Below are 57,671 nucleotides of genomic sequence, written 5' to 3'. Positions count from 1 at the left end.
GATTTTTCAAGTGCTTCATTGATAATACGATCGGCATTCTTTTCTGCTTCTTTAACGATTAATTTCGATTCTTTATTCGCACTGTTTTTTACGTCTTCTGCGGTTTCTTGAGCGACGAGAATTGATTTATTGAGCGTCGTCTCGATATCGTTGAAGTGACCTAGACGTTCGTTCAATTGACTGACTTCGCGTTCAAGCTCTTTTTTCTGACGTATGACGATTTCATAATCTTTGATGACTTGATCGAGAAATTCGTTGACTTCATCTTCATCATATCCTCTGAAACCGCGAGTAAATTCTTTGTTATGAATATCCAGTGGTGTTAATGGCACACCATCCACCTCCCCAAAGCATCTATCTATATTTATAAATTCGACAGGAACCTACGTTATCCTTCTTTGCTGCTGCATTAATTTAATTTTGATGTCATCACTTTATATTTTTCTTTCTTCGTTTCACCCAGCACTTCATCAAGCCGGCTCCTCCCTTTTCCACGTAAAGAAATGAGATCGCCTTCCTCTAATGAAAAAGATGCGTCTTCTACAGTACGGAAATTGACCTTCACTTGGCCCGCTTCAATAAACATAGATGCCTTATTACGGGACATTCCGTAAATTTCCTTGACCATCACATCCAGACGTAAAGAAGAAACGGTCGTTTGTTTCGTGGACCATGTTTCATTGCTCTCTATGCGGGCAGATAATGGTTTTTCATCAAACTGTACGTTGGATCGTTTGATGCCGGTTAGGTTCATTTTAATGTAGTCACTAATCTCAGAGGCTGTTGTAATTTGAATCGTTCCATCCTGGACAACAAGGTCTCCCATTTTCTCTCTGCGAATCCCTAACGACATAAAGGCACCCAGAACATCGCGATGTTCCAGCGTAACAAATTTTTGAGGATAGGAAGCTTCCAATAATGTCAGTTGAAAGTCTTCTTTTTCAATGATCTCGTAATCGGGAGCGAGGATGGCTCGTTTTCGTTCACTAGCCTCCGCCCCACCTTCCAATCCGTATATGAGATCCGGGTCATTGCCCATAATCGCCTTCATGATCATCTGCTCCCTCGGGTCGAGAAAATCTGTCAGCTTCCGCTGATATTTAAGAGCTACATCTTCGCGAAAAGATAGGACTTGATCAATGAATGGCTTTTCTTCTTTTCGAAAGTGCTGATAGATATCCACCTAAAAAACCTCCATAACTACCAAAAGGAACAGATGTGAGAACATAAAGATGTGCTCTCTGATCTGTTCCTCGACTTATAATCCCATAATGATGTAATATAGTTCGCCTAACCCTGCTCGCGCAAAGTTCAGGACGAGAATAGCCACAATCGGTGAAATGTCAATCATACCTAGTGGAGGAATGATTTTTCGGAAAGGCTCCAGGAATGGTTCAGCCAACCGGGAAAGAACTTCACCAAAACTGGATTCACGCGCCCCAGGGAACCAGGACATCAGAATGTAGATAATGAGAATCCAACTGTAAATTTGTAGTGCAGTCATTAAAATCTGAAACAAAAACGCCATGTCTTACCACCTTCTGTTTATATCATCGTCTTCTTGAGCAATCATTTCTGAAATAGACCCTGAAATTTCAACGTTATCAGGGGTACAAAGAAATGTTTGTGTTCCGAGCTTCTGAATATCTCCACCTATAGCATATACCGTTCCGCTTAAAAAATCTACAATCCGTTTTGCCTGATGGTGATCGACACGCTGTAGATTGATCACAACCGCCCGGCGATTTACCAGCTGATCAGCAATGTTTTGGGCTTCGTTATAGCTGCTCGGCTCACTCAATACCATTTTTGATGAGGATTTAGCACTTTTCAAACTGACTACATTGCCCGGCTCTTGTTTCTTCGTCGCTCGTTGACGCTGTGCAGCCTCTTCTTCGTAATCATCTTCCACTTCTTCCTCAATGTACTCGTATTCATCATCCAACGTGAAAAACGAACGAAATTTATTTTTCATGCTCATTTTCATCACCTCTGATTTTATTTATTCACCGACAAGACTGGAACCAAGACGGATATGTGTCGCTCCTTCTTCAATCGCCAGTGCAAAGTCGTTGCTCATCCCCATGGATAAATACTCACAAGGGGCATGACGATAACCTTTATCCCTGATGCGATCTCTTAGTGCCCTCAATTGGCGGAATACGCCGCGCAATTTTTCTTCGTCATCCGTATGCGGGGCCATTGTCATCAATCCGACCACTTTGACATTTTCGTAATGACTCAACACTTCTATAAAGGATTCAACCTCTGAAGCAGCTAACCCATGTTTGGATTCCTCTTCACTAATGTTGACCTGAATAAAACATGGGACCGGACAGCTGGCCCTTTTGTTTATTTCTTTAGCGAGGGACTTCCGGTCAAGGGAATGGATCATGGAGACTTGTCCAATTACATCCTTTACTTTTCTCGACTGCAGGGTCCCAATAAAATGCCAGGTTGCCTGATCACCGATTTCCTCGTATTTTTCCAGAAGTCCTTCTTTCCGGTTTTCCCCAAGATGTTTGATCCCTGCCTCGAGCGCTTCTTGTGCACGTTCAGTAGTGACGTATTTGGTCACAGCTATGAGGGTGATTTCATTTTTAGGTCGTCCACTATTTTTACAAGCTTGTTCAATTTGTTGATTAATTTTTGCTAAGTTACCTTCAACCGACATGTTAGAACTCCTTCCCGCTCATCAAGTTCGAAGCGTGATAAACCCAAGCATACGCCCCGTGCTTCCCTGATCGCGCCGGTGGGAATAAAACGTTTTTTCTTCCTCGTATGTACAAAAATCAGTCATTTGAATATGGTCTTCCTTCAAGCCTTCTTCAATCATCATTCTGCGGTGAAGGACTTTCAGGTCTAATTGATATTTCCCTTTTCCTTTACTCATCACACATTCTTTTTTGTAGTTTTCAGGAATGAAGCTGATGACATGGTCATCCACCTCATAATGTTTCATACCAATGGACGGTCCGATGACGGAATGTATGTCTTCAAGCTTACACCCTTTTTCTTGAAGTGCTCGAATCATCTTCCCTGCCATTCCATTTACTGTTCCCTTCCACCCAGCATGAGCAATTCCTACCCACCCTGATTCAGGATCAGAAAAATATAACGGTACGCAATCAGCAAAAAAAGCCCCAAGTACCAGTTTTTTCTCATTGGTAATCAATCCATCAACGTTTGAGACGGCCGTTTGTAAGGAAGTAGTACCAGCTCCGGCATTCCTCTGATCTACAGAAGCGACCTCGTTGCCATGAACCTGCTCACCGATCACCCATCTGGAAAGTGGAATGCCGATCTCCTCGGCAATCGCTCGTCTATTTTTCAACACATCATCCTTTTTATCGGATACATGGAGCCCCATGTTCAGCGAATCGAAAGGGGCTTCACTATGTCCGCCCTGACGTGTTGTCAATCCTGCAGTCACATTCTGGTGGGAATGAAAACAAGTCATCTGTCTAATGGAATGTGATTGGAAAGGTTCCATTTGAACACCACCTCAATTTCACTCCATTTTAACACATTTTTCATCCAATTTCTTCTCTTATTCGTCTGATTCTGTCTTTTGAACCGTAGAAATGCTTTTATAGCCATTTTTTTTCACTAAAATGACATCAGCCCCGATGTTAACGATTTGGTCCCACGGAATCGTCATCTCTTCTTCTTTTCCGAAAAGTCCCATCGCCTTCCCTTTCATAGTGAGGACGAGTCCCTTGAGACGGCCTCTTTGTGTATCGATATCAAGGTCGCTTATATATCCCAGTCTTTCTCCTGTTTCCATCGCAATAACGTCTTTCATTTGCAGTTCCGTGATTTTCATTTTCTCCTCACTCTCCTTACTCCCACTATATGCATAGAATCAACAAATTAGAAAACAGAGAAAAGGATTCCACCCATTTACTCAAAACCGTATTAAAGTATATGGCAGGATTTTAGAAGACTCAGTTTCGAGACTTTTGTGTAAGTGAAGGGGGCTGCGGGGAATGGCTCGCTTTCCGCGGGAGCGCGGTGAGCCTCCTCGGACTGCGTCCTGCGGGGTCTCACCATGCCCTTTTTTCCCGCAGGAGTCTCGCCATTCCCCTCCGCCCCTTTACCATGGATGATTCTCGAAACCACTACTGGAAAAATCAGCTTGTATGGTTGAGAGAAGTGGATGATATCAACTCTTCCCAGTGGGCATGTAGAACATGAATGCTTGATACAGAGCGCTTTATGCTTGTTTAGGCTGAACGAGTGGGAGCCCTGCTTCTGGGTACAGGGGTTCGTTTTCTTTACAGGAGATGGGGTGGTTGGGAAGCTGCGAGACTCCCGTGGGAGAAAGGAGATAGGCGAGATCCCACAGGGCTTTAGCCCGAGGAAGCTCGCCACTCCCCCACAGGAAAGCGAGTAGCTTCCCAGCCACCCCTGACGCTCAACCCCAGCAACGAACCCTGACACATCTCGAAACTGAGCCTTCAAGAATCGGGAGCGTTTGTGGAAGAAGAGGAAGTTGGGGCATTAAAAAAAGCTTCTGCATGAGCAGAAGCTAAGGGTTCATTGGAACATAGATGAATTCATTTCTTTGATTGCCGCTTTTTCTAGACGCGACACTTGGGCTTGCGAGATTCCGATTTCTTCAGCCACTTCCATTTGCGTTTTTCCTTGAAAGAAGCGCTTCGTCAAAATCATTTTCTCACGGTCGTTCAGTTTCTTCATTCCTTCTCTGAGCGATAGTTCATCGAGCCACACCGAATCTTTTTCCCGGTCATCTTTCAATTGGTCAACAACGAAAATGGGATCACCGCCGTCGTTGTAGATCGGTTCGAAAAGGGATACGGGATCCTGGATGGCATCCATCGCAAAGACTACATCTTCGTGCGGGACTCCCATTCTTTCAGCAATTTCATGAGGAGCCGGATCTTTACTCGTCTCACTGATCATTTTCTCACGCATCTGCAAAGCTTTGTAAGCTGTGTCGCGCAAGGATCTGGAAACACGAATCGGGTTGTTGTCTCTTAAGTACCTGCGAATTTCACCAATGATCATGGGTACAGCGTAAGTAGAAAATTTCACATTGTGGCTTAAATCAAAATTATCAATGGATTTCATGAGACCGATGCATCCAACTTGGAACAAATCGTCTCCATACTCTCCGCGATTGTTAAAACGCTGAATAACGGATAAGACTAGGCGGAGGTTGCCATTTACCAGCTTTTCTCTTGCCTCCAGCTCTCCACTTTGCAAGCGTTCAAACAGGTCTCTCATTTCTGCATTTTTCAGTACCGGAAGTTTTGATGTATCTACGCCGCATATCTCTACTTTATGTCGTGTCAATGTAAGACCCTCCCAGGAAGCTGTAATCAGTTCTCAGTATCTCCCTGGGTGGGAAAATTATGCATCAACGGGTCGTCGTCTGTTAGACCATTTTGTCGAATTCACGTTGCAGCCGGCGGATAATCTTCTTCTCAAGCCTTGATATATATGACTGTGAGATACCCATCATGTCTGCCACATCTTTTTGCGTTTTTTCTTTTTTTCCAATCAATCCGAAACGGAGTTCCATGATTTGTTTTTCACGGTCATTCAACTGTTCAAGCGCTGATTTAAGTAACTTCTTGTCGATTTTCTTTTCGATGCCCTTCGTAATTAAATCCTCGTCTGTTCCTAAAATATCAGATAATAAAAGTTCATTTCCATCCCAATCCACATTCAATGGCTCATCAAAGGATACTTCCGTTTTCAACTTATTGCTTTTTCTAAGATGCATAAGAATTTCATTTTCTATACAGCGGGAAGCGTAGGTCGCGAGTTTGATTTTCTTTTCAGGATCAAACGTGTTCACCGCCTTGATGAGTCCGATAGTTCCAATACTAATTAAATCTTCTATGTTCAACCCCGTGTTTTCAAACTTCCTGGCGATATAAACGACAAGTCTTAAATTCCGCTCGATGAGCATCGCACGTGCCGCCTTATCCCCTTTTGGAAGAAGTTCAAGCAATTCTCTCTCTTCTTCTCTAGATAATGGTGGTGGCAGAGCTTCACTTCCACCAATATAATAAATCTCATCTTGTTTGATTCCGAGCTTCATAAGTAAGCGATAATACCATAGCCGCGCTTTAAAGAACCATTTGAACATGGAATCCCCCTCCTGAAATCACGCTGATTTGCCTTTGACCATTAAGTGCGGATGGATGAGCATTTGATATAATCGATCGTGTGTCAAATCCTGTTGCTGCACTCCTAATAGAGGTGCTTTCATTTCCAAGTTTCCTGACTCTGTTTTAACCGTAATCTTATCCACCAGTAACGTCACAAGCAACTGTCCTGTAACCCCTGCCGCCTGATAGGGGACAAGCCGAACAGAGGATTGAATATCATCCGGTAAGTCCGCTAAAGCGGTTACGACATGATCCACTTCCAGTTGCTGGAGCTGTTCCTTTGAGAAAAATTGTTCCCATAAAAAAGAATCGGCGAGAAATACCATTTTCCGACTGACCGGATCCACGAGCTGGTTTCCGCTGTCCACTAAACCTTTGCAATGGGCGGTCCTGCCATTCCACTCCACCGTCACATCATAAATATCCTCAAGCTTCATCTTATGGACGCTGACTTGATTCAAGCGCCATTTTGTAAAAACAAAGGAACAAGGAAAACCAATGACTACAAACAACCAACTGACCGGGTCTCCATAACCACCACTGAATGTTACGATTGAACCCCCTTGTAAGCTGATCTCTGTCGCAAGAAAATAATGAACCCCCATCATGCTTCCACCGATGGCGAAGGTAATAAAATAAAAACTGATCCACTGGACAAAAAATGCGCGGAGAGAGGTGTAGGAAAAGGCCACCCAGATGATGAACATCGAAAAAAAGATCTTTCCGAAGCTTCCAACCAGCCATGAATCCGGCATATAAATAGTAATTGGGACAATCGTAGAGGCGACAAACGCCCCAGCGATCATTCTCGTTTTCGATGATTTCGCTCTCGTAATCCCCTGCGTAAGCGATAAGATCATGCCATCCATCAAAAGGTTGAGCAACCAGACAGCATCAAGATAAATGATCCTCTCTCCCCCCTCCTCTTTATCTGCTGTACTGAAAGTATAAGCCCGTCCGGATAAAAAGTCTGTCACAATCTGAACTACTCGCTAGCAAGTTTTGTAGAAGGATGGAAAGAACCGGGGTTCGTTTGCCGGAATGGGAGTCAGGGGTTGTTGGGAAGCCACTCGCTTTCCTGTGGGGGAGCGCCGAGCTTCCTCAGGCTATCGCCTTGCGGGATCTCGCCTATCTCCTTCTCCCACGGGAGTCTCGCAGCTTCTCAACAACCCCATTCAATGCATGCGAGAAACGAACCCCTATACCAAGATGGGACGTCTCCTCCCCCTAACTCTGAAGCAGGCATAAAGTGCTCTATATTAGGCTTTCACGCTCGAGATGACCACTGGGGAGAGGTTTATATGATCCACTTCACTTGAGCATACCAGCAGAGTTTCCGAGAAGTGGTTTCGAGACACTCCCATGGTAAAGAGGCGGAGGGGAATGGCGAGACTCCTGCGGGAAAAGAGTGCTAGGTGAGACCCCGCAGGACGGAGTCCGAGGAGGCTCAACGCGCTCCCGCGGAAAGCGAGTCATTCCCCGTAGCCCCAATCCACTCAACAAAAGTCTCGAAATCAAGCCTTCTACAATCCTGCCATTTTCTTGAATAATTATGTAGGATGAAATGATAAAAAGAGGAAAGAAAAACCCGCCACAATGGAATGTGTGGCGGGTTTGGGTGGTTATTTTATCGACGACGGTTGCGGTTACGCAGGAACGTCGGGATATCAAGCGTGTCTTCTTCTTGATTCGGCTTGTTCTGTGGTTGTGGCGGAGCTTGACGACGAGGTGGTTGTTCCTCTCGTACGTTACGCTCTGGCTGTTGTTGTTCTACTTGCTTTTGCTGGTTCACAGGGTTCACGGTTGGACGCTTTTTCTGTTGACCTTGAGCAATTTGTGCTTCATCGAAACCTGTAGCAATAACGGTAACAACGATTTCATCTTTCAGGTTTTCGTTGATCACAGAACCGAAGATAACGTTTACTTCCTGATCTGCTGCAGAAGTTACGATATCAGCCGCTTCCTGAACTTCATATAGGCTCAAGTTGGCACCGCCGCTGATGTTCATCAGGACGCCGTGTGCACCGTCGATGGAAGTTTCGAGTAATGGAGAGGAGATCGCCTTCTTGGCTGCTTCAGCCGCACGATTTTCTCCTGTCGCAATACCGATTCCCATAAGAGCGGATCCTTTGTCGACCATGATTGTTTTCACGTCGGCAAAGTCCACGTTGATCAATCCTGGTACGGCAATCAAATCGGAAATACCTTGTACACCTTGACGAAGGACGTTATCCGCTTCACGGAACGCTTCAAGCATCGGCGTATTCTTATCGACGATCTCAAGCAAACGGTCATTTGGGATGACAATCAGTGTATCAACCGCGCCTTTAAGGCTTTCTGTACCACCGCTCGCTTGTGTAGAACGCTTACGTCCTTCAAACGTGAATGGTCGAGTGACAACACCTACAGTAAGAGCGCCTAGCTCTTTGGCCACTTGGGCGATGACGGGAGCGGCCCCTGTACCTGTTCCGCCTCCCATTCCTGCAGTAACGAAGACCATGTCTGCACCTTGAAGGGCTTCTTCGATTTGTTCTTTACTTTCTTCTGCGGCTTTACGACCGACTTCCGGATTCGCACCTGCACCAAGTCCACGAGTCAGTTTTCCACCGATTTGCATTTTTACTTCTGCTTTTGAAAGGTTAAGCGCTTGTGCATCCGTATTGACGGCGATAAATTCAACGCCTTGGACACCATGCTCAATCATACGGTTAACGGCGTTGCTTCCGCCGCCACCTACTCCGATTACTTTAATCGTTGCTAGTTGGTCCATGCTTGTATCAAAATCTAACATCTTACGTTCCTCCTAATACACGAGATTACAAGATTTATTGGTTCGTCCGTCCCTTGACCGACTCAAACTTGTTCATTAATCAAAGAAATACTTCAAGAGATTACTGAAACCTGATTCTTTTTTCTTCTCTGGTTTCTCTGTTTCTTCTTTCGGTTGTTGCTTGGTCGCACGTTTTTGCTTTTTAGGTTGAGGCTTTTCCTGAAATTCTTCAGTTACAGATGGAAAGATCTCTTTGCCTTGTATTTTCGCATTACGATAGGCGAATTGCAAGATTCCTACCCCACTCGTAAACTGCGGTTCTCTTACTCCGATGTAATCCGGAATCGCCAGTCTTACGTTTGCGTGGAAAACATCCTGCGCTAACTCAAGAACACCAGGCATGTTCATCGTACCTCCGGTCAGTACAAAGCCTCCCGGAAGTTCGCGCACACCCATGCGTTGGATCTCCTGGGCAGCAAAGACAAAAATTTCTTCTAGTCTAGCTTCAATCATATCAGAGATTTGCAATTGATTGAATGCCTGTTGACGATTACTTCCAATAATCGTGACAGAAAAATTTTCCTCTTCATTCGCATCATCAAAAAATGCATGACCGTGTTCCATTTTCACCTGCTCTGCTTCTTCTGTAGAAGTCCTCAGGCCGATCGACAAATCTTTCGTTAAGTTGTCACCACCAAAAGGAATCATGCTCGTTCCTTTCAAATGTCCTTCTTCAAATACCGAGATCGTCGTAGAGCCACCTCCGACATCGATAAGCGCTACGCCTAGATTCGTTTCATCACCGGATAACGAGACAGTTCCAGAAGCTAGCGGCTGCAAACAAACATCCAATACTTCCAAACCTGCTCGTTCTACACACTTCAAAGTATTATGTAAAACGGTTTTGGCACAGGTAATAATCATACCTTCCATCTCAAGACGTACGCCGATCATTCCTCGTGGGTCTGTGATTTCATCCTGACCATCTACGATAAACTGACGAGGAATCACATCGATAATCTCTCTTTCCGGCGGTACAGATACCACTTGAGCTGCATCGATTACTCGAGTAATGTCTTCGTTTCCAATTTCCCTACTTTCACTGGAAACGGCGACAACACCGTGGCATGGCTGCAATTGAATATGATTTCCATTCACACCCACAACGACACGATCGATTTTCATATCCACCATGCGTTCGGCCTGTTCGACCGCCGAGCGGATCGAATGGACCGTTTGATCGATATCTACGATCGCGCCTTTCTTCATGCCGTTCGATTTAGCTGTTCCCACCCCAATAATATTGAGGTTATCATTCATAATTTCTCCTATAATCACTTTGATTCGACTTGTGCCTATATCTAAACTTACTAAAATTTCATTTTGATTCACCAGTGACGCACCTCCTGTAGCAAGCCATATAAGTAGTTCAAAGCATATCGAATTCACGCTTAAAATACAATCTTTGAAATACAAACGTAAATGAAATGATATATTCCATGGGGTATATCCTTGGAATATGAGAGAAAAAACTCGCTCCTATGTTGTTTTCCACAGGGTTTCGTGAATTTCCTCTTAAATACGTTTATTTTTTTCTGAATTTTGTTAGCAATTTTTGGTCGATGACAATTCTTCTGACGATAGCAAGGTTCCTGAACAACCGTACACCGAAGGCAAAGACTGCTGCAAGATAAAGATCCACGCCTAATTGAACACCGAGGAAGGCAAGTAATGCAGCGAGTGTAATGTTAAAAAAGAAACCGGTCAGAAAAACAGTGTCATCGAACGTTTTTTCTAACTGTGCCCTGATCCCACCAAGAAGCGTGTCAAAAGCGGCAAGCACAGCAATGGATAAATAATCGGAATAGGCATCCGGGATACGGATATCCGTCAAAATGCCGAGGGTCACACCGATGATCAGAAATAAAAGGGGTAACCACAAATTAACCACCAGCTTCTTCTAAAATTTCTAAATGGAGTGGATCATCGTACTTGGGAAGCACCAATTGTTCTTTCACTTCAAAAACAATCTCCATATTGTCGATATTGAATATATCTTGTGTGGGGCTTGCTTTCATGCGATCCTGCAATTTTTCAGGATCTTCAGCCAGCACCCTAATGGTCAGCGGAAGCGAACCGATCGGCCGATTATTCACATAGGTCGATCCATTTACATCCCTCACTGGGGAAAGATTTGTCAATCGTTCATTCCCTATGCTGATATCTTCAGCTCCATATGTGTTCAGTTCATTTAAAAGTCGACTGAGAAGGTGAGGGGAAACGCTGGGATATTCCTGCCCGGCAACACCCTCTTCAAAAATAGGACGGATGGTCAGTTCCACGCCTGCCCCCTTTTTTTTCTGAAGGCCTATCTTTTTCTCCAAGTACTCAATGGAATCTTTCAATGTCTCCACTTGTTCGCGTGACGTCTGCTTTTCATAATTTTCAATGGTCTGATCAGCCCCAGCAATTTTCTCTAAGAGATCCTGTTGGTGTTCCTGCTGGGTCTTCAGATCTTCTCGCACTTCCCATACATCTCTTGTATCTCGCATCTCTGTTTCATGGGAGGTCGTTTGAAACTGTACAGCCACCATGAATCCAATCAATAGAAAAACGGTGGATAGCAGCCACTGTGTTCTTCGCTTCATGTTGATCACCCTTCGGCGGATAGCCTTGCCTTCATTTCCAATTGATTTACTTTCGATAATTGCACATCAACATTTTCGTTGAGGAGCTGATCGACGACACCTCTGGTCAGGTTAAGGCTTGAATGAAGAACCTCCGGGTCCCCGATCGCAGAAATGACGAACGGAGCCGGATGTTGAACGCCGTCCACAGTAATGACCGGTCCTGTACATGCAATATAACTATCTCTCATAAACCTTTGTCCATTGATGGCAATGGCCTTTGCTCCAGCGCTGAGAAGTTCGTTGATCACACTGTGAATATGACTTTCATGAACAATATACTGATTCACCTGATCTTCATCTGGTATATATTCCGCATCGCTTAGAACGACTTCCACCCCGTGGCCTTTAATCGGAACCTCACCATTCAGCATCTGAAGCTTCTTTTTACGTTCGACGAAGTCGGCTACCACCTGTTCACGATCCGCCATCTCATTCTCGAAGTCTTGAATCGTATGCCGTTTGTCTTTTAACTCCTCACGCAGCTGCTTGTTCTTTTTTTCCATTTCCAGCAGCTGTTGTTGATAAAAGTATTCTTTTTCCCATTGCGAATCGTTCAGTTGAACCATCTGTGGTGAACTCTTTGTCAGTTGATAGCTGTAACTAACAAGAAAACCGGAGATAAGAAGGACAAGAGATAAGATGATCGGTTTTCCTTTATGCCTCTTCATCCGTATTCTCCTCTTCCTCACCTGCTCCTGAGTCACCTTGCGCCTCTTCTTCTTCCCCCGATTCAGGATATTCCTCGAAATAGGCCCCTACATCGATATGTATGATCCCTTCAGCTCCTTCATCAAGCTGTGCAACGATGGAAGGATAAGCCGGCATTTTTTCGGCAAAACTGCGGATCGAGGCCTGCACTTGATACCCATCATTCATGTAAAGAAGAATTTGATATGGATTCCCGTCACGTGGGTCCCAATGGATTTCCGAAATGAGACTGCTTACACTTGAAGGCAGTTCTTTCAACTCTTGAGAGATTTCTTTCAGATACGTTTCCTTATTGAACCCGACAAGGATTGGAGCATCTCCTCCAGGGAGAGCCGTTTGTCCATCCAAGCGAGATCCATCTTCAAGAATGGCATGAAAGGCACCATCCTGTTTGACGTAACCGATTCGTTCCGCTTCCTTCACTTCAATCTGGACATTGTTCGGGAAGGAACGGTCGATGGAAGCAAAGGTGATTTCTTGATGCGACTCGATCTGCTGTTTCATCTCTTCTTCATCAACTCTCCAATAATTCGTGGATGTTGTGACTCCGGCAAGCTCGATAATTTCTTCCTCAGATACGTGGTACTCACCTTCCACAACTATATGACGAACATTACTGAGTGGCGACTGAAGATAAATGACCGTCGCAATCAGCAAAAATAGAATAGTCAAATACAGAATCAGGCGACGATTGGCTTTTTTCCGCCTCGTCTGTTTCAGTTTTGGTATGCGATCTTCTATGGAAACCACTTTTCTCTCTTCCATAACGGGCATTTCTCCTTATTGCTAGACACCCTTTACGCTGTTTGTCCTAGCTGTTTGAAAGAATGATGTTCCTCTAAAAGATGCCGAGCTTACTCTACATCTATACGTCTCCCATTATATCACAAAAATAGAGTGAAATATTGATAGAGTTTTACTAGTTTCCTATCAATTTTATTACAGGAAAACCCGCATTTCGATGGGGCTCAAGTGATTTCGCTAAATTCGTTTACCCATTCTCCATCTAAGCTAAACTTCCAATAAGAAATTCTTCTTTATTTCCACCTTCAACACTCGCTCCCGATTGTGGAAGACTCGATTTCGAGATGTTTCGTGGTTCGTTTGCCTTTTTTTTTGAGCGTCAGGGGTGGTTGGGAAGCTACTCGCTTTTCTGCGGGGATGACGAAAGCCTCCTGCGGGAAAAGAGTACTAGGTGAGACCCCGCAGGACGGAGTCCGAAGAGGCTCAAGAAATAGAGGAAGTTCGATTAAGTTCGGCACGTCCTGTGCCAACATCGAACGACCCCACTTCGTGTGGGGCCCCGCGGAAAGCGAGTCATCCCGGCAGCCCCAATTCACCAAACAAAAGTCTCGAAAACAAGTCTTTCACAATCCCGCCATATTGTTAAACAAATATATTACAAAATAAAAAAGACCATGGGAGTCCATGATCTTTTTATTTTGTAGAGAAGCGACTGACACTGAGGAGTAAACCCAGGGATGCGAGCGTTAATGTGAGGGATGACCCTCCATAGCTGACAAGCGGAAGGGTAATTCCTGTGACAGGAATTAACCCAGTGACTACACTGATATTGATCATGACTTGAATGCTGATCATTCCTACAATGCCAAGGGCAAGTAATGAGCCGAAAAGGTCCGGGGCGAGAAGACTTGCTCGGATACCTCGCCATAAAAGTACAAAGAAAAGACCAAGGACGAGGAGACCACCAAGGAATCCTAGTTCTTCAGCAAGTACCGCAAAAATGAAGTCCGTCTGAGGTTCAGGCAGGTAGAAAAACTTTTGCATGCTGTTACCTAACCCTAATCCCATTAATCCTCCCGGACCGATCGCGTATAAAGACTGGATGATCTGGAACCCTGCCCCTAAAGGGTCTTCCCATGGATGCAGGAACGCGGTAATCCTTTTTATACGATAAGGGGCAGAAGCAATCAATCCGACCATTCCCGCTGCCCCCGCTCCGGCAATCCACATAAAGTGACTGATGCGTGCGCCTGCTGTAAACAACATGACAAGGCATGTCCCTACCATGACGACGCCTGTCCCCAGGTCGGGTTGAAGCATAATGAGTGCGAACGGGAACAAAATCAATGCTAGAGCTGGCAGGAAGCCTTGCTGGAAAGAGTTCATGAGTTTTTGGCGTTCAGATAAAAAGCGCGCAAGGAATAGGATCAAACCAAGTTTCATGAATTCTGATGGCTGGATGCTGAACATCCCCACCCCAATCCAGCTTCGTGCACCTCCGCGGACCATACCCACTCCGGGTATGAGTACGAGCACGAGAAATACCAGACAAATGATCATAATCATCTTTGAATGTCCATGCCATACATAGTACGGGATTCTGGATAACACAACCATGGCAATCAGACCGGCGGTTGCAAAAAGAATCTGCCTTTTTGCGTAAAACCACGGATCATCAAACTTATATTCGGACCAGATGCTCGATGAACTGTAAACCATCACGACCCCGATGATCAAAATTCCGAGTATGGCGGCAATCAACCATAAATCCGGCTTTTTTTCTTCCATAAAAAAAGCCCTACCTCCCATCTAAGTGGAAAACAGGGCTTAAGCTTGTCGCACAAAGCCCTTATTAGAGCTTATGCACAGCTTGGATAAACATGTGACCTCTTTCTTCAAAAGTACGATACTGGTCCCAGCTCGCACAAGCAGGTGAGAGCAGGATGACATCGTCCTCAGCAGAGTATTGGTATGCCTGATCGACGGCTTCCTGCATCGTTTCTACTTTAGTGACTTTTTCAATGCCAGCTTCCCGAGCCGTTTCGCTTAATTGATCAGCCGTTTCTCCAAACACGACCATGGCTTTGACGCCTTTCATGTGTGGAATCAGTGATTCGAAGCTCGTCCCCCGGTCAAGTCCACCCGCGAGCAGGATAACTGGATTCTCAAATGATTTCAGCGCATAAGAGGTCGCTAAAATATTCGTCGCTTTTGAATCATTGTAGAATAAACGTCCGTTCTTTTTCGTCACGAATTGCAGGCGGTGTTCAACTCCTGCAAAGGTTGTCAATACATCAACAATCGCCTTGTTGCGTATTCCATTGACTTTTACCGCTGCTACGGCAGCCAGGATGTTCTGCAGGTTTTGTTCCCCCACTAAAACGATATCCTGTTTTTTCATGATTCGTTCGTCTTCAAAGTAAATGAATGTATCATCAGCCCAGGCGCCTTCCCCTTCTTTACTAATGGAAAAAGGCACGCGTTTCGCTTTCACATCAGGCAAAAACCTGGCGATACTTTCATCATCCGCATTGTAGACCAATGTATCATCAGCTCTCTGATTCGCTGTTATTTTCGCCTTCGCCTGATGATAATTTTCTAACGTATGATGATAATCAAGGTGTGCTTCATAAAGGTTGAGCCACACCGCAATCTCAGGATGGAATTTTTCCGTCCCAAGCAATTGGAAGGATGAAAGTTCGGTTACCATCGTTTCATCTGCATCCGTGCTTCTCGCCACCTCACAAGAGACATGACCGATATTTCCTGCAAGCGAAACCTTTTGCTGATCGGCTTGAATCATTTCATGGATCAACGTCGTCGTTGTCGTTTTCCCGTTCGAGCCTGTCACAGCTACTAGGGTACCCTCATGGAGAAAGCTCGCCAATTCCACTTCAGTAACGATCGGAATATTTCGTTCCTCCGCTTCCGCGATGACGGGGTTTTCATAAGGGATACCTGGATTCTTAACAAGGTAATCCACGTCATCCAATACAGACAGCGGGTGTCCTCCTGTGATGACCTCTGCACCTTTTTCTATCAACTGACGTACGGCAGGTTCATTTTGATCAGCCTTCAAATCATTAATTCGTACATGGATGCCGCTGTCTAAGAATAACTCAGCAGCTGCTGTACCACTTTTCGCAAGTCCTAGTACGAGAACTTGTTTGTATGGAAAGTTCTTTAATTTTTTCATCCGAACATCACCTCAATATAAATACCGATCACAGCGAAGACAAGTCCTACAGCCCAGAATGTCGTTACGACACGCCATTCAGACCAGCCCTTCAATTCATAATGGTGATGAAGCGGACTCATTTTAAAGACACGTTTACCTGTTGTTTTAAAAGAGATGACCTGAATGATAACAGACAGGGTCTCAAGGACAAACACACCGCCGATAATGACAAGAATGAGTTCAAGTTTCGTTAAGATGGCGATGATAGCGATCGCTCCACCTAATGCAAGCGATCCTGTATCTCCCATGAAGACTTTCGCCGGGTGAGCGTTGAACACGAGAAAACCAAGCAACGCTCCGACAATAGCTAGAGAGAAAATGGTAATTTCAACATTCATCTGACCTGTCCACGCCAGAATAGCGAATGCGCCAAAAGCGATAGCTGCCGTTCCTGCGAGCAGTCCATCAAGGCCATCCGTCAGGTTCACAGCATTCGAAGCACCAACGAGCATAAACAGGATCAGCAAAGCATATCCCCAGCCTAGGTCTACTTCAAAAGTTGTGCCGGGAATACTGATATACGTTGGGAAATCCGAATTTCTAAGAATGAAATAAACAACGAGCGCAATAACGATCTGCCCGAGCATTTTTTGTTTCGACGTAAGGCCCAAGTTTCTTTTCATCGCCACTTTAATATAATCATCCAGGAACCCAAGCAGCCCATACCCGACTAACACAAATAACACGAGGAACAATTGTGTGTTCCCAGTGTCCGGGGTGAACCAAAAGGATGCAAGGATGGTGGTGATGACCACAGCTACAATGATCATCACCCCTCCCATCGTGGGAGTTCCGGATTTTTTCTGGTGGGATTCAGGGCCCTCATCCCTAATAGCCTGACCGAACTTCAACCTTCTCAAAAAAGGGATGATCATCGGCGAGATCACAACAGTGATTGCGAATGAAATAGCCATAGTGATTAGTAGTATGTATTCGTTCATGTGTAGTTCTCCTCCTTTTCCATCATCATCGCCTATCGATCAATCCACGAGATTTTCAAGTAATTCTTCTAGTTTCATTCCTCTGGAAGCTTTGATGAGTACGACAGTGTCCGCTGTCAGATTTTTGCGGACGTGATGACTTAACGTTTGTTTTTCTGTAAAATGATGCGTTTCAATGGAAGGGTATTGTTTGTCTACGGCATCCGATATGGTCTTGGAATATTCGCCGATCGTATAAACCGCATGAATCTTCTCATCAATGGCATCGGCTACGCTTTGGTGAAGCTTTTCTGATTGTTCCCCTAACTCGAACATATCACCTAATATTAACACTTTCCTGCTTTTGGATGTCAATTGACTGACAACTTCAATGATGGCTTTCATGGAAGTCGGGGAAGCATTGTAGGCATCATTAATGATTAAGGAACCTTTATGCCCTTCATGTTTTTCAAAACGCATGGCAGACATTTGCAATTGCTGAAACCCTTGCTGGATCTCTTGTGGAGATAACCCTAAACGTTCTGCAAGAGCAATAACGTATGTAGCATTTTTCACATTGTGTTTCCCAGCCATAGGCAATTCAAAAGACTGCTCACCGACTTTAAACGTACTGCTCTCATCTGTCAATTGAAGAATCTCGGCCTGATAGTCAAGCTCGTCACCAAAACCACAAGTAACCGTCCAGTTTTTAGAGTTTTGTTCTTGCAGTAGAGGCTCATCTCCATCGAGAATTAAGGCCCCTTCTTCAGAAAGGCCTTCTGTAATTTCGAGTTTCGCCCCGGCGATCCCTTCTCTAGAACCGAGATTCTCGATATGGGATTCACCGATATTCGTTATGATGGCATAACTTGGTTCGGCAAGCTTTGATAAAACAGAAATTTCCCCTGCACGATCCATCCCCATTTCCAGAACGACCGCTTCTGTTTCTGGATCCATGGCGAGGACAGTGAGAGGGAGGCCGATATGATTATTAAAATTACCAGCGGTCTTATGTGTTTTGTACTTGACTTGAAGGACGGATGCAGCCAGATCTTTCGTTGTCGTTTTTCCATTTGATCCGGTCACGCCGACAACAACAGGATCCACCTTTTTCAAATAATAGGACGCCAATTGTTGGAGAGCCTTCGTCGTGTCTTCCACAAAAAAGACAGGGAAGTCTGTAGGTGTCAGCTTCGGTAAAGGCTGATCTTCCTGCCACAGCGTAGCGACCGCTCCCTGTTTAATCGCATCTCCTAGAAAATCGTGCGCATCGAAATTCTCTCCCACGATCGGGACGAACAAGCTTTGTTTGGCTGTTTTCCGACTATCTGTCATCACAGATCCAAGCTGAATCTGATCCGACGCTGCTCCTTGTTTTTTCGGAAAAAGTTGTGTGAGTTCATTGACTTCTAAAATCATTATGGATGCTCCTTCATTTCTCTTAATATCGTACGGGCCACCTCGCAATCATCGAAATGATGACGGATGCCTTTGATTTCCTGGTACGTTTCATGGCCTTTTCCCGCAATCAGGACGATATCTCCTGTTTTCGCGTGTTCAAGCGCATAGGTGATGGCTTCTTTTCGATCCTCGATCCGTTTATAGCGCCCTTTTACATGGGCGGTCATATCTCTGAAAATCTGTTTAGGGTCTTCCGTACGAGGGTTATCATTGGTGAAAATGACCCGGTCCGCATAGTCGACACTCACTTTCGCCATCTCAGGACGTTTACTGCGATCACGGTCCCCTCCGCAGCCGACGACAACGGTGATCGTCCCTTTGCATAGATCCCGGAGCGTCTGCAACACGTTCTTCAGCGAATCCGGAGTATGGGCGTAGTCAACAACGACACCGAAGCCCTGACCTTCTCTCACAGGTTCAAATCTCCCTTTTACTCCTTTGGTCTGTTGAAAGGATCGCTGAATCGTCTCTAGAGGGACGCCTGATAAAATAGCGGCACTCGCTGCAGCCAGCATATTATAAATACTGAACAGCCCCATCAATGGACTCTGAATGGAAACTGTACCGATGGGGGTGGTCATAATAAAGGCGGTACCCGTTTCTGTCATCGTGTACTCCTCTGCTTTCACATCCGCCTGTTCGTAAATGCCATAAGTCAGCAGACCTTGAGAGGTCGAACGAATGAATTTTTTTGCCAGCGGGGAGTCGTTATTGATGACTGCGAATTTCTCACGTTCCTTATTATACCCATTCCCTAATTGCGCGAACAATAGGGACTTTGCACGAAGATAATCATCAAAATTTTCATGATAATCCAAATGATCCTGGGTCAAATTGGTAAACACGGCGATATCAAAATCACAGCCGTACACCCTTCCTTGATCGAGGGCGTGGGAAGATACCTCCATGATTGCATGATCGACGTTCGCTACATGCATTTTATGAAAGTAGCGCTGCAAGGTAAGAGCGTCTGGTGTTGTGTTTTTTACCGGGAACTTCTCTCCAGCAATATTGACCTGGATCGTTCCGATGATTCCGGTCTTTTTTTTATGCTGCTGAAAGATTTCCTCCAGTAAATAGGTAATGGTCGTTTTGCCATTCGTGCCGGTCACTCCGATCACGTGGAGGGACTCTGATGGGCAGTCGTAAAAAGCGGCAGACGCCATCGCAAGCGCTCGCGATGTATCATTCACAAGGACGACAGGGACAGGGACTGCCACCTCTTCTTCCGCAATGACAGCCACAGCCCCTCTTTCCACTGCACCCTTCGCAAACCGGTGACCATCGACATCCACACCGCGAAGGCAGACAAACACATCTCCAGGCTCCGTGGTTCTTGAATCCATGGAAAGCCCTCTGATGTGGAGATCTGCCACTGATTTCGTCACTTTATAAAAAGGAATGTACCGCAAGAGTTTCTTCATTTTCATATGTGTCACCCTTACCTGCTCACAAGTTTTATTATACCAAACGTAGGTTTAATTCCCTAGATACACACGAATGGTTGAACCACTTGGCACTTTGACACCGGCTTCAGGCGCCTGTGTAATCACTTTAGATCCGCTTCCACTGACTTCCACTTCCAGGTTCAAAAGCATTTGACTTAATTCTTTTTTCTCCATGCCTGTAACATCCGGAATTTCTACTAACGGCTCATCCGGCCAGGAGTATTCTTTTTCCAACCCGTCTTTCCTAGGTTCTACTCCTAAGGCGCGTAAACTGTCCCCCATGATGTTCCCGACGATTGGCGCAGCCACCACACCACCGAACTGGACGGTATTCTTCGGGTTGTCGATGGCAAGATAAACGACAAGTTCAGGGTCATCCGCTGGAGCAAAACCGATGAAGGATACGATGTGGTTATTTTCCATGTATGTGCCGTCCGGGCCGACTTTTTGAGCAGTTCCGGTTTTCCCGCCGACACGATACCCTTCCACATACGCGCCTCTCCCTGTCCCTTTGGCGACGACACTTTCGAGAGCACGGCGGATTTCTGCCGATGTTTCTTCAGAGATGATTCTCTCTTTCAACTTTGGTTCATTTTTTTCTAACGTTTCTCCAGTGGTTGGATCGAGCCACGCTTCCTGGATATACGGCTCATAATAATACCCTCCGTTCACCGCTGCCGCGACAGCCATAACCTGCTGGATTGGTGTGACCGACACCCCCTGACCAAACGCCGTTGTCGCTTGTTCTACAGGTCCGACATTCTCCGGCTTGAACAGAATCCCTTTACCTTCTCCTTCAAGGTCGATACCGGTCTTTTCACCAAAACCGAACCGATCAATATATTCAAAAAGTTTCTCTGTACCAAGTCGCTGTCCAAGGGTGACAAACCCAGGGTTACAGGAGTTTTGGACAACTTCCAGGTAAGTTTGATCCCCATGCCCGCCTCGTTTCCAACAACGAAGAGTCGCTCCATCTACTTTAATCGATCCGGGGTCATGGAAGTGTTCATCATCAAGGTCAACAAGGTCTTCTTCCAAAGCGGCGGCAAGGGTGATAATTTTAAAAGTGGAACCAGGCTCGTACGTACTCCAGACAGGTAAATTCCGGTTATAGACTTCCGGTTTCACTTCCTGATAATTGGCCGGGTCGAAATTAGGACGAGTCGCCATTCCTACAACTTTCCCTGTATCAGGATCCACCGCTAACGCCACCGCTCCATCCGGGTTGTATTTGGCCTGAGCGATATCAAGCTCGCGTTCCATGATCGATTGAACTTTGTAGTCAATCGTCAATTGCAGGTCTTTTCCATCTTCGGGGGGTTTATAAATATCCGCCATATCCGGCATCCTTTTCCCTTTGGCATCGGAGAAAAAAGACAATGCCCCTTTTTCGCCCTTCAATTCTTCGTCATAATACGCTTCTAAACCGAGCAAACCCTGATTATCTATGCCACTGAATCCAAGCACATGCGAAAGAAAAGAGCCGTGAGGATAGTATCGCTTCGAGTCTTCGGCTATGTACACGCCGGGCATCTGTAAAGACTGGATCGCCTCTGCCTGCTCCTCACTGATCTTACGTCCTTCTGGGTGGATTCTTTCGATAGAGGTCACTTTTGTCACGTGAGAATAAGCTTTCTCTACACTCATGTTCAAAATCTGTGCAAGGTTTTGTGCCGTCTGTTCCGCATCTTTGATTTGTCTCGGTACGACCATGACCGTCGGAGCGGATTGATTACCGACGAGCACTTCACCATTTGAATCCAGAATCTTCCCCCGCTCCGGTTCGAAAGTAATATCCCTGCTCCAGGATTCCTCCGCCTTTGAAATGAGGAAGTCACTTAAGAAGAACTGGACATACCCGAGCCTCCCTGCGATGACAAAAAAAATAACCATTCCAACAAGAAAGACAGCGACTAATCGTTTCTTTACGACCACTTGTGATACTCGTCTCATCTTAATAACTCCTTTTTGAAGTCAATAGAGTCAGCTTGTATCACTATATGCAATCTAGAAACGATTAGAACACTGCCTGGAATGGTGTCACTCCTCTCTCGGAGGAGCTAATTCTACGACTAAATAGCCGCCTTCTTTAATGCTGGATCCTTCAGGGATGCTCTGTTTTTCAACAAAGCCGTTCCCCATCGTCTCGATATTCAGGTTGAAATGTTTCACAAGTCTGTGTACGTCCCGCGCTGAATACCCGGTCAAGTCAGGCATGGTCGGTTTGTCTGTAATGACCATAATCCTTTGATTGTCAACGACTTCTGTTCCAGGTTGTGGAAGAACGGCGGTCACCTCACCACCGTTTCCAATGACTTCTACATTCGAGAACGTTTGTTTCAGCTCATCTTTTGCCGTAGAAGTACCTTTTCCTATGACATCTGGAATGGTCAACGGTGAAACCGATTCGTCCACTTCTTTATCCGGTTGGATATCCATGTAATGGAGACTGTTTTCAAGCACGGTCCTCGTAATGTAAGAAACCGGTTCAGACCCTAGTTCCGTAACTTCCAGATCCGGCTGCTGCACAGCGACGTACATGAGAAGTTCAGGATCTTCTTTCGGAGCCATCCCCATGAAGGAGAAAACGTAGTTGTTCCGACCGGTCAAGTAACTTCCATTCTCAACCATCTGCGCGGTGCCTGTTTTACCTGCGAGCGTGTAATCATCCAATTTGAACGATTGCGCGGTTCCTTGTTCAGACGTGACGACTGTACCCATAAGGTCACGCATTTTCTTCGCTGTACTCTCTGAGATCGGCTGTCCAATCTCTTCCGGTTTGTTTTCTTTCACCACTTCACCAGTTTCACTCGAAGTAATCTTAGACAACATATAAGGGCGCATCATCTTGCCCTCATTGGCGACTGAAGTGGCTGCCGTCATCAATTGGATAGCCGTGAATGTGGAACCTTGTCCAAACGAAGTCGTCGCCTGTTCCACTTCTCTATCATATGCAAAACGACCATTTTTTTCATTCGGAAGGTCAATGCCTGTCTTTTCATCAAAATTGAAGTCCGTCAAATATTTTCGTAGTTTCGTAGGTCCAAGAACCTCAAGGGTAAGCTTGGAAGAGGCGACATTAGAGGAGCGTTGAAATCCTTCATCATAAGAAATCATCCCCCAGCCCTCGGAATTGTTATGATCCCCTATGGTTTTGCCAGGTACTTTATACGTACCGGACTTGAACATATCACTCCCGTTATATACCCCTTCTTCCATCGCAGCCGCCCAAGTGAATATTTTCATCGTTGAGCCGGGTTCGAAGGTGTAGGAAACAAGATCGTTATACCAGTTATCAACCTCACCAATATCATTCGGGTTATAACTCGGACGGTTACTCATCGCTAAAATCTCACCGGTATCAGGGTCCATGACCGCTGCCATGATCTTTTCCGGATTATACTGTTCATCCACCTGTGATAGAGCATCTTCCAAAAAGGTCTGGATTTTCTGGTCGATGGTCAAATGGACATCGTTTCCGTTTTCAGGTTCTGTCATCACTTCGTTCGGATCTAACAGTTTCGTTCCGTACTTGTCCCGTTCATAACTGATTTTACCTTTTTCTTCTTGAAGATGTTCTTCCATCTGTTTTTCAATGCCTGTAACTCCGTTGATGTTTCCATCTTGGCTGCGGGCAAACCCGATGACATGAGAAGCGAATTTCCCATTCGGGTAATAGCGTTTCGACTCTTGTTTGAATTGGATCCCGTTCAACTCAAGATCTTCAATTTCTTCTTTCGTCTCCTGGGAAATGGAACGTCCACTGGAACCGAATTCGACTTGGAAGCGTTCATTCTCCAGGCCTTCTTCAATTGTTTTTCTAATTTCACTTGCTTCCATATCAAGCAGTGGAGCAAGTTTATCTGCTGTTTCACCCGGGTCTGTAACGTGTCTTGGCGGATCAAGGTTAGCCGAATACTCCGGGTCTACGATGGCATAAATTCTATAAGTAGGACGATCATAGGCAAGCACCATGCCGTTTTTGTCATAGATTTTACCTCTGTCTGCATCAATTTCATAAGAGCTGGTACGGATATCTTCCGCCCATTTCTGTAGATCGACACCTTCCACCGTCTCTGCTGTCTCGATATAAATGAAACGCCCCGCAATGATGAAAAATACAATCGCAAAGACGATCATCAAAAATGCGGAGCTTTTATTATTGTTGCGTTTTTTCATGAGGTAATCACCAGCCGTTACTCGTTATTGATTTTACCGGCTTGCTTCACTTGTGCATTTTGGATATTCAACCCATTTTCTTTGGCAATGCTCAAAATCCGATCCGGGTTACTGAGTTCTTTCACCTGATAAGCAAGGTTTTCATTGTGGGACTCCTGTTGTTGGATCTCTTGTTCAAGACCGCGAATATCACGGTTGATTGAATCTGTCTGAGCAGATGTCTGCACTAAAAACACCGATGCTGCCAGCACAGCAGTCGTTGCAAACGAATAGAGGAACTTCTCCCCTGTACTGATCCATTTCTTCTTTTTATGTACCTTTACTTTGGCCTGTTTCTGTCTTTCAGGCTGCTGTAAAGGCTGCTGTTTTCTAATCTGTTCAGCACTCATGTTTGTTTCCACCCTTCATTGAATTCGAATTCCTTATTCCAAGGTTTGACTTTCTCGACAATCCTCAGTTTCGCAGAACGTGAACGACGATTCTCTTCGAGCTCTGACTCATCGGCTACAATAGGCTTTCGGCTGACCAATTGAAAAGGTGGCTGTTTATCTTCCGGGATCATCGGGATGTTTTTCGGCAAAGGAGGGTTTGTACTCCATTTCTTAAACGCCTGCTTGCATAAACGATCCTCTAAGGAATGGAAGGTGATGACAGCGATCCGCCCACCAATCCCCACCACTCTTGCTGCCTGATGGAGACTGTCCTGGAAAGCACCCAGTTCATCATTGACCGCAATACGGATGGCCTGGAAAACCCTTTTTCCAGGGTGGCCGCCTTTTCTTCTGGCAGGAGCGGGTATACCTTCTTTGATGAGTTCAACCAATTCTCCTGTCGTTTCAATCGTTTTTTCTTCTCTTGCTGCTTCAATTTTTCTTGCAATCTGCTTTGAAAACTTCTCTTCTCCGTATTTGAAAAAGATGCGGACGAGGTCCTCATAAGGCCACTCATTGACAACTTCTTTCGCACTGAGTTCTGCTTCCTGGTTCATCCGCATATCGAGCGGAGCATCCTGATGGTAGCTGAACCCTCGCTCTTCTACATCCAATTGGGGACTGGAAACACCAAGATCATAAATAATACCATCGACTTCCGTTACCTCAAGCTCTGCTAATTTCTCTTCCAATTGACGAAAGTTTGCATGAACGAAAGTAATACGGTCCTGGTATTCTTCCAGACGGTCTTTTGCAGCTTTCAAGGCAACCTCATCCTGATCGAAAGATATTAATCGACCTTTGCCTTCCAAGGCTTTGGCAATCGCTTCAGAGTGCCCGCCGCCTCCTAAGGTACAGTCGACATAGATGCCTTCTGGGTCCAAATCTAAATGTTGTATGGTTTCACTTTTTAATACACTATAATGTTCAAACATGGTTTCACTCGTTTCTATCGATCAGATATCAAAATCCAACATATTTTCTGCAATCTCAGAGAAGGACTCTTCCGATGCCTCGAAATAACTTTCCCATTCATCATGACTCCAAAACTCTATCCTATTGGATACGCCGATGACGACACATTCTTTTTCTAATGATGCATATTTTCTAAGAGGTTGTGGAATGTTGATTCTTCCTTGCTTGTCTACTTCACATTCAACAGCTCCAGAGAAGAAAAAGCGGGTGAAAGCGCGGGCATCTTTTTTAGTTAAGGGGAGTTTTTTCAGCTTCTCTTCAAGCAGCTTCCACTCGTTCATAGGATAAGCAAACAGACACTGATCTAAACCTCGGGTGAGGACAAAGCTGTCACCAAGGTCCGGGCGGAATTTTGAGGGTACGATGATCCGTCCTTTTGTATCAATGTTGTGTTGAAATTCACCCATGAACATAGAGTTCCCCCACCTTCTAATTTCACCTTACCACATCGCCCCACTTTTCTCCACTTACTTTTTAATCATTCTCTTCCCATGAAAAAAATCCTGCCCGTGAAGGCAAGATTTTAAAGGGTTTTATTGTATTTTTTTGTGGTGGGAGATGGTGGAGGACCTACCCTACAAATATACGACATAATGATCGTTTTTAAAGCTCAAATGGTGTCTGTTCATCTGCTGAAACACCGTCGTTCCGTACTCATTCACCCATGGGACGATGCTCCACATCCTCTCTTGCAATCCACCACCAGGATGGAGCGTCCATTCCATGTTTTCAAACTGATCCATCTCATGTTGATGACGGGATTCCATGGAGTGGTGCAGTCGTTTCTCTAAAAAGTCGATGTTTTCCAGGATATACTCTAAATTCTTCTCAGCCAGTTGACCGAGATCCGCACCTAATGACGCTGATTTTTCACGAAGTGGTGCATGAATGCTGTCTATTTCTTTCTTCACCTGTTCAGTTAGATGGCGGACTTGAGGCGTACTTTGGGAAGCGATCCAATTCATCTTCTTCTCTTTCACCCCAGATCGGATCACTTCATCCGTAGAAATATGGAATTTTTCCAGCTGTTGGCCTGTCTTCCTGTCAATCATTGTAAAGGATAGACGCGGAAGGACAGGCGGCATACATAACCCCGCCGCTTCAAAAGCTGGCTTTAAAACAGACCAGTAATTAATTTCTCCCGGACCTCCGATAAAGGCGAGGACTGGGAAAAGCGCCTCCTGCATCAACGGCCTTGTTACCACATTATTGCTGAGAAGCTCCGGGGTCTCTTTGGCAACCTTCAAAAGCTCTGTCTCCGTCAGGACGACTTCATTGTTTTTCCCTCTATAATTCCCTTCTTCATCTCGGACCAGCAGAACTCTTTCACCTTCGAAGCTATAGAATATGTGGGCGTCATCAAGCTCACTATCCAGAAGTGTCTCATACCCTTCCTGCCGGTTTTTCTGCAAGACCGCGTACACACCACTGGCCATTTCTCTATTTTTTTCAATCATCGTGCTGAAGTACGGAGTTTCAAGCCGGCGGACTTCCGGGTCGTGAGCATCGATTAACACGAGTCCTTCATCAGGAAAAAGATGATAAACCACTTTGGCAAAAAAGTCGCTGTACGTGTCGGATTCTTTCAGCAACCTTTCCACTTCTTTATAAAAGTCATGCGTGTGCTCTGTTTCCTTAACCATTCCGAAAACATCCTTCAACCAGGACGAAGCTTTTTGCTGATCGATGGTGATCTCAGAAACGGAAGCTTTTGTCTCAGGGGTATGATCGATGGTCATCTTTTCCATGCCGTTTCCCTGTTTCATCATGATATGGTGAATCTCATCAAAATCATGATCCTCCCCAGCAATCCAAAAAACAGGGATGACCGGTTTACCAAGGTCTCTTTCCTTTTCCTTCGCAAGCTGCAAAACGGAAATGATTTTATGCACGGAATAAAGCGGACCTGTAAGCAAGCCAGCTTGTTGTCCAGCGATGACGACGACACTTTCTTCATCTTTCAACTTTTCAATATTGTTAAACGTCCGCTCAGGAGCCTCCCACCTTCTATTCATATGATTCAGCACATCAGACAGCTCATCCCTTTGATACGTTTGATTCCTTATTTCAGATAACCGACGCTCCCAAGTAGATTCTTCAAACGGGTGGTGGTTAAACCGATCAGCTATTTTTTCATAATCGTTTTTATAGTCACGAAACAACGTTTGTTTCGGTTCAAGTTCAATCGGTTCGATACGCATCTCTATACGACTCCTTTATAGGCAATAGTTACATGGTTTAATTATGTATCCTATTGTATTGTACAAAAAACCACTACAGACTTCACATTATCTGTTTGAAACCTGTAAATTCAATATAAGCTACCTACTCTGTTAGACTCGGTTTCGAGATGTTTGTAGTGTGGATAGGGCTGCGGGGAATAGCTCGCTTTCCGCGGGAGCGCGGTGAGCCTCCTCGAGCTTCGCTCTGCGGGGTCTCACCATGCACTTATTTCCCGCAGGAGTCTCCTCAATTCCCCTCCGCCCCTTTACCATATAAGTGTCTCGAAACCACTTCCGGAATAAGTTGCTTTTATGCACATGGTAATTGGAGGAGAATCAACTCCCAAGCGCAGCTATTCTGCATACGGTAGGCTTGGCAAAGAGCGCTTTATGCTTATCACACCAGGATAGTGGAAGGCATCTTTCCTTAGTGAAGGGGTTCGTTTCTCACGTATATCGAATGGGGTGGTTGGGAAGCTGCGAGACTCCCGTGGGAGAAAGGAGATAGGCGAGATCCCGCAGGACGTAGTCCGAGGAAGCTCGACACTCCCCCACAGGAAAGCGAGTAGCTTCCCAGCCACCCCTGACGCTCAACTCGAGCAACGAACCCCGAAACATCCCGAAATCGAGTCTTCCACAATCCTGCCATATACTTTAATAACTAATAATGAAATTTACCATACGAAAGAGACTTTCACATGGGTAAGCACAGCCTTTTTGACTTGGGCTGTGCTTATTGATTCCTTCTATTATTTTATGTCGGACTAAAGAATTCATGTAAAACCCTTTTCATGCGCTAGCTGAAGAAGACTCTTGTTACAAGACCAAATGTGCTCAACCCCATATAGAAAAGGATGAACAAAAGAAAACTCACGCGCCAAAATCCTTTGAGTGCGCGGAAGAGGCGGACTTCTTCGTTTATTCTATATTGCGCGACCATCGACATTCCTAAGAGGATCAAAAGGAAGACAATAATGAAAGGTAGAAAGCTTCGGTCAAACAAGACGACAAGCAGGACATGGACCGACATAATAAAAATAGGCGCGGTATAGTTCGCTGTGCGGTGCAGGGCCTTTAACTTATGTTTGCTCCATTTTCTTGCACATAGATAGAAAATTACTAAGAAAGGAAGAGGCAGAGTAACCAGAAAAGCAACCGTATAGACAATCAGATCACTCATCTTTTTCGAACACCCCTTTCATATTCGAGTGCATGAATCGCATGCACGACGAAGTGATGGTAAGGAAGTGGCTTTTTACCATAATCAAGGATGTAACCACTAATGCTGTCCACTTCTGTCAACCTATTTTCTGTAATGTCCTTCAACATCGAGGAATGATTTTTTCCTGTTGTTTCGGCAATTTCCTTCACTCGCTTCCATTCTTCAGAAAAGGAAAGGCCTAGAACGGAGCAAGCTTCTTCGCACAACAAGCGGGCCAGTTCGTTTATGGATGGGTTCGTGAGGATAGAACGGTTCTGTTGAGAGAATAGTGCAGTAAGAGGGTTGATTACCGTATTTATGATTAATTTGCTCTTTAACATAGGCTCATATTGTTCTTTAAAAAAGACTGGAAAATGTGCGGTATGTAATTCCTTTGAAAGGGCTTGTCCATGAGTGGGATCCATCCTTTTATAGACAGCTATTTGAATATTCCCCATTCCTCTATGATCGACTTCGTTCGGACCTTTAGCCAGTGCTCCATGTTCTATGACACCGACACAACTTTTCAAACCGGATTGTGATAGTTTTTCCAAATGCCCCATCCCGTTTTGAAGGAATAAATAGGGGGCGTCACCTGGAAGGTCTTGTTCGAGAAAACCATCCATCGCATGTTGTTTGATGGTCACCACCCATAAGTCGTAACCTTCACTCATTTGTGTAACAAGGTGGGCATAAACGGGCACAGGTTCTGTAAATTGTTCGCAGATGATGCCTTCCGCCTCAAGTGTTTTTCTTTGTTGTTCATGTTTGACAAACATATGCACTTCGTGATGTTTACCTAAATAGGCCCCTGCCAATAATCCTATGGAACCTGCCCCTATGATTCCAATTCTCATGACTATCTCCTCATTTCGTACTAATCTGCTTCACTATTGTAGCAGATTCCGAAACGATATTGCAGTCGATTCTTGTCCAATGTATTATTATTCATTTCATTCTGAAAATTTTTATATTATAATAAGGGTATAGACAGATATTTGAAAGGGGATTCTTTCATGATGACGAAAACAAGAGTTCAACCTTTATTAGTGAACTATAAGACACTTGAGGAGTTTAAGCGGTTCAAAGAATATGGGAACCAGGAACTTGCAATGCTCGAGGACTTAGAGAGCAATATCGTGGAAAACGACAGTGAGTCGCCATTTTACGGAGTGTATTATGGAAGCGCTTTAGTTGCGCGCATGAGTTTATATCGAGTCAAAGCGAAGTATGACCATTATTTTGATCCTTCCCAAGACTATCTGGAACTGTGGAAGCTTGAGGTCCTGCCGGATTACCGTGGGCTGGGTTATGGAAAAGCGCTCGTAGAATTCGCTAAAAGTTTTGATTTGCCGATTAAAACGAATCCTAGAATCAATTCTCATGGATTTTGGGAGAAAATGGGCTTTCAGAAAGCTCATTATGACGTAGAACGTGACCTTGGAGAGAACCCACTGATTTGGATGCCTTCAGGCGTGGAAGAAAGAGACGTAAACGCATAAAATATGAATGAGGCCGCTACACAATGTTGTAGGGGCCTTTGTTTATGATGGTAAATGATATGAATGGCTGGAGAAACAATCGTTCAAACACCACTCTCACTTTTTCTTTTTTCTCTTACCCAATGGACAAGTTTATCCATTTCATTCCACGCCGCTTCCCACTGCTTCAATTCTTCTCTAAGCTTCTCATTATCTTCATTGAGCTTTTTCAATTGGGTCTCTAAATTTTCTTTCCCATAATCTTCGAACTGCTTTGTTTTCATCTCTTTCAGAAACGAGATGGCGGCATCCAAAGACATCGGTGTATCGTCAGAAGACTTAGAGGATGAATAAATCGTCCGTGTGGCTTTACGGCTGTTTTTAGCATCCTGGATTTCTTTCTGGTATTCTTTCCTTACAGTCGCATTCCATCTGAACCCACATGCAGCAGGTGTTCTGTGCAATTGTTCAGCCACTTCCTGGAAGGCTTCCAGCTGGGTCTTCCCTTCACGAATGTGCTTCAAAACCGTTGTTGCCAATAACAGATCTTCCTCGTCCTTCCAGGCATCTTGTCTTGGGGCATCCATAGCATCCCTCCTCTATCGTTTGCTTATAGTTATGCAGGAGGAATGATTGATAGAATCGCATTTCTCATCTTTTTCTCTTAGCTTCAAAGTTTCGAACCGCTTCTTTATGCTCATCCGATTCCCATAACAGGGAGCATTGCCTGACCTCACGATCCATACGTTCAGAGAGCGTTTGTAAATCCATGTGCTCCATATACTGCCGCTTAAAAATTTTCATTTGTTCAGGAGTTTTGTTAAGAAAAGATGAGAAAATATCTTCTCCCCAGTTTACTGTAATCATCTTATGTAACCAACCAATTCGATAGACTTGCTTTGCTGTGTACATATCAGCATCCATCAACCAATGAGCAGCTATGTCACTTTTCACCCGCTGGTATAGAAGTGTACCTCCCCCCCATCCAGGAATTATGCCTAAATTGGCTTGGACGAAGCCAAAAGAAGCGCTCTCTGTTCCATATCTAAAATCACACGCTGTTGCAATTTCACACCCACCGCCCCTTGCTTGTCCATTTAATACGGCAATCGTAGGGACCGGAAAAGTTGCTAGCTCATACAGCACTTCTTTCATCGGATGCAGCGTCGCGTAAGCTTGTTCAGCATTCATTTCCCCGTGAAGTTCACGCAAGTCTCCTCCTGCGCAAAAAGCGCGATCCCCTGCACCTGTGACGACAAGAAATTTCAGGTTTTCTTTCTTCAACTCTATGACCGCTTGATAAAATTCTTCCGTCATTTGTTTGGAAATCGCATTCATCTTTTCTGGTCGGTTCAAGGTTAAAACCGCATACCCCTCTTTTTTCTCTACTAGAATTAATTGTGACACTCTCTCCACCCCTTCCAATACTAATGTACCAGAAATCTATAAAATTTGTTCAACTATATGGCAGGATCCTTGAAGACTTGATTTCGAGATAACTGGGATTCGTTTACCGTATTTAGAGTCAGGGGTGGCTGGGAAGCAACTCGCTTTCCTGTGGGGGAGCGCCGAGCTTCCTCGGACTACGTCCTGCGGGATCTCGCCTATCTCCTTCTCCCACGGGAGTCTCGCAGCTTCCCAACCACCCCATTCGATGTATGTGAGAAACGAACCCTGTACCAACTTGGATGGTCTTCCACTATCCAACTGTTAGAAGCATAAAGCGTTGTATATCAAGCTTTCAGGATTAATGAACTTGGGTATGAGAGTTGACTCTTACGCTCCCATCAAGCTGGATAGCTACTTATCCAAGAAGTGGTTTCGAGATACATATATGGCAAAGGGGCGGAGGGGAATGGGGAGACTCCTGCGGGAAAAAAGTGCTTGGTGAGACCCCGCAGAGCGAAGCTCGAGGAGGCTCACCGCGCTCCCGCGGAAAGCGAGCTATTCCCCGCAGCCCCCCTCCACTCAATAAAAGTCTCGAAACTGAGTCTTCAACAAAAGGGAGCGGTATTGGAAGAGTTTTTAGACATAAAAAAAGACCTGACTGGTGTCAGGCCTTTTTTTGATGAACTTAGTCGTTCACCACTTGTTTTCCATTATATTGTCCACAAGATTTGCAAACATGGTGTGGTTTTGAGTACTCGCCACAGTTATCACACTGAACCATTCCTGGTGCGTGAAGTTTCTTGTGAGTACGACGTTGGTTTTTGACTTTCTTAGACGTTTTACGCTTAGGTACTGCCATGTTGTACACCTCCTTTAAGGGATTTCTGAGAACCATAACATATTGTTTACTCGTTCTCTTCTTCATTTAATAATGATTGCAGTTTAGCCATTCGAGGATCCACTTTCGTTTCCTCAGGTTCCTCTGTAACCACCTGCCAGCCCTTCCCTTCCTGGGGGGCTGCTTCATGAGCCTCATCATCATTGGAAAAAACGCGAGTCGGAATCTCCAACTGTACATTTTCCTTGATATAAGGCGTTAAGTCAAGCACTTCTCCATTCACGGAATGAACTTCAGAGTCATCTTCTTCTGTATGGTAAGGTGACAGATTAAATGCCTCCAGAGCATCAATGTGAAATGGATAAGTCACATCAACTAACGTTCGGGCACAAGGCAACACCATTTCTCCATCAATCGAAAAAGTTACCGTTATATCATTTCCTCGAGTCATTGCTTGACCTTTGACATGAACAGGGGAAATCCTGCGAATGTCATTGTTCAGTTGTTCTAATTCGCGAATATCTACGTCATCCTCAAAGTAGAACGGCTCATCACCTGTCTGCTTGAGTTTTTGTAGAGGAAATTTCATAGTTATCACCTCATGGCAACAAGAGTTATTGTAAAAGGATTTCGCTGATTTGTCAATATTTTTTCTTTACAGCATATCCTTATTCTCGTGCGGTTTTAGTAAGATTCTCATATTTCACGGTCAGGAATGCGAAATTTCCATAGTATCATGATAAAATAAACCAAACACTTGTTCAATAGTAAAGAATCGGATGGGAGGATCTTTTGTGAAATCATGCGGAGTAGTTGTTGAATATAATCCTTTTCATAATGGACATCTTTATCATTTGGAAGAATCGAAAAAACATGCAGAAGCCGATTGTATGATCGCCATCATGAGCGGGAACTTTTTACAACGTGGAGAGCCTGCCATTATCGATAAATGGTATCGAACAAAAGCCGCGCTCCTTGGTGGTGCGGACCTTGTACTCGAGCTCCCTTTTCTTTATGCGGTTCAACATAGCGATTATTTCAGCCAGGGAGCCATCCAGACGCTTGCGGAAGTCGGGGTGGACAGCATTTGTTTCGGTAGTGAAAACGGCAGGATCACTGCGTTCACAGAGGCCTTTGAGCATATGAACAAACACCAGGAAGAGTATGATGTGACCGTGAGAAGGTATTTGAATGAAGGATACTCCTATCCAGAGGCTTCCCGCCTTGGATATGAATCCATTGCTTTCCCCTCGGGTTCCATCGATCTCACTCAACCGAACAACATCCTTGGTTATAGTTACGTGAAACAACTTCTTACTTATGCTCCTGATATCGAACCACTGACCGTATTACGGAAAAATAATCACTACCATGATGAAGAAATCCATGGAAAGATTGCAAGTGCTACAAGTATCCGAAAAGAATTGCTCGAAGAAAAAGGCATGACAGAAAAGGCAGAACAGTCGCTTCCCCCTTCCACGGTCGAGGTCTTACATCAGTATAAAAATAACCATGGCATATGGCACGACTGGGAAGCTTATTTCCACTTGCTTCAATACAAGATCATGACGATGGAGGAAAGTACCCTTCGCTGTTTCCATGGGGTCGATGAAGGTTTGGAATATCGTTTGAAAAGGACCATCAAAGAAGCTACAACATTCCATCAGTTTATTTCTTCATTGAAAACGAAGAGGTACACATGGACACGTCTCCAGCGAACTCTTGCCCACATCCTAGTAGGAACGGACAAACAAGAGGCCCGTGTTTTTTTAAGAGAAACCCCGCCTCCTTACGCAAGGATCCTTGGTATGTCGGAAACCGGAAAAAAATATTTACGCGCCGTGAAAAAAGAAACCTCCATACCACTCATTACTCAACCCCAGCAGCTCGATCATGAAATGTTGGATTTGGAAGCAAGAGCCGCTGCCGCCTATTACAGTGTCTTAACCCCTGAGCGTAGAGTGGATCAATTGAAACGAGAATACGGCCCTCCTGTCATCCATTCATAAGCGGGACAACACCCTTAAGATCTCTAAGGACGCGAGTGTCAAGGAGCTTAGAGATGATTTCACAGCGGAAGGCTACTGGATAGTAGTTTATACTCTCTAAACAATGTTAAAAACAGCCGCTCCCTCATTGGAACGGCTGTTTTCTTATGCTTCCTGCTTCGGCTCTAAGTCTTGCAGATAATCTAACGCATCTTGGAACGTATCCACAGGTACGACTTTCATATCGGTATCGATTTCTTCCGCCGTTTCTTTGGCGATTTGATAGTTGGATCCTTCTCTTCCCTCTTCATTCGGAGCAAAGAAAACTTCGGCACCGTGGTCGGAAGCAGCCACCACTTTTTTATCAATGCCTCCGATTCTGCCTACCTGTCCTTCATAGTTGATTTCACCGGTACCTGCAATTTCATAACCTTTTGTGATATCCGGTTCTGTCAATTGATCATAAATTTCCAGCGAAAACATCAGTCCGGCACTCGGTCCTCCGATTTCACCACTTTTGACGTTCACCTTTGGATTCACGTCCACTGTTCGGTCGGTAACAAGCGAAATACCAACACCGACTTTGTCAGGGTTATCAGGGAAAGGAGCCAGTTCAAGTTCCCGTTCGATTGTCTCCTCATCTCTCACAATGGTGAGCATCACAGAATCCCCTTCCCCCTTGTTACTCACATAGTCGATCAGGTCGCTCGTCTCTTGAATGTCCTGACCATCGACCTTCACAATCTGATCGCCCGTTTCTAAAATCTCTTCCGCCGGCATGCCTTCGATCACGTTCATGACATAAACTCCTTCGTAGTTGATGTCAATTTCTTTGCCGGCTGCTTGATAGGCGACGACTTTCGAAGCTTCTTGAGAAGATTCCATCATTTGCAGCTGGGCATGAAAATACTCTTCCTCCGACACCCCTTCCGGCCGAATATCTTCTAATGGGTAGATTTGATGGAATGGACGGACCTGGGCGAGTACCCATTGGATGGGTGTCGCTTGTCCCCCACGGACGGTTACAAGATGCATCTCCCCTTCACTGTCGAAGCCGCCCTCGACTTCGACAATGTCATTCAATGCATCCGCTGTTCCCGGCTTATAAATATAATAAGGGAGGCGGAAGGCCCCCAGGAATGCCACGATAAGTACAGTTATAATTCCGGTGATGATCAGTCTACGATTTGCTTTCATTCGTCATTTGACTCCTTCCACGCAGCGAGCTTTTTCTTTATTTCTTCTATGCGATCTTCCGCTGCTTTCTCCCCCGCCTCTACAATTTCCTGGATCTTCGTAAAAGCCCGGGAGCTGAACTTGGATACATCCGGCTTGATCATCACATCCGCATCAGAGGAGACACCAATAGCTGTAACTAATTCATCCTGCATAATATCAATGCTCTGTGTGATCACATCATAGATGGAATTAATGTTTGGATCGGAATCAAAATGCGCACAATCCACTGCAATAATGAATGCTGCCCCCATATCTTTCACCACAGAGACAGGCACACGATCAATGACCCCTCCATCAATATAAAGACGGTCGTCGATTTTTTCAGGAACGAAAATCCCGGGAATCGCAATGCTTGCTCGGACCGCTTCACTTGCAGGACCTGTCGTAAAGATTTTTTTCTCTCCGGCATACAAATCCGTTGCGACAATGGACATCGGCGTTTGAAAATCCTCGATGTTCTTTCCGAACGTGAAAAGCCGGATGTATTCCTTGATTCTTTTCCCTTGTACAAATCCCATTTTGGGGACAGTGAAATCCAAATAGTACTTCCGTTTAAACGTAAAGGCGAGTTTATACATATCTTCAATTCTTTGTCCGGCAGCAAAAAAAGAGCCAACGAGCGCTCCCATGCTGCTCCCTGCAATGAAATCAACGGGAATATCATGTTCACGAAGGACCTTCAGAACACCCAAGTGCGCAAAACCACGCGCCCCTCCAGAACCTAAAGCCAATCCAATCATTGGTCTCGCCACTCGTCATTCCTCCTTCATCCATGTGGTTTATTTTATGGAATAAACCATTCCCTTATGAGCGTACACATGGAATATAGACAACCTGTGAGCACGCGTCGAAATCTATTCCCATTCTACTATTCCTATGATGAGAAGTACAGAAAACAGCCATGTCTAAGGAGGCGTTCTCGATTTCCAAATTGAAAACCGCCGCATTGACGCTGCTCGCTTCGGCGCTTGCGGTTTCCTTGATTTTATATCCACGAGATGCCCTGTCCGCTAGTCTCAGGGGCCTTGATCTTTGGTGGGAAATCGTCTTCCCTTCCCTTCTACCATTTTTTATAACCGCAGAATTTTTAATCGGATTCGGTGTTGTCCACGGACTCGGTGCCCTTAGTGAACGGTTCATGAGACCATTGTTCAATGTCCCCGGATGTGGCGGGTTCGTTTGGGTGATGGGCATGGCAAGCGGCTATCCCTCTGGTGCAAAATGGACCGCGGACCTTCGTAAAAAAGGACAAGTGAGCCGTGTAGAAGCAGAGAGACTCGTTGCTTTCACAAACGCTTCCAGCCCGCTATTCATTTTCGGAGCGATCGCAGTAGGATTCTTTCACGATGCAAGCCTTGGCATTCTCATTGCCATCGCCCATTACGGCGGGAATTTTCTAGTGGGCATCGGCATGCGCTTTTATAAGAGAAATGATCAGGAACGAAGCATGGACAGGGCTTATTCTTCATGGAAAGATGCTTTCAGTAAAATGCACCAATCCCGGCTGGAGGATGGCCGGACGCTGGGGAAATTGATGGGGGATGCGGTCACGCGATCTGTGGACACGCTTCTTATGGTCGGTGGTTTTATTATGCTTTTTTCCGTCCTTACAGAATTGTTGAAGCAAACGGGAGCTATTCATATTTTTTCGCACCTGCTCTTTTATACAGGACTCCCAGAAACTTTCCATGTTCCTTTTACAGCAGGCATGCTGGAATTGACGACAGGCATCGGTGCGATTACCGAAACACATGAACCATTGCTCGCTCAGCTTTTGATCGTAAGCTTTATTCTCGGTTTTCACGGGTTTTCGATTCAGGCGCAAATCGCAAGCATCCTCGCTGAGACGGATATTCGATTCAAACCATATGCACTGGCAAGGATTGCCCATGGTTTTGTTGCGGCAGGACTGATTTATGTGTTGTATTTCGTTTACCGTCCTTTTCAACAGCAGAGCATGCCAATCTGGAATCCTAATGAAAACTTTACCACCCCCATTCTCGCATTTTTCAACCATTATGGACCGCCGATTACTTTGCTCATGATCATGCTCATGATCGCGGTCAAATGGAACAGTGAGCGTAAAATGAAAAAACGATCCCTACGTATTTAATCCGTAGAGATCGTTTTTTAACTTCCTTAAAATTTTTCCGAAAGAGCTTTTTCTACAGGGGGCGGTACAAGGTCACTGATGTTCGCTCGGTATTTTGCCACCTCTTTGACAATGCTTGAACTCAAGAAAGAGTATTGATTGTTTGTCATCACGAAAAACGTTTCAATATCTTCATTCAGCTTCCGGTTCATGGAAGTGATTTGCATTTCATATTCAAAATCACTCACAGCCCTCAAACCTCGAATGATGGCATGCGCTCCTTTTTCCTCTGCATAATCCATCAAAAGGCCACTGCAGGCATCCACTGACACATTGTCGATATCCTTTGTTACTTCTTCCAACAATTTCGTGCGTTCGTTCACATCAAATAGAGGAGATTTACTCTGATTGTTAAAGACCGCCACAATCACGTGGTCAAAGACTTTGGCCCCTCTTCGGATAATATCCAAATGTCCATATGTAACGGGATCGAAACTTCCCGGGCAAATCGCAATACGTGTCATACCCTTCTCTCCTTACTCAAAAATCGATACACCGATATTACTTCCATAATGATCGGTTTTCATACGTTTCAGACGCCCCACTTCTTCAGGTATTTTTTCTGAAGCATCGTGTTCACAAACGATGGTCGCATGTTCACCGACCAATTCAAATTCTAAAAGCGCTTCCATTAAGTCCTGATAAGATAACTTCTTATAGGGTGGATCGAGGAAAATATAATCGAACGTCAATCCCCGTTTACCAGCCGCCTTGATCGCGCGCATGGCATCGGTTTTGAAAACTTCTGTGCGCTCATTAATGTCGAGCGTTTTTATATTTTCATAAATGGTTTGGATCGCTTTTTGCTGTTGATCGACGAACACACAAGAATCCACGCCACGGCTCAAAGCTTCGATCCCGAGACCACCGCTCCCAGCAAACAAATCCAGAGCTTTACCGCCCTCGAAAAAAGGGCCGATTCCATGAAAGACCGCTTCCTTCACCTTATCTGTCGTCGGTCTGGTTTTATGTGTAGGGACAGATTTCAACGGACGTCCCTTAAATTCACCAGCAATCACTCGCATCCTGTACACCTCACTTGTCAGCATTCCCCATAATCCTACCACAAAACAGACTCCACAGGGAAGTACAGGGTTTGGAAGTGCCCTGGGAGACACGACAAGCATAAGCCGAGCCTTGCAGTGGAGCTGGCTGGAAGATTATTCAGCCATAAAATTTTGCACATTTTTTTATTTCAAGTGAATAAGGTCGTTCAGCAACGTACATACTAGCACTTGAAGCGGATGATACTGCTTCTGAAAACGGAGAAGGCTTACATCCCCATAAGCTCTTCCTCCGGTTTCTCCTCTCCCTTTACTTTTTTGTTTCATCTCTGATGATTCAGAAAAGCGGGGTCGCCCGTAATGGGCGGCCCTATTTTTTTGCCTTTATTTCGGACTGGTCGTAAGGTTTATATCCAACAACCCCTGAAGATCCTGCCTTTTTATATAAGGAGAATCTTCTACCATGATCAATAGTTCCTCCCCCATCCCGAAGCTCTCTTTATTGACGATAAACGTCGGTTGATCGATATAAAAGCGATATTCCTTTCCGGGAACCTCTAAACGATAGACCGCATTTTTCTCAATTTCCGTAAGGTCATAATCCAGCACACGACTGATATCGAGTAATGAAAGATAAGGCGCTCCATGATAATGAACGATGCGTTCTGTGACAAGCTGGTCATGATAAAAGACATATCGATCTTCAACAAAGTAAAGGTTATCTTTTGCAGGGGCCTCATAGTTTTGGAAATAGGACGTTTCTGCTCCAAATACGCTGGATAATGCTTCATCAAGGTGTAATCCTAAATCTTTGATATTTTCAGCTTGCAGCAGACTTTTTTTCCACAACATGAGCTCTTCCTCTGATAGGAAGGCTGCTATTTCATTCGCCATCGTTGTTTTCTTCTTTGTAAAAACATCTTTGACGATCTTTAACTCCCAAGGATCTTCTTCTGTGGTGGCTTTTCTCAAGTGTTCCACAATATATTCCGCTTGCAACTCCTTCACATCTCTTCCTTCAACCCTCATAAGGTTGTCAGAAATTTTCGTATCGGATTGATCAAGCTGAATCAAAACAGGACCCGTCCCCTTCAGAAAGCTTTGTAACTCCTGTTTGACTGCATCCGAAAGCTCTGTTCCTGCTTCATATGTAACTATACTATTTCCTTTCTTCCATAAGGAGGCTTCGCCTTTTCTTGTGAGAGGCAGTGTTTCATCCATGGAAGAAAACTTGTAATAACGCAGGTTTTCCATTTGGATATCACTTTTCTTAGCGGTAGGAACAAGCCATGGGTCTTTCATCTCATCATAATCCTGTATCGTTAATGAAAAGGGTGGCTGCACCAGACGATCCTCTTTCTTCACCACAAGGAGCCAGTCGTTGATGACCTCGTTTTCAGGCATTCGCATTGTATACTCCACAAGAACTTTCCCTTCCTTCTCCAAGATCATTTCGGGAGTTTCTTGGTTGGTTATGCGACAGGGCGACTCTTTTTGTGAACACACGATTCCTGTTGCTTTTTCCGGGATCTCAAGCGTGTAAATTCCTGGTTTTAAGTGTTCATATGTATAACCAAACTGCAGCTCATTCTCTTTGACAGTCATGGAAACGTCCAGATGTTGAGACTTACTGACTTTTCCGCTACCCGCTTCTGCTCGGTCCCACTGATAAAGGAGCATGAGGGTGGACACACTGAGAAGTAAAGTGAGCGGAATCCATAATCGCTTCATCCTGCTCCCCTCCTTTTCCAATTTACATGCACAAGCTTTCGTGCTACCTTTAATTTGATTGTTTAATAGATTGTTCTGTTATCTCTCATTGTTTATTCCAGAAAAGCTCCCGATTGTGGAAGACTCAGTTTCGAGATGTTTCCGGGGTTCGTTGCCTGGTTGAGCATCAGGGGTGGCTGGGAAGCTACTCGCTTTCCTGTGGGGGAGCGCCAAGCTTCCTCGGACTACGTCCTGCGGGATCTCGCCTATCTCCTTCTCCCACGGGAGTCTCGCAGCTTCCCAACCACCCCATTCGATATAGATGTGAAACGATCCCCTTTACCAAGTTGGTTTGTCTTCCACTATCCACTGTTAGAAGTATAAAGCGCTCTTTATCAAGCTTTTACGTTCTGTGGAAAGGTCTATATTAACCACTTCCCTCAATCATTCAAGCTGATTTTTTGAGAAATGATTTCGAGAACCTCATGTGGCAAAGGGGCGGAGGGGAATGGCGAGACTCCTGCGGGAAAAGAGTGCTTGGTGAGACCCCGCAAGGCGTCAGCCTGAGGAGGCTCACCGCGCTCCCGCGGAAAGCGAGTTATTCCCCGCAGCCCCAATCCGCTCAACAAAAGTCTCGAAATCGAGTTTTCAAGAAACCTGCCATATACTTTAATAACTAATAATCAATGAGTATCAGAGCTGATTAGAAAGGATGTACATATCTATGATACAAAAATTCATCGAACTTGGCGAAGGTTATGCGGATATTTATGAACTGATCGACCTCGGGACGCGGATGCCTGAACGCATTCAGCATGCCATCGCTTTCTATAGCGAAAAAAATGGCGAGCCGGTCGCTTCTTTATCTTTAGTGATGAAGCCTGCACATAACGATAAATTCCAACCGATCTATATTTGCAGGGAAGGCATCCCCAACCCTCATGAAAAGCCGAATCAACGCTTTGAGATGTATAAAAAAATGGTCGAGCAGGCAGGAAAAGAAATCGCGGAATTCACCATCAAACCTTCCAACCTTTTTCCTGAAACAGAGCTTTTTTATCAGCATTTAATTGGAATTCTTCGAATGAATAAATTCATCGCCCCATTAAGCTGAGACATCGCAATCATGAACCCGCCAACATCAAAAAAGCGTCCGCTGAAGAAGCGGACGCTTTTTTTGGTGCAATCAGATGCCCATCTTATAATCATACTGTTTAGCTTTGTCAGGCTTCGCCCCTTCGTATTCCGTGCGAACTTCGGGTTTATAGGAAGGAACAACACGGGAAACGAATGGTAAGCGTTCGAGCTTTTCCATTTTATACTCGATATCTTCCTGGTTCACATACAATAAGGCATACTTCATTTTCTTGGATGCGTGAATCAGATGACCATGTTTCTTAATCTGTCTAATGTTTTTCATATGTTGAAAATATACAATTAGTCCTTGTCGTTTTGTTCGGATCATTGTTTGACTCTACTCCCCATCGAACATAATAGATTAACGTCAGTTTACCAAATATCAAAGCTTACGGCAATGAGGAGGTTGGTGTTCATGCTTACAGACCATGAACGGGCATCCCTTGTTTTTGAAGAGCTTTTACAGAAATCAGACGAAATTACTCATGTATTTTTCAAAAAGGTCGCTGGAATCCCTTTCGTCTATTTGCAACCGGAAGAAGGGACAACACAAAAAGATGTGGAAGAAATTTTAAAGTGGTGTGCCTCAAAAGCGATGAAAGGAAAACGCCTGACCCTTGCGATGAGCTATGTACGCAAGAATCAGGCGCTCTATATTTATCGTGTCCGCTTTTTAGTTCCCCAGCGGAAAATGTTCTGCTGTGGGAACTTATGCGACGACTGTATTCGTTTTACTGATCCTTAAGAAGCGCAGCCACAGCTGCCGCCGCTTCCACATCCTCCACTGCAACCTGTGTCGGTAAGCGCCATGCCGTTTTTCGGCACTTTGATTTGCTCACTTACACTAAAGGCTACACTTTCGCTGATTTCATCCAGAAGCTTCTGGATATTGCGTTCAGCTTTTTTGAAGTGAGCTACCGTCTCATGCATATCCATCTCTCTTTTTACAGAGCGGACTTTTTTCATGATGGTATTGTAATCGGGATGATAACGGCCGAAACGCTGCACATCCTCGTAATGCTCTTTCATATCTGCAAAGTTTTTAATGAGCCTTTGCGCCTCTTTATCATTTTCAAGAGCTGTCTTAGCCTCCTGGTATTCTTGCATGGTCTCTGAATGCAAGACCATCTGCCCAATCGATTCAGAGTGGTCCAGCAGATCGACAATTTCCATTGTAGCTAGCATAGTACATGTCCACCTCCATCTTCTATCTTATCAAATAGGAAAGCAGATGGAAATGAAAGATCTTTTCCACCTGCCTGATTTTAGTAATAAGGGTATTCCATTTCCTTCTGATTTTTGCCTGATTCCTTCTTGACGTTGGTGATCAGCTGCTGAAATTGCCCAATCGCTCCGTTCAGTTCATCGATTTGTCTTGAAACCTCTTCCCAATTGATTTCTTCCATCAGGCCACCCAGCTGTTTGATCCAGTCCATCTTCGCTGTAGAACTTTCCTTTTTCGCAGATGGCAGGGAATCCCAAAAAGGGTCATCTTCGCCGAGGATCATATACTTCTCGTAATAACTTTGAATCAATTTATGATTTTTCCTCAACTGTCCCTTCACTTTCGGGTGTTTGTTGACAAAGGCTTTGAACTGCTGGACGCTCGGGTGCAATTCATTTGTACTCATACCTTTTACACCTCACTGTAAGAACTACAGTATAGCCTATGCAGAAAAGAAACGGGCGTTCATGGGACAGTCAAGAAATTCTGTGTATAATACCGCCCGTGAACGCCGACACCAAGGTGTGTGTAATGAGGATCAAGCAGGGCTTTTCTGTGCCCTGGACTGTTCAACCAGCCATGGACCGCTGCGGTGGCATCTACATATTGGGAAGCAATGTTTTCCCCGGCTCGCACATATAAAATCTCCCCCAGACGCTCCTTCAAACCGTCTCCATTCTGGGAATAGTGAGAAAAATAATTGTTTTGATCCATATCCCGGCTATGTGCGTAGGCGACGAAAGAGGCTTCTTCGTGCTCCAAAAGAGGACCGGCATCATGGAGAGCACGGACGCCATTTGTAATGGATAGGATTTGCGCTTCCATTCCATCTTCGATTTTGCCCCATGCCTTCTCGTCCAAGACCTCTTGAAGAGGAAGGGTACCACGATAGACGACTTTGTAGGGTTGGTGCTTCAGAAGGATATCATTCCTCAACATCCGAATCGCAAAAATTTCTTTGGTCACGTTGTCAAAATATAACTGCGCGGTCCAGCGATCCCCTAAAGAAATCACAGGTCTTTCAGCGATATCCCTTTCTGTCAGCTTCAGTGTATAAGCTCCTTCACTATCCAGACGATAGGACGATTCAAAGGAATAGGATTCAGCAACCTCTTCGTAAGCATCATGAACACGAACGGGCCCCACGTCCTTCTTAAAAAGAACCCCTGTGACTACTTGTCTGTCCTGAATCCCAAATTGCATCTCGACCTCCTCTTCAGAGCCATAAACCCACCAGTCGTATCCATATTCACTAGGATCTTTCCTGAGCGGTTCCCCCATTTCCTCCGTTAATTCGTCAGAGGATAACCCACGAAAAGAGAAAAAGTCCGCTTCATTTTCAGACTGGGGTTGGCCAACGGTTTCTATGGTAGGTTCTGAATACTCTTCGACAACCTGTTCTTCTAAAGGAGGATTGAACAGAAGGATCAAACCGGCGAAAAAAAGAATAACCAAACATAAGATCACGGATTTTTTTATCATATCGGACTCCTCATTAAAGACCATTTTATTTTATGTATAAGCGGATCGGTTGGAGGCTATGATTAGAAAGAGATGATTGAGCCTTTTCTTAAAACAAAAAGAGCCTGCTCCCATAGAAGCAGGCCCGTGTAATTAGTGAAGCTCAGGACGCTCCGAGATATCCTGCAATGCAACACCTGCTGCATGGTCGGACATTTCTTCTGTCGATAAGTCACCAAGAGAAATGATGCCGGATAGTTTCCCGTTTTCAACAACAGGTAAACGACGTACCTGGTGCTCGGCCATGATTCTGCTTGCCTCTTCTAGTGAACAATCAGGTGTACAGCTGTACATACGATCACTCATCACTTGTTGAATCGGTGTAGAATCAGGTTTTTTCGCTGCATACCCACGAATGACTAGGTCACGGTCTGTCACCATACCCATAAGGTTGCCTTGATCGTCACAGACAGGAATAGCTCCGACATTCTTTTCTTTCATCATAGAAGCTGCGTCACTCAACTGGTCATTCGTATGACAGATGGAGACATCGCTTGTCATGATATCTTTTACACTTTTCATGAAAGATCCTCCTCATTAATCATGATCAATGTTTATTGTCCCCGTTTTACCGAATTTATTACATGCATCCGGTTTCCTTTTATAGTATAATGAGAACGTAATCACAGATATTAAACATATGGCAGGACGTTTGTCATGCCAAAATTGCAAGCATTACCTTTTCATACTAAAATGAGGTAAGATACATAACAATTGCGAGGTGGAACAAATGAAATTAGAAGGTACTGGGATTGAAGGTCTCGTCGTTGACTACAAGCCATTGACAGAAATCATGGAAAGAAATGGATTCATCCTCGGAGGATCCTGGGATTATGAGCGTGTCACATACGATTATAAAATTCCCGCACCAGAAAAAAATATTACCTATTATATCCGCATCCAGGGATTTGCACTTGAAGGGGATGTAGATAAAGGCGATGCTGTTGTCCGTTTGATGAAACCGCTTCTAGGCCGCCACTATTACCCGCACGGTGTAGAATACGGCCACCAGGAAGGGTTTACAGACAGCATCATTTCCAAAGCGAAATCATTGGTTTCCAAAGTGAGTGAACCTGCGAAAAAATACCACAGCCAAGTTCCCGAACATGTGGTATTGGACAAGCTGAAAAAATGGGCGGAAGAGAATGAAAACCAGGAAGTTCTTAAAAAAGTCGAAGAACTATCCTCGGATTCCGATCGCCGTATATAATCATTCATCCACGCCTTCCGGATGAACTACAGTCGCACATCATTGTATGGTGAGCGACTTTTTTAAAAGGGAGTAAAGATTGAACTCATGTTTGGTCTATGGGGGAAAGGAGACTCATACATAAATTGTTCCGTTATCTATCAAAAAAACAGTGGATTTTACTATTAATATCCGCTCTACTCATCATTGCAGGGTATTTCATTTTACCTGTCTCTATTCCATTAATATTAGCTTTCGTTACGGCACTATTCCTAAATCCGGCGGTAAGGTTCATCCAGTTCAAGTTCCGGATCAACCGGAAAATGTCCGTGACGATTGTTTTCTTATTGTTCCTTGTCTTTCTTGGACTCTTGGGAACATTCGCTGTGACCCGTGCTGTCACACAAATCGTACAATTGGCAGACAACGCCCCGCAGTACATCAATCAAATCAATAATGTGCTGTTGGATTGGGAAGATCACATGGCTAGTTTTTCACAATCAATGCCGAAAGAATTCGTGGATAAAGTGACAGCAGAAATGATGAATGCCATCGATCGGACGACCACAGCCATTTCTGAAAAGCTGCAGCTGTCGAACATAGCCGCCGCTGCTGCTAAAATACCTGAGCTGCTCGTCAGTTTTCTCGTTTATTTAATCGCATTGTTTTTGTTCATGCTTGAACTTCCACGATTGCGAGATAAAATGCACGCTCAGTTCACGGAAGCCACTTCTGAAAAAGTGAAATTCATGAACGCGCGTCTTTCCTATGTCGTATTCGGATTTTTAAAAGCACAGTTTCTTGTCAGCATCATCATTTTCGTCGTCTCATTGATCGGTTTATTATGGATCGCTCCAGATATCGCTTTAATTATGTCGCTGATCATTTGGGCTATTGATTTCATACCTATTATCGGTTCCATCGTCATCCTCGGCCCATGGTCGGTGTATATGCTTATCGTCGGCGATATTGCGATCGGGACAAAGCTCGGTTTACTAGCGATCGTCCTGCTTGCCATCCGAAGGACAGTCGAACCGAAAGTCATGGGAAGGCACATTGGATTGTCACCGCTTGCCACGTTGATCGCCATGTATTTAGGCTTACAACTGATCGGACTCCTCGGTTTCATCCTGGGGCCACTTGTTGTTATTGCTTTCAACTCAGCGAAAGAAGCGGGCATCATTCGATGGAACTATAAACTATAAGAAGAAAGAAAAAACCTGAAGCATGGCTTCAGGTTTTTTATAATTCTTTATTCAGCGTATTTTCTTTTTGATGGATTTTTTTTTCTTTTTTAAAAACAAGGATATCCATGCTTCTACCTGTATGGTTGAATCCGTTATTAATCAACACTTTTTGTGAAGGGATATTATCTTTATCACACTGTGCTTCAATCCCCTCGACTTCCGCATGCTTAAAGGCCCATTCACAGAGCGTTTGAACAGCTTCTGAAGCATAACCATAATTCCGTTCGGAAGCGACTACATGATAACCGATCTCTACATTGCCTTCACTGTCCGGTTTGCCTTTGAATCCGATGTCACCGATCACATGCTCACCTGCCGAATCAATCATTACCCATGGACCAAATCCCAATTCATCCGAATCATTTTCTAATCGTTCCGCATACATAGGCATAAGTGCTTTCAAGCCATCATGAGGCCAGTTTTTATTCCATGGTAGTTGGAACTTGTAATAAAATGCGAGCGAATTCTTCATCAATGTTTGTGCAAGATCTAAGGTAATCGGGAATAGCTGTAATCTCTCTGTTTTCAATTCCATTGTGGGTCATCCCTTTCCTGTTTTTATGTATATGGAAATTTATGCATCCATACACTGTTTCCCTTTACCAACACAAGATAAACCAAAAACAACGAATCGTTGATCAACGACTCGTTGTTTTTCTTTACGTTCCTAATATAGCTTTTATCATACTTGTTGTTGTACCACCATCATAGATGATGTATAACAATAAATAGACGGCGACACCCGTAACAGCTGTACAAAACCAAATGATACTCGTCACCGGACCGATTTTACGATGTTTCTTAATCTTACGCTTGAAAGCGAATGTCAAAGTCACTATACCGAAGACGGCCCCGACCGTCGCAAGTAAAATATGAAAAATCAAGAAGATCGTATAAAAGATCTTCACATCATCCGGTCCTCCAAAGCTGGTGTTCCCGACAAAAATCGTACGGCTTAAATAAATAATGAAAAAAGTCAAAGCACTGATGGCAGCTGCAATCATCACTTTACGATGCGAGCTTCTCTTGTTTTTTACAATCAGTACCCAACCGATCGCGACGAGTACAGCACTTAAGACAATGAAGAATGTACTCAGTGTCGGCAATAACGGCATACTTTCACCTCTTCCCCTCTAGCAACTCTCTAAGATTCTGTCTGTACTTGACTTGGCAGTGGATCAATCGTATCTCTTTCCCTGTTGAACCAACTGAAGAAAATATAAGCGATGATCGCACCAAAGATCACTTCCTGAGCGATCTTCATGATGATTCCACCTAACTGCTGATCTTCAATCAAAGGCATCGGTGTAAAATAATTCGGACCATTCAAATTCGATGCGAGACCATTCAGGACATCCGCAGGTACACATAAACTCATCGCCTGCATCCATGCTCCTGCTTCTGAGTAGGTTTCATAAAGCGGTGCTCCAGCAAAGATAATCAGCCCACACGCAGGGGTAATCAGCACACCATTGGCGAAAATGAATCCGATTTTTAATATCGGGCTTAACCTGTCTAAACGCTCCAATGGAGGAAAAACAGAAATCCACATACAAAAAGCGATGAACAATATGATCGTTGTAATCACGGTGTGTGCCAGGTCACTGGATTTTGCATAATCGAAAACAACAGGCATGTGATACATGGAAAACAGTCCGTTGAATAACAGCAAAGAAATTAATGGTCGTGTAAGTAGATGAAGCACAGACTTTATTCCTTTGGCAGCAAAAACTTTTTCCCATATCCATATAGGAAGCCCCTTAATGACCAGGATCGGAAACAGCAAGTAGTAAATCGCCATTTGCGTCATATGGGCAGTGAACATGATGTGCCCAAGCAGGTCTACAGGAGATCCTTTGATGATGTATAAAAGCAGCATCCCGCTGTAAAACATGATTTGCTGAAAAGTACTTGGACGGTCCGTTCCTTTTTTACGTCCAGGTCCTGTTATGTAAAAATATAAGCCTGATAATAACAGAACGAATACAAAATAATATGGGCTCCATAAGGCACGGAAGCCGAATATTTGAAGTTCTAACCACATTGGTGTCTCACCCCAGATTGTTTTACTTGTTCTTCTCCATTTTACCTAATTATCGCCGAAAAAACGAGCACACATAAGGAATTCATCTATTGTTCATAATTTAGTCATATCTCTCAAGGAAAATAAAGAAAAAAGACCGGTGTGCCGGTCTTTTTTCTTTGGCTCGTATTCACTTACCACCAAATAATCGATGTGAACGTGATGATGGTCAAAGCAGCAACAGCCGCGCCACCATACATCATGACAGCAACCATATCATGGCCTTTATTCTTCATGTGCATGAAGTAATAAAGTTGAAAGGCTACCTGAACGACAGCAAGGATAATCAATGTCGGAATGATGAAGTAAGAATTCACTTCAAAAATAACCATTCCGAAAGCAATGATCGTGAACAAAATCATCAGTCCGAAGGTTAGGACCTGTTGTTTCATTTCTTCACGATGCTGTTTCTTCTCATACTCCTGGTGATGAATGGGTTTGGAATGTGATTGATCTGCCATGGATTAACCCACCTTTCCCATAAGATACACAACTGTAAAGATGAATACCCATACAACGTCGATGAAGTGCCAATAAAGGCTTGCGATATAAAACTTCGGAGCGTTGTAAAGGTTCAAACCACGCTTCTGGTTACGGATCATAAGCGCTACAATCCAGCTTAATCCGAAAAGAACGTGTCCCCCGTGGAAACCGACAAGCGTGTAGAAAGCTGATCCAAATGCGGAGGATCGGAACGTAAATCCGTATTCATGGATGTAGTGATAAAACTCATAAACCTCCATACCCAGGAAACAGAGTCCTAATAAAACAGTTACTCCCAACCACATCTGCATTTTTCTGAAGTCATGGTTTTTCATGTGGTACATCGCATAAACACTTGTCAATGAGCTTGTCAGAAGAAGCATCGTCATAATGAAAACGAGCTCCAAACCGAACAAATGCTCTGGCGTATTCTCCCCTTGCGTCGAACCATTCAACGCAAGGTAGGTACCAAATAGACTTGCGAACAATACGGTCTCTCCACCAAGGAAAAACCAGAAGCCAAGAAATTTATTTCTACCTTCAAGGGTGGCTTTTTCCGGATCGTGCGGCATTCGTTTTGGATTGAGTACGTCTTCAGAACTCATTATTTGCCAACCCCCTTCTTAATATCTTCTTCCAGCTCTTCTTTATGAATATGGTGACCCAGATCATCTTTCAGTGAACGTGTCAGCATAGATCCGAGTGTAAGTCCCATACCAGCAAAGACAGCAATTAACCAGATTGGATCATCGACTTGATAAATGAATCCGAAGCCGGCGATGAATGTACCTAGTGAAATGGTAAATGGCAGAATCGAAGCATTCGGCATGTGAATGTCACCCAGTGGTTCTGCAGGTGTCATCCCTTCTTTTCCATCCATTTTCTCCACCCATAGAGGATCAAGACCACGTACAAGTGGTGTTTGCACAAAGTTGTAGTGTGGCGGTGGAGATGGAATTGCCCACTCCAGGGTACGACCATGCTCCCAAGGATCTGCATCCGCTTTCTTCTCTTTGACTGCCGTGTAAACGATATTGATTAGGAAAATAATTGTACCAATCGCCATTAAGAATGCACCGATTGTACTGATCAAGTTACCTGTTGCAAGTCCCTGTCCTTCAAGGAAAACCCAGTAACGACGTGGCATTCCCATAAGACCTAGGAAGTGCTGGATAAAGAATGTCAAGTGGAAACCGATAAAGAACGGCCAGAATGCCAGTTTACCGAGTTTCTCATTCAAGACTTTGCCGAACATCTTCGGCCACCAGTAGTGTAGAGAAGCGAATAGTCCAAAGGCTACCCCACCAACGATGACGTAGTGGAAGTGTCCGACTACGAAATACGTATCGTGATACTGGAAGTCAGCTGCAGCGGCAGCGAGCATAACCCCTGTCATTCCACCAATTGTGAAGGATGGGATGAAGGCGATGGACCATAGCATAGCAGCCGTCATTCGAATTTGTCCGCCCCACATCGTAAACAACCAGTTGAAGATCTTAATTCCTGTAGGTACGGCGATCGCCATCGTCGCAACAGCGAAAATGGAGTTAGCAATAGGTCCCATACCAACGGTAAACATGTGGTGGGCCCATACCATGAATCCTAAGAAACCGATCAATACGGTTGCAAATACCATCGCGGAATAACCGAAAAGACGTTTCTTAGAAAATGTAGAAAAGATATCACTGAAAGCTCCGAACAACGGAAGAATCAATATGTACACTTCCGGGTGACCGAAGATCCAGAATAAGTGCTCCCAGATGATGGCGTTACCACCGAGACCTACATCAAAGAAGGCAGATCCGAACATACGGTCGAACATCATAAGGAAAAGTCCTACTGTTAAAGCAGGGAAAGCGAATAGAATCAACGTACTTGTGACGAATACAGACCATGTGAACAACGGCATACGCATATACGTCATCCCTGGTGCTCTCATGTTTACAATCGTTACAAGGAAGTTAATCCCACCAATTAACGTTCCGGCACCGGATATCTGCAGACCCATGACATAGTAGTCTACTCCGTGCCCGGGTGAAGTCGTCGATAATGGTGCATAGTTGGTCCAACCGGCATCCGGTGCACCACCTGTAAACCAGGATACGTTCAGTAAAAGTCCTCCAAACAAGAACAACCAGAAACCTAAGGAGTTCAAGAATGGAAAAGCAACGTCCCTTGCCCCGATCTGTAAGGGGACAACGGCGTTCATAATGGCAAAGATGAGCGGCATGGCCGCTAAGAAAATCATAGTTGTACCGTGCATCGTGATCATTTCATTGTAAAGTCCAGCAGAAATGAAATCATTGTCTGGTTTCATCAACTGGATACGAATTATCATGGCTTCGAGCCCACCGATTAGGAAAAACAGCCCCCCAGAGACCAAATAAAGATGCGCGATCTTCTTGTGGTCAACTGTAGTCAGGTAATCCCAAATCACAGCGCCGAGCCCACGTTTTTGTGCTACTGCAGTACTCACGCTTTAACCTCCCTTTTCAACCTCTTTCTCATAAGTCCTTACTCTTCGACGCTTTGCATCTCAAGATCATTTCCGACATCCGAGTGATCCAACTCTAGAAGGTAATCAGCAATTTTCGCTGCATCTTCTTCCGAAACAAGCTCTGCAGGCATTTGGTTCCCTGGCTTGATTTCATCCGGATGGACAATCCAATCCACAAGATTCTCTTTCGATGGCTGCAGGATTCCTGCAATTTTCTCGCGGTTTGCAAAGTTGCCTAAGTTCGGTCCTACACCAGCTGACGCGCCACCAATTGCGTGACAACTCATGCAGTTGTTATTGAACAATTCTTGACCAGTCTGAGCCGTTTGAGTCTCAGGTGTCGCTTCAGGATCGATATTCTGCATGTCTTCGACCCATTGGTCAAACTCTTCCGGGCTGACAGCGATTACTTTGAAGTACATCAAGGAGTGGGAAGGTCCGCATAGTTCAGCACAAAAGCCTTCGTAAACCCCTTCTTCATAAGCTTCTAAGTACATAGTGTTCATGTTTTCACCAGGAATGGTATCCATCTTACCTGCAATGGCAGGTACCCAGAAGGAGTGGATCACGTCACTGGCTTTCATGTTTAAGTATACCCTTTCATTTGTAGGGATGTAGATTTCTTGACTTGTTGAGATCTCTTGATCTGCATAGTCAAACTGCCACCAATATTGGTTACCTGTGACATCGACCGTTAAAACGCCTTCATCTCCTTGCGTCGATTGATCAGCGAGGTCGAAAGTCGCTTGCACAGTAGGGATTGCCAGCACAAGTAGCAAAATAATTGGAATGACTGTCCAAATCACTTCCAATGCTTTATTCCCTTCTGTTTGTTTCGGAACAATGTGTTCCTGCCCTTTCTTCTCACGATAACGGAGAAGAACGAAAGCATAAATGGCCATAACGATTACGAAAACGAAAATCATTATCGCAATACTGATCAACATAAGATCAAATAATAATTCCGAGCCATACCCTTTTGGTTTTAGTGCACTGATGTTTTCAATACCACATCCGGTAAGGAGCATAGTTAGTGCACCAAATAAGAATAATGAACGGAATTTTCCCATCCAACCTCTCATGCGTCATACCTCTCTTTCTCTTGTAATGCATTTTTTTATTTAGAAACTGACCTCCTGATATAAGGAGGTCAGTTCTTTAAAATGGGAATGGCAAAGTGACGATGACCATCATAAAGAACATGATCGTAAGATAGTTCAAGGAAAAGATGAACATCCATGTCGCCCACTTGTAGTCGTCTTTCATGAAGAAGCCTGCGATCCCTAAAGCCAACCAGCCGATAGAGAGCACATAAGCCGTAATAAGAAAGACCGTGCCAAGAGAAGCCAAATAAATCGGTAATGGGAGCAGACAAGCAACATAAACGACAATTTGACGTTTTGTCATCTCGAACCCATGAACTACAGGTAGCATCGGGATGCCAGCTGCTTTGTATTCATCCTTTTTCTTCATGGCGAGTGCCAGGAAGTGAGGGGTTTGCCAAATGAACATAATGAGAAACAGAATCAAAGCTTCCAATTGCAATCCTGGATCAACAGCAGCCCATCCGATTAATGGTGGAACAGCTCCTGAGAAGCTTCCAACTACTGTATTGATCGTGTATCTTCTCTTCGACCACATCGTGTATAGGACGACGTAGACGAACCAACCAAATGCGCCCCACAAGGCCGCTTGCCATGTCGTGAGGAGCAATGTGACAAATCCGAGAATAGATACGCTGATACCCAATGTTTTTATAAATGATAAAGACATCGTTCCTGTTACTGTCGGACGATTGTTCGTCCGTGACATAATCGGGTCAATGTCTCTGTCATACCAATTGTTAAGAATACAACCGCCGGCAATTACGAAAGCGGTTCCGAGCATCGTCAGCAGGAAAGTGACCCACTGATCAAAGAATAATGTACCAGTATAATGGAGAGCCAGCCAAAATCCTGCGAATGTAGTAATCAAATTAGAGTTAATGATACCGACTTTGATCAAGCTCTTTATATCAGCTAACAAAGAATGGTCATTGGTTTTTGTTTGGATCATTTCTGTAGAAGCAGATTCGACTGTTCTTGGATTGTCCATCGTATTATCTTCCTCCTTCTACCACCCTCGTATAAGAATCATGTGAATCAATATTCATCAACAGATGCACCGAAGGCTATTTCCATTCTTGTATCATAAAGGATGACAAGAAACATCAAAATAATTGTATCACGTAATTGTAGTTCTATCTATTTAAACTCAACAATTTTATTTATTTGTGACAACTTTGTGAAACGCCATTCACTCTTAGTATCTACCATTCTCAACGATTTTAACGGTGCTGGATCGATTCCCTGAGAAAAAGCGAGTGCGTCCATAAAGCACACCCTCTTATTTCTAGCAAACCCTGTCAAACATTGCAAGTTTTTTTCAATACTTTAGTGATTTTAAAGAGGTAAAATGGTATGATATCCTCCGTGTTCTTTTGACCGGAATGGAGGTGGCTTCATGCCATGCGTTTATTGAAGGGGTTATCTGTGCTCGCCACATTAGGAATGTTGTTCGTTCTATTAGGTGGGGCTCTCGTTACAAAAACTGACTCAGGTATGGGGTGTGGAAACAGCTGGCCGTTATGTCATGGAGAATGGATCCCATCAGACATAGATCTGGCCTTAATCATAGAATTGAGCCACCGCCTCGTCTCTGGAGGCGTAGGTTTACTTGTGCTTGCCCTTTCTTCTCTGGCATGGGTGAAAGTTGGTCATATAAGAGAAGTGAAATTCCTCTCTTTTCTCGCATTCTTTTTCTTGCTCGCCCAAGGGTTGATTGGTGCCGCTGCTGTGAAATGGGGACAGTCTGATTTTGTACTGGCTATCCACTTCGGCATTTCCCTTGTTTCCTTTGCGGCTGTGCTTTTGCTGATGCTCATTATATTTGAAATCGACCGGAAATTTGATGCACAATCTCTACTTATTCGAAAACCTTTCAGACTTCACATTTATGCTTTAACGACCTATACGTTAATGGTCGTCTATACAGGGGCCCTTGTCCGCCATACTTACTCATCGATGGCCTGTTTGGACTGGCCGATGTGTACGAATGCATCCCCCTTCGACTTTTCATCGTATGGGACAGCTCAATGGATTCAAATGGGACACCGTGCTGCTGCAGCCGGAGTTTTGATATGGACGGTATATCTCATGGTGAAAGCTTTGAAAGATTATAAGACCAGCCCGATTATGAGAAAAGGCTTGATCCTTGCTGCAAGTCTAATGGCAGCTCAGGTTCTCGTCGGTGCTTTCGTTATTATGACGTATGTTCATTTGGGTCTGGCTCTCCTGCATGCATTGATTATTTCTCTTTATGTCGGCCTTTTATCATACTTCCTATTACTGTCTTCAAGAAGTGCAAAATATGAACGTTCCGTGAAGTAAACCAAGCAAAAATCTCAGAGCTTATGCCTCTGAGATTTTTTGTCTTCAATAAAAGCTCCCTTTTCTGGAAGACTCAGTTTCGAGACTTTTGTTGAGAGGATGGGGGCTACGGGGAATGGCTCCCTTTCCGCGGGAGTGCGGTGAGCCTCCTCGGACTGCGTCCTGTGGGGTTTCACCAAGCACTTTTTTCCCGCAGGAGTCTCCCCATTCCCCTCCACCCCTTTGCCATTTAAGTATCTCGAAACCACTTTCGGAATTAGCTGCTTTTATGCACATGGTTATTGGATGGGAATGAACTCCTAAGCACACTATTCTGCATGCGAAAAGCTTGTTATAGGGCGCTTTATGCTTATATTAACAGGATAGTGGAAGGCGCCCTCCCACAGTAAATGGGTTCGTTTCTCCCCTTCATGGAATGGGGTGGTTGGGAAGCTGGGAGACTCCCGTGGGAGAAAGGAGATAGGCGAGATCCCGCAGGGTGAAGTCCGAGGAAGCTTGCCACTCCCCCACAGGAAAGCGAGTAGCTTCCCAGCCACCCCTGACGCTCAACACGGCAAACGAACCCCGAAAAGTCTCGAAATCGAGTCTTCCACAATCCTGCCATATTGTTTAACAGATTAAAAAAGAGAGGAAGGCTCTCATGAGCTTCCTCTCTTCTTAAAAGTTATTCAAATTCGATCAGTAAATCGCCGACGTGGATGGCTTCGTTGTTTTCTACATAAATGTCCTTGATGACACCATCAAAGGGTGCTTGGACAGTTGTCTCCATTTTCATGGCTTCTGTAATCATCAGGTGATCGCCTTTCTTCACTTCCTCACCTTTATTAGACAACACTTTAATAACCGTTCCGGGCATCGTTGCTCCGATGTGTTTGCTGTTCGCTTTGTCTGCTTTCGGCCGCTGCTGAACGGCCGCTTTCACGTTCTCATCCTTTACGACGACTTCACGAGGTTGTCCATTTAACTCGAAGTAAACAGTACGTGTACCATCAATCTGCGGCTCCCCAACGGAGACAAGTTTTACGATCAAGGTTTTTCCTTGTTCGATGTCCACTTCAATTTCTTCGCCCAGTCTCATACCGTAGAAGAATGTTGGTGTATCGAGTACAGACATATCTCCGTATTGCTCGCGGAACTTATGATGGTCCATGAACACTTTTGGATAAAGAGCATAGCTGATCATATCAAAGCTTGTTACCTGACGATCGAGGGAATGGAACAGTGTCTCCTTCAAGTTGTTGAAGTCAACCGGTTCCAAGAGCTCCCCTGGTCTCACCGTAATCGGCTCGCGGCCTTTCAATATGATCCTTTGGAGTTCAGCTGGGAAACCTCCGTATGGTTGTCCAAGATACCCTTGGAAAAATTCCACGACGCTATCAGGGAAATCAAGGGAATCGCCTTTTTCATAGATGTCGTCTTCGTTCAGGTCATTTTGAACCATGTACAGGGCCATATCTCCGACAATTTTAGAAGACGGGGTCACTTTTACGATATCGCCGAACATATCGTTCACCCGGCGGTACATAGACTTGACTTCATCCCAGCGGTGTCCTAAACCGACCGCTTTTGCTTGTTGCTGCAAATTGCTGTATTGCCCTCCAGGCATTTCATGTTCATACACTTCTGTATGCGGGGCCATCATGCCACTTTCGAAATCCTGATAGTATTTTCTCGTATCTTCCCAAAAATGCCCGAGCTCTTCGTATGCAGAGATATCCAAATTCGGCTTACGCTCACTACCTTCGAGGGCATAATAGAGGCTGTTTGCACTTGGCTGAGAGGTCAAGCCTGCCATCGATCCCGTTGCCACATCAACCACATCGACACCTGCTTCTATCGCTTTCGCATACGTGAACAAACCATTTCCGCTGGTATCGTGTGTATGAAGGTGGATCGGGATGTCGACGGTTTCCTTCAAAGAGCTGATCAA

Annotated in this window: 60 protein-coding genes (2 of these 60 cut by a window edge); 8 read left to right on the top strand and 52 right to left on the bottom strand. The window is 44.6% G+C overall.

Annotated features, from left to right (window positions below):
- The 29 genes from BLS23_RS12210 to BLS23_RS12060 form a co-directional block, all read right to left on the bottom strand.
- On the bottom strand, positions 1-332 hold the 5' portion of the coding sequence (locus tag BLS23_RS12210) for a DivIVA domain-containing protein (RefSeq protein ID WP_089652830.1). The gene continues 193 nt to the left of window position 1, outside the view; only the first 332 of its 525 coding nucleotides appear in the window; its start codon is at positions 330-332; the stop codon falls past the left edge of the window.
- Between the two features lie 77 nt (positions 333-409).
- On the bottom strand, positions 410-1,183 hold the full coding sequence (locus BLS23_RS12205; protein WP_089652829.1) for a YlmH family RNA-binding protein: 774 nt from the start codon (positions 1,181-1,183) through the stop codon (positions 410-412).
- A gap of 75 nt (positions 1,184-1,258) precedes the next feature.
- On the bottom strand, positions 1,259-1,528 hold the full coding sequence (locus BLS23_RS12200; RefSeq protein ID WP_089652828.1) for a YggT family protein: 270 nt from the start codon (positions 1,526-1,528) through the stop codon (positions 1,259-1,261).
- Between the two features lie 3 nt (positions 1,529-1,531).
- Positions 1,532-1,981, bottom strand: a complete 450-nt coding sequence (locus BLS23_RS12195) for a cell division protein SepF (RefSeq protein WP_089652827.1) — start codon at positions 1,979-1,981, stop codon at positions 1,532-1,534.
- 21 nt (positions 1,982-2,002) lie between these two features.
- Entirely contained in the window at positions 2,003-2,674 is a 672-nt protein-coding gene (locus BLS23_RS12190) for a YggS family pyridoxal phosphate-dependent enzyme (RefSeq protein ID WP_089652826.1), read from the bottom strand.
- Positions 2,675-2,695: 21 nt separating this feature from the next.
- Positions 2,696-3,493 carry a peptidoglycan editing factor PgeF gene (gene pgeF, locus BLS23_RS12185; protein ID WP_089652825.1) on the bottom strand — a complete coding sequence of 266 codons (798 nt, stop codon included), beginning with the start codon at positions 3,491-3,493 and terminating at the stop codon, positions 2,696-2,698.
- 57 nt (positions 3,494-3,550) lie between these two features.
- Positions 3,551-3,826, bottom strand: coding sequence for a YlmC/YmxH family sporulation protein (locus BLS23_RS12180; RefSeq protein ID WP_089652824.1), 276 nt, complete (start codon positions 3,824-3,826; stop codon positions 3,551-3,553).
- 713 nt (positions 3,827-4,539) lie between these two features.
- Positions 4,540-5,319, bottom strand: a complete 780-nt coding sequence (sigG, locus tag BLS23_RS12170; RefSeq protein WP_089652822.1) for an RNA polymerase sporulation sigma factor SigG — start codon at positions 5,317-5,319, stop codon at positions 4,540-4,542.
- Positions 5,320-5,401: 82 nt separating this feature from the next.
- Positions 5,402-6,121: an RNA polymerase sporulation sigma factor SigE gene (gene sigE / locus BLS23_RS12165; protein ID WP_089652821.1), complete on the bottom strand. Its 720-nt coding sequence runs from the start codon at positions 6,119-6,121 to the stop codon at positions 5,402-5,404.
- Between the two features lie 18 nt (positions 6,122-6,139).
- Positions 6,140-7,120: a sigma-E processing peptidase SpoIIGA gene (gene spoIIGA / locus BLS23_RS12160; protein ID WP_244157187.1), complete on the bottom strand. Its 981-nt coding sequence runs from the start codon at positions 7,118-7,120 to the stop codon at positions 6,140-6,142.
- Between the two features lie 650 nt (positions 7,121-7,770).
- Positions 7,771-8,934, bottom strand: coding sequence for a cell division protein FtsZ (gene ftsZ / locus BLS23_RS12155; RefSeq protein ID WP_089652820.1), 1,164 nt, complete (start codon positions 8,932-8,934; stop codon positions 7,771-7,773).
- Positions 8,935-9,009: 75 nt separating this feature from the next.
- Positions 9,010-10,305 (bottom strand): cell division protein FtsA, encoded by a 1,296-nt coding sequence (ftsA, locus tag BLS23_RS12150; RefSeq protein ID WP_089652819.1) that lies wholly within the window; start codon positions 10,303-10,305, stop codon positions 9,010-9,012.
- Positions 10,306-10,498: 193 nt separating this feature from the next.
- Entirely contained in the window at positions 10,499-10,855 is a 357-nt protein-coding gene (locus BLS23_RS12145) for a small basic family protein (RefSeq protein ID WP_089652818.1), read from the bottom strand.
- Position 10,856: 1 nt separating this feature from the next.
- Positions 10,857-11,561 carry a DUF881 domain-containing protein gene (locus BLS23_RS12140; protein ID WP_089652817.1) on the bottom strand — a complete coding sequence of 235 codons (705 nt, stop codon included), beginning with the start codon at positions 11,559-11,561 and terminating at the stop codon, positions 10,857-10,859.
- Between the two features lie 5 nt (positions 11,562-11,566).
- Complete coding sequence (locus tag BLS23_RS12135; protein WP_089652816.1) at positions 11,567-12,271, bottom strand: DUF881 domain-containing protein; 705 nt, start codon at positions 12,269-12,271, stop codon at positions 11,567-11,569.
- Positions 12,258-13,076, bottom strand: coding sequence for a cell division protein FtsQ/DivIB (locus tag BLS23_RS12130; protein WP_089652815.1), 819 nt, complete (start codon positions 13,074-13,076; stop codon positions 12,258-12,260). The genes BLS23_RS12135 and BLS23_RS12130 overlap by 14 nt, the downstream gene beginning before the upstream one ends.
- 672 nt (positions 13,077-13,748) lie before the next feature.
- Positions 13,749-14,843, bottom strand: a complete 1,095-nt coding sequence (spoVE, locus tag BLS23_RS12120; RefSeq protein WP_089652813.1) for a stage V sporulation protein E — start codon at positions 14,841-14,843, stop codon at positions 13,749-13,751.
- Between the two features lie 64 nt (positions 14,844-14,907).
- Complete coding sequence (gene murD, locus BLS23_RS12115) at positions 14,908-16,251, bottom strand: UDP-N-acetylmuramoyl-L-alanine--D-glutamate ligase (RefSeq protein ID WP_089652812.1); 1,344 nt, start codon at positions 16,249-16,251, stop codon at positions 14,908-14,910.
- Positions 16,248-17,234 (bottom strand): phospho-N-acetylmuramoyl-pentapeptide-transferase, encoded by a 987-nt coding sequence (gene mraY / locus BLS23_RS12110; protein WP_089652811.1) that lies wholly within the window; start codon positions 17,232-17,234, stop codon positions 16,248-16,250. Before mraY ends, murD begins: the two co-directional genes overlap by 4 nt.
- 39 nt (positions 17,235-17,273) lie before the next feature.
- Positions 17,274-18,632, bottom strand: a complete 1,359-nt coding sequence (locus BLS23_RS12105) for a UDP-N-acetylmuramoyl-tripeptide--D-alanyl-D-alanine ligase (protein WP_089652810.1) — start codon at positions 18,630-18,632, stop codon at positions 17,274-17,276.
- Positions 18,632-20,104 carry a UDP-N-acetylmuramoyl-L-alanyl-D-glutamate--2,6-diaminopimelate ligase gene (locus BLS23_RS12100; protein ID WP_089652809.1) on the bottom strand — a complete coding sequence of 491 codons (1,473 nt, stop codon included), beginning with the start codon at positions 20,102-20,104 and terminating at the stop codon, positions 18,632-18,634. Before BLS23_RS12100 ends, BLS23_RS12105 begins: the two co-directional genes overlap by 1 nt.
- A gap of 48 nt (positions 20,105-20,152) precedes the next feature.
- A complete protein-coding gene (locus BLS23_RS12095; RefSeq protein WP_089652808.1) occupies positions 20,153-22,075 on the bottom strand; it encodes a stage V sporulation protein D in 1,923 nt (640 codons plus the stop codon).
- Positions 22,076-22,162: 87 nt separating this feature from the next.
- A complete protein-coding gene (locus BLS23_RS12090; protein WP_089652807.1) occupies positions 22,163-24,301 on the bottom strand; it encodes a penicillin-binding protein in 2,139 nt (712 codons plus the stop codon).
- A 17-nt stretch (positions 24,302-24,318) separates the two neighbouring features.
- Positions 24,319-24,690 (bottom strand): cell division protein FtsL, encoded by a 372-nt coding sequence (gene ftsL, locus BLS23_RS12085; RefSeq protein ID WP_089652806.1) that lies wholly within the window; start codon positions 24,688-24,690, stop codon positions 24,319-24,321.
- The gene (gene rsmH, locus BLS23_RS12080; RefSeq protein WP_089652805.1) at positions 24,687-25,667 is read right to left on the bottom strand and encodes a 16S rRNA (cytosine(1402)-N(4))-methyltransferase RsmH; all 981 of its coding nucleotides are present in this window, start codon (positions 25,665-25,667) and stop codon (positions 24,687-24,689) included. Before rsmH ends, ftsL begins: the two co-directional genes overlap by 4 nt.
- Before the next feature lie 21 nt (positions 25,668-25,688).
- Positions 25,689-26,120 carry a division/cell wall cluster transcriptional repressor MraZ gene (gene mraZ / locus BLS23_RS12075; RefSeq protein ID WP_089652804.1) on the bottom strand — a complete coding sequence of 144 codons (432 nt, stop codon included), beginning with the start codon at positions 26,118-26,120 and terminating at the stop codon, positions 25,689-25,691.
- A 162-nt stretch (positions 26,121-26,282) separates the two neighbouring features.
- Positions 26,283-27,908, bottom strand: coding sequence for a bacillithiol biosynthesis cysteine-adding enzyme BshC (gene bshC / locus BLS23_RS12070; protein ID WP_089652803.1), 1,626 nt, complete (start codon positions 27,906-27,908; stop codon positions 26,283-26,285).
- 817 nt (positions 27,909-28,725) lie between these two features.
- On the bottom strand, positions 28,726-29,109 hold the full coding sequence (locus tag BLS23_RS12065) for a DUF3397 domain-containing protein (protein ID WP_089652802.1): 384 nt from the start codon (positions 29,107-29,109) through the stop codon (positions 28,726-28,728).
- Complete coding sequence (locus tag BLS23_RS12060; RefSeq protein WP_089652801.1) at positions 29,106-29,987, bottom strand: ketopantoate reductase family protein; 882 nt, start codon at positions 29,985-29,987, stop codon at positions 29,106-29,108. Before BLS23_RS12060 ends, BLS23_RS12065 begins: the two co-directional genes overlap by 4 nt.
- Before the next feature lie 159 nt (positions 29,988-30,146).
- Between BLS23_RS12060 and BLS23_RS12055 the strand changes: the two genes are divergently transcribed.
- Positions 30,147-30,632 (top strand): N-acetyltransferase, encoded by a 486-nt coding sequence (locus tag BLS23_RS12055; protein ID WP_089652800.1) that lies wholly within the window; start codon positions 30,147-30,149, stop codon positions 30,630-30,632.
- A gap of 83 nt (positions 30,633-30,715) precedes the next feature.
- Here BLS23_RS12055 and BLS23_RS12050 read toward each other — a convergent pair whose 3' ends face one another.
- From BLS23_RS12050 to BLS23_RS12035, 4 genes are all read right to left on the bottom strand, one after another.
- Positions 30,716-31,198 carry an RsfA family transcriptional regulator gene (locus tag BLS23_RS12050; RefSeq protein ID WP_089652799.1) on the bottom strand — a complete coding sequence of 161 codons (483 nt, stop codon included), beginning with the start codon at positions 31,196-31,198 and terminating at the stop codon, positions 30,716-30,718.
- Positions 31,199-31,262: 64 nt separating this feature from the next.
- Entirely contained in the window at positions 31,263-32,018 is a 756-nt protein-coding gene (locus BLS23_RS12045) for an enoyl-CoA hydratase/isomerase family protein (protein ID WP_089652798.1), read from the bottom strand.
- A 667-nt stretch (positions 32,019-32,685) separates the two neighbouring features.
- Positions 32,686-32,859: a 50S ribosomal protein L32 gene (gene rpmF, locus BLS23_RS12040; protein WP_035505553.1), complete on the bottom strand. Its 174-nt coding sequence runs from the start codon at positions 32,857-32,859 to the stop codon at positions 32,686-32,688.
- A gap of 46 nt (positions 32,860-32,905) precedes the next feature.
- A complete protein-coding gene (locus tag BLS23_RS12035) occupies positions 32,906-33,427 on the bottom strand; it encodes a YceD family protein (RefSeq protein WP_089652797.1) in 522 nt (173 codons plus the stop codon).
- 205 nt (positions 33,428-33,632) lie between these two features.
- Here BLS23_RS12035 and BLS23_RS12030 point away from each other — a divergent pair, with 205 nt between their 5' ends.
- On the top strand, positions 33,633-34,847 hold the full coding sequence (locus tag BLS23_RS12030; protein ID WP_089652796.1) for a nucleotidyltransferase: 1,215 nt from the start codon (positions 33,633-33,635) through the stop codon (positions 34,845-34,847).
- A 144-nt stretch (positions 34,848-34,991) separates the two neighbouring features.
- On the opposite strand, the gene BLS23_RS12025 is transcribed toward BLS23_RS12030, so the two are convergent.
- Both BLS23_RS12025 and BLS23_RS12020 read right to left on the bottom strand, forming a co-directional pair.
- Positions 34,992-36,023: a SepM family pheromone-processing serine protease gene (locus BLS23_RS12025; protein ID WP_089652795.1), complete on the bottom strand. Its 1,032-nt coding sequence runs from the start codon at positions 36,021-36,023 to the stop codon at positions 34,992-34,994.
- The gene (locus tag BLS23_RS12020; RefSeq protein WP_089652794.1) at positions 36,020-36,817 is read right to left on the bottom strand and encodes a patatin-like phospholipase family protein; all 798 of its coding nucleotides are present in this window, start codon (positions 36,815-36,817) and stop codon (positions 36,020-36,022) included. The genes BLS23_RS12025 and BLS23_RS12020 overlap by 4 nt, the downstream gene beginning before the upstream one ends.
- 149 nt (positions 36,818-36,966) lie before the next feature.
- Here BLS23_RS12020 and ylbJ point away from each other — a divergent pair, with 149 nt between their 5' ends.
- The gene (ylbJ, locus tag BLS23_RS12015) at positions 36,967-38,178 is read left to right on the top strand and encodes a sporulation integral membrane protein YlbJ (protein ID WP_089652793.1); all 1,212 of its coding nucleotides are present in this window, start codon (positions 36,967-36,969) and stop codon (positions 38,176-38,178) included.
- A 26-nt stretch (positions 38,179-38,204) separates the two neighbouring features.
- Here the strand turns inward: ylbJ and coaD are convergent, their stop codons facing one another.
- From coaD to BLS23_RS12000, 3 genes are all read right to left on the bottom strand, one after another.
- Entirely contained in the window at positions 38,205-38,681 is a 477-nt protein-coding gene (gene coaD, locus BLS23_RS12010; RefSeq protein ID WP_089652792.1) for a pantetheine-phosphate adenylyltransferase, read from the bottom strand.
- 12 nt (positions 38,682-38,693) lie between these two features.
- Positions 38,694-39,266: a 16S rRNA (guanine(966)-N(2))-methyltransferase RsmD gene (rsmD, locus tag BLS23_RS12005; RefSeq protein ID WP_089652837.1), complete on the bottom strand. Its 573-nt coding sequence runs from the start codon at positions 39,264-39,266 to the stop codon at positions 38,694-38,696.
- A gap of 339 nt (positions 39,267-39,605) precedes the next feature.
- A complete protein-coding gene (locus BLS23_RS12000; RefSeq protein ID WP_089652791.1) occupies positions 39,606-40,952 on the bottom strand; it encodes a hypothetical protein in 1,347 nt (448 codons plus the stop codon).
- A gap of 703 nt (positions 40,953-41,655) precedes the next feature.
- Here BLS23_RS12000 and BLS23_RS11995 point away from each other — a divergent pair.
- Positions 41,656-42,045, top strand: a complete 390-nt coding sequence (locus tag BLS23_RS11995; protein WP_089652790.1) for a DUF7147 family protein — start codon at positions 41,656-41,658, stop codon at positions 42,043-42,045.
- A gap of 72 nt (positions 42,046-42,117) precedes the next feature.
- Here the strand turns inward: BLS23_RS11995 and BLS23_RS11990 are convergent, their stop codons facing one another.
- Positions 42,118-42,396 carry a YlbG family protein gene (locus BLS23_RS11990; RefSeq protein ID WP_181898701.1) on the bottom strand — a complete coding sequence of 93 codons (279 nt, stop codon included), beginning with the start codon at positions 42,394-42,396 and terminating at the stop codon, positions 42,118-42,120.
- Positions 42,397-42,483: 87 nt separating this feature from the next.
- Between BLS23_RS11990 and BLS23_RS11985 the strand changes: the two genes are divergently transcribed.
- Positions 42,484-42,813, top strand: a complete 330-nt coding sequence (locus BLS23_RS11985) for a hypothetical protein (RefSeq protein ID WP_089652789.1) — start codon at positions 42,484-42,486, stop codon at positions 42,811-42,813.
- Here the strand turns inward: BLS23_RS11985 and BLS23_RS11980 are convergent.
- The 4 genes from BLS23_RS11980 to BLS23_RS11965 form a co-directional block, all read right to left on the bottom strand.
- Positions 42,810-43,253: a YlbF/YmcA family competence regulator gene (locus BLS23_RS11980; protein WP_089652788.1), complete on the bottom strand. Its 444-nt coding sequence runs from the start codon at positions 43,251-43,253 to the stop codon at positions 42,810-42,812. The genes BLS23_RS11985 and BLS23_RS11980 overlap by 4 nt on opposite strands.
- A gap of 80 nt (positions 43,254-43,333) precedes the next feature.
- Positions 43,334-43,699 (bottom strand): spore coat protein YlbD, encoded by a 366-nt coding sequence (ylbD, locus tag BLS23_RS11975; RefSeq protein ID WP_089652787.1) that lies wholly within the window; start codon positions 43,697-43,699, stop codon positions 43,334-43,336.
- Between the two features lie 59 nt (positions 43,700-43,758).
- Complete coding sequence (locus BLS23_RS11970; protein WP_167356077.1) at positions 43,759-44,775, bottom strand: CAP domain-containing protein; 1,017 nt, start codon at positions 44,773-44,775, stop codon at positions 43,759-43,761.
- A gap of 132 nt (positions 44,776-44,907) precedes the next feature.
- Positions 44,908-45,336 (bottom strand): CBS domain-containing protein, encoded by a 429-nt coding sequence (locus BLS23_RS11965; protein ID WP_089652785.1) that lies wholly within the window; start codon positions 45,334-45,336, stop codon positions 44,908-44,910.
- Between the two features lie 208 nt (positions 45,337-45,544).
- Here BLS23_RS11965 and BLS23_RS11960 point away from each other — a divergent pair, with 208 nt between their 5' ends.
- Positions 45,545-46,024 carry a YugN family protein gene (locus BLS23_RS11960; RefSeq protein WP_089652784.1) on the top strand — a complete coding sequence of 160 codons (480 nt, stop codon included), beginning with the start codon at positions 45,545-45,547 and terminating at the stop codon, positions 46,022-46,024.
- A gap of 125 nt (positions 46,025-46,149) precedes the next feature.
- A complete protein-coding gene (gene ytvI / locus BLS23_RS11955; RefSeq protein WP_089652783.1) occupies positions 46,150-47,208 on the top strand; it encodes a sporulation integral membrane protein YtvI in 1,059 nt (352 codons plus the stop codon).
- Between the two features lie 37 nt (positions 47,209-47,245).
- On the opposite strand, the gene BLS23_RS11950 is transcribed toward ytvI, so the two are convergent.
- The 8 genes from BLS23_RS11950 to cyoE all read right to left on the bottom strand — a co-directional run bounded on the left by BLS23_RS11950 (position 47,246) and on the right by cyoE (position 54,407).
- On the bottom strand, positions 47,246-47,785 hold the full coding sequence (locus BLS23_RS11950; protein WP_089652782.1) for a GNAT family N-acetyltransferase: 540 nt from the start codon (positions 47,783-47,785) through the stop codon (positions 47,246-47,248).
- 124 nt (positions 47,786-47,909) lie between these two features.
- Positions 47,910-48,365 (bottom strand): DUF420 domain-containing protein, encoded by a 456-nt coding sequence (locus BLS23_RS11945; RefSeq protein WP_089652781.1) that lies wholly within the window; start codon positions 48,363-48,365, stop codon positions 47,910-47,912.
- A gap of 29 nt (positions 48,366-48,394) precedes the next feature.
- On the bottom strand, positions 48,395-49,294 hold the full coding sequence (gene ctaG / locus BLS23_RS11940; RefSeq protein ID WP_089652780.1) for a cytochrome c oxidase assembly factor CtaG: 900 nt from the start codon (positions 49,292-49,294) through the stop codon (positions 48,395-48,397).
- A gap of 173 nt (positions 49,295-49,467) precedes the next feature.
- A complete protein-coding gene (gene ctaF / locus BLS23_RS11935) occupies positions 49,468-49,794 on the bottom strand; it encodes a cytochrome c oxidase subunit IVB (protein ID WP_089652779.1) in 327 nt (108 codons plus the stop codon).
- Between the two features lie 3 nt (positions 49,795-49,797).
- Positions 49,798-50,421: a cytochrome (ubi)quinol oxidase subunit III gene (locus BLS23_RS11930; protein WP_089652778.1), complete on the bottom strand. Its 624-nt coding sequence runs from the start codon at positions 50,419-50,421 to the stop codon at positions 49,798-49,800.
- Positions 50,421-52,292 carry a cytochrome c oxidase subunit I gene (gene ctaD / locus BLS23_RS11925; RefSeq protein ID WP_089652777.1) on the bottom strand — a complete coding sequence of 624 codons (1,872 nt, stop codon included), beginning with the start codon at positions 52,290-52,292 and terminating at the stop codon, positions 50,421-50,423. The genes BLS23_RS11930 and ctaD overlap by 1 nt, the downstream gene beginning before the upstream one ends.
- 38 nt (positions 52,293-52,330) lie before the next feature.
- Complete coding sequence (coxB, locus tag BLS23_RS11920; RefSeq protein ID WP_089652776.1) at positions 52,331-53,395, bottom strand: cytochrome c oxidase subunit II; 1,065 nt, start codon at positions 53,393-53,395, stop codon at positions 52,331-52,333.
- 76 nt (positions 53,396-53,471) lie between these two features.
- Complete coding sequence (cyoE, locus tag BLS23_RS11915; protein WP_089652775.1) at positions 53,472-54,407, bottom strand: heme o synthase; 936 nt, start codon at positions 54,405-54,407, stop codon at positions 53,472-53,474.
- 413 nt (positions 54,408-54,820) lie between these two features.
- Here cyoE and BLS23_RS11910 point away from each other — a divergent pair, with 413 nt between their 5' ends.
- Complete coding sequence (locus BLS23_RS11910; protein WP_089652774.1) at positions 54,821-55,741, top strand: COX15/CtaA family protein; 921 nt, start codon at positions 54,821-54,823, stop codon at positions 55,739-55,741.
- Positions 55,742-56,405: 664 nt separating this feature from the next.
- Here BLS23_RS11910 and pyc read toward each other — a convergent pair.
- On the bottom strand, positions 56,406-57,671 hold the 3' portion of the coding sequence (pyc, locus tag BLS23_RS11900) for a pyruvate carboxylase (RefSeq protein ID WP_089652772.1). 2,178 nt of this gene lie beyond the right edge of the window; only the last 1,266 of its 3,444 coding nucleotides appear in the window; its start codon lies off the right edge, out of view; it ends in the stop codon at positions 56,406-56,408.

This window comes from Halobacillus aidingensis (genome assembly GCF_900104185.1).
Taxonomy (GTDB): Bacteria; Bacillota; Bacilli; order Bacillales; family Halobacillaceae; genus Halobacillus; species Halobacillus aidingensis.
The sequence above is the reverse complement of the archived record's forward strand: the minus strand, read 5'-3'. Positions and strand labels throughout refer to the sequence as shown.

Coding starts and splice junctions, on each gene's coding strand:
- BLS23_RS12200 (WP_089652828.1), bottom strand. CDS start 1,528: ATGGCGTTTTTGTTTCAGATTTTAATGACTGCACTACAAATTTACAGT.
- BLS23_RS12195 (WP_089652827.1), bottom strand. CDS start 1,981: ATGAGCATGAAAAATAAATTTCGTTCGTTTTTCACGTTGGATGATGAA.
- BLS23_RS12190 (WP_089652826.1), bottom strand. CDS start 2,674: ATGTCGGTTGAAGGTAACTTAGCAAAAATTAATCAACAAATTGAACAA.
- pgeF (WP_089652825.1), bottom strand. CDS start 3,493: ATGGAACCTTTCCAATCACATTCCATTAGACAGATGACTTGTTTTCAT.
- BLS23_RS12180 (WP_089652824.1), bottom strand. CDS start 3,826: ATGAAAATCACGGAACTGCAAATGAAAGACGTTATTGCGATGGAAACA.
- sigE (WP_089652821.1), bottom strand. CDS start 6,121: ATGTTCAAATGGTTCTTTAAAGCGCGGCTATGGTATTATCGCTTACTT.
- ftsZ (WP_089652820.1), bottom strand. CDS start 8,934: ATGTTAGATTTTGATACAAGCATGGACCAACTAGCAACGATTAAAGTA.
- BLS23_RS12140 (WP_089652817.1), bottom strand. CDS start 11,561: ATGAAGCGAAGAACACAGTGGCTGCTATCCACCGTTTTTCTATTGATT.
- BLS23_RS12135 (WP_089652816.1), bottom strand. CDS start 12,271: ATGAAGAGGCATAAAGGAAAACCGATCATCTTATCTCTTGTCCTTCTT.
- BLS23_RS12130 (WP_089652815.1), bottom strand. CDS start 13,076: ATGGAAGAGAGAAAAGTGGTTTCCATAGAAGATCGCATACCAAAACTG.
- spoVE (WP_089652813.1), bottom strand. CDS start 14,843: ATGGAAGAAAAAAAGCCGGATTTATGGTTGATTGCCGCCATACTCGGA.
- murD (WP_089652812.1), bottom strand. CDS start 16,251: ATGAAAAAATTAAAGAACTTTCCATACAAACAAGTTCTCGTACTAGGA.
- mraY (WP_089652811.1), bottom strand. CDS start 17,234: ATGAACGAATACATACTACTAATCACTATGGCTATTTCATTCGCAATC.
- BLS23_RS12105 (WP_089652810.1), bottom strand. CDS start 18,632: ATGATTTTAGAAGTCAATGAACTCACACAACTTTTTCCGAAAAAACAA.
- BLS23_RS12100 (WP_089652809.1), bottom strand. CDS start 20,104: ATGAAAATGAAGAAACTCTTGCGGTACATTCCTTTTTATAAAGTGACG.
- BLS23_RS12095 (WP_089652808.1), bottom strand. CDS start 22,075: ATGAGACGAGTATCACAAGTGGTCGTAAAGAAACGATTAGTCGCTGTC.
- BLS23_RS12090 (WP_089652807.1), bottom strand. CDS start 24,301: ATGAAAAAACGCAACAATAATAAAAGCTCCGCATTTTTGATGATCGTC.
- ftsL (WP_089652806.1), bottom strand. CDS start 24,690: ATGAGTGCTGAACAGATTAGAAAACAGCAGCCTTTACAGCAGCCTGAA.
- rsmH (WP_089652805.1), bottom strand. CDS start 25,667: ATGTTTGAACATTATAGTGTATTAAAAAGTGAAACCATACAACATTTA.
- mraZ (WP_089652804.1), bottom strand. CDS start 26,120: ATGTTCATGGGTGAATTTCAACACAACATTGATACAAAAGGACGGATC.
- bshC (WP_089652803.1), bottom strand. CDS start 27,908: ATGCGTATCGAACCGATTGAACTTGAACCGAAACAAACGTTGTTTCGT.
- BLS23_RS12065 (WP_089652802.1), bottom strand. CDS start 29,109: ATGAGTGATCTGATTGTCTATACGGTTGCTTTTCTGGTTACTCTGCCT.
- BLS23_RS12060 (WP_089652801.1), bottom strand. CDS start 29,987: ATGAGAATTGGAATCATAGGGGCAGGTTCCATAGGATTATTGGCAGGG.
- BLS23_RS12055 (WP_089652800.1), top strand. CDS start 30,147: ATGATGACGAAAACAAGAGTTCAACCTTTATTAGTGAACTATAAGACA.
- BLS23_RS12050 (WP_089652799.1), bottom strand. CDS start 31,198: ATGGATGCCCCAAGACAAGATGCCTGGAAGGACGAGGAAGATCTGTTA.
- rpmF (WP_035505553.1), bottom strand. CDS start 32,859: ATGGCAGTACCTAAGCGTAAAACGTCTAAGAAAGTCAAAAACCAACGT.
- BLS23_RS12035 (WP_089652797.1), bottom strand. CDS start 33,427: ATGAAATTTCCTCTACAAAAACTCAAGCAGACAGGTGATGAGCCGTTC.
- BLS23_RS12025 (WP_089652795.1), bottom strand. CDS start 36,023: ATGAAAGCAAATCGTAGACTGATCATCACCGGAATTATAACTGTACTT.
- ylbJ (WP_089652793.1), top strand. CDS start 36,967: ATGTCTAAGGAGGCGTTCTCGATTTCCAAATTGAAAACCGCCGCATTG.
- coaD (WP_089652792.1), bottom strand. CDS start 38,681: ATGACACGTATTGCGATTTGCCCGGGAAGTTTCGATCCCGTTACATAT.
- rsmD (WP_089652837.1), bottom strand. CDS start 39,266: ATGCTGACAAGTGAGGTGTACAGGATGCGAGTGATTGCTGGTGAATTT.
- BLS23_RS12000 (WP_089652791.1), bottom strand. CDS start 40,952: ATGAAGCGATTATGGATTCCGCTCACTTTACTTCTCAGTGTGTCCACC.
- BLS23_RS11995 (WP_089652790.1), top strand. CDS start 41,656: ATGATACAAAAATTCATCGAACTTGGCGAAGGTTATGCGGATATTTAT.
- BLS23_RS11990 (WP_181898701.1), bottom strand. CDS start 42,396: ATGATCCGAACAAAACGACAAGGACTAATTGTATATTTTCAACATATG.
- BLS23_RS11985 (WP_089652789.1), top strand. CDS start 42,484: ATGCTTACAGACCATGAACGGGCATCCCTTGTTTTTGAAGAGCTTTTA.
- BLS23_RS11980 (WP_089652788.1), bottom strand. CDS start 43,253: ATGCTAGCTACAATGGAAATTGTCGATCTGCTGGACCACTCTGAATCG.
- ylbD (WP_089652787.1), bottom strand. CDS start 43,699: ATGAGTACAAATGAATTGCACCCGAGCGTCCAGCAGTTCAAAGCCTTT.
- BLS23_RS11970 (WP_167356077.1), bottom strand. CDS start 44,775: ATGATAAAAAAATCCGTGATCTTATGTTTGGTTATTCTTTTTTTCGCC.
- BLS23_RS11965 (WP_089652785.1), bottom strand. CDS start 45,336: ATGAAAAGTGTAAAAGATATCATGACAAGCGATGTCTCCATCTGTCAT.
- BLS23_RS11960 (WP_089652784.1), top strand. CDS start 45,545: ATGAAATTAGAAGGTACTGGGATTGAAGGTCTCGTCGTTGACTACAAG.
- BLS23_RS11950 (WP_089652782.1), bottom strand. CDS start 47,785: ATGGAATTGAAAACAGAGAGATTACAGCTATTCCCGATTACCTTAGAT.
- BLS23_RS11945 (WP_089652781.1), bottom strand. CDS start 48,365: ATGCCGTTATTGCCGACACTGAGTACATTCTTCATTGTCTTAAGTGCT.
- ctaG (WP_089652780.1), bottom strand. CDS start 49,294: ATGTGGTTAGAACTTCAAATATTCGGCTTCCGTGCCTTATGGAGCCCA.
- ctaF (WP_089652779.1), bottom strand. CDS start 49,794: ATGGCAGATCAATCACATTCCAAACCCATTCATCACCAGGAGTATGAG.
- BLS23_RS11930 (WP_089652778.1), bottom strand. CDS start 50,421: ATGAGTTCTGAAGACGTACTCAATCCAAAACGAATGCCGCACGATCCG.
- coxB (WP_089652776.1), bottom strand. CDS start 53,395: ATGAGAGGTTGGATGGGAAAATTCCGTTCATTATTCTTATTTGGTGCA.
- cyoE (WP_089652775.1), bottom strand. CDS start 54,407: ATGGACAATCCAAGAACAGTCGAATCTGCTTCTACAGAAATGATCCAA.
- BLS23_RS11910 (WP_089652774.1), top strand. CDS start 54,821: ATGCGTTTATTGAAGGGGTTATCTGTGCTCGCCACATTAGGAATGTTG.